This window comes from Fredinandcohnia quinoae (genome assembly GCF_022427965.1).
GTDB classification, from domain to species: Bacteria; Bacillota; Bacilli; order Bacillales; family Bacillaceae_L; genus Ferdinandcohnia; species Ferdinandcohnia quinoae.
Window position 1 is genome coordinate 1 of record NZ_JAKTTI010000030.1, and the last position, 54508, is coordinate 54508.

Annotated in this window: 56 protein-coding genes, 1 tRNA gene and 1 pseudogene; 2 read left to right on the forward strand and 56 right to left on the reverse strand. The window is 36.7% G+C overall.

What is annotated here, in order from left to right; genetic code table 11:
• Nucleotides 1-450: 450 nt before the first annotated feature.
• The 19 genes from lysS to spoIIE form a co-directional block, all read right to left on the reverse strand.
• Complete coding sequence (lysS, locus tag MJG50_RS16350) at nt 451-1935, reverse strand: lysine--tRNA ligase (RefSeq protein ID WP_275695643.1); 1485 nt, start codon at nt 1933-1935, stop codon at nt 451-453.
• A gap of 127 nt (nt 1936-2062) precedes the next feature.
• Entirely contained in the window at nt 2063-3064 is a 1002-nt protein-coding gene (gene dusB / locus MJG50_RS16355; protein ID WP_240256825.1) for a tRNA dihydrouridine synthase DusB, read from the reverse strand.
• A 24-nt stretch (nt 3065-3088) separates the two neighbouring features.
• On the reverse strand, nt 3089-3292 hold the full coding sequence (locus MJG50_RS16360) for a helix-turn-helix domain-containing protein (RefSeq protein ID WP_240256826.1): 204 nt from the start codon (nt 3290-3292) through the stop codon (nt 3089-3091).
• Entirely contained in the window at nt 3244-3777 is a 534-nt protein-coding gene (folK, locus tag MJG50_RS16365; protein WP_240256827.1) for a 2-amino-4-hydroxy-6-hydroxymethyldihydropteridine diphosphokinase, read from the reverse strand. The genes MJG50_RS16360 and folK overlap by 49 nt, the downstream gene beginning before the upstream one ends.
• Nucleotide 3778: 1 nt before the next feature.
• Nucleotides 3779-4138 (reverse strand): dihydroneopterin aldolase, encoded by a 360-nt coding sequence (gene folB / locus MJG50_RS16370; RefSeq protein ID WP_240256828.1) that lies wholly within the window; start codon nt 4136-4138, stop codon nt 3779-3781.
• Nucleotides 4138-4986 carry a dihydropteroate synthase gene (gene folP, locus MJG50_RS16375; RefSeq protein ID WP_431307299.1) on the reverse strand — a complete coding sequence of 283 codons (849 nt, stop codon included), beginning with the start codon at nt 4984-4986 and terminating at the stop codon, nt 4138-4140. Before folP ends, folB begins: the two co-directional genes overlap by 1 nt.
• A gap of 1 nt (nt 4987) precedes the next feature.
• Nucleotides 4988-5854, reverse strand: coding sequence for an aminodeoxychorismate lyase (pabC, locus tag MJG50_RS16380; protein WP_240256829.1), 867 nt, complete (start codon nt 5852-5854; stop codon nt 4988-4990).
• Complete coding sequence (gene pabA, locus MJG50_RS16385) at nt 5839-6438, reverse strand: aminodeoxychorismate/anthranilate synthase component II (RefSeq protein WP_240256830.1); 600 nt, start codon at nt 6436-6438, stop codon at nt 5839-5841. The genes pabC and pabA overlap by 16 nt, the downstream gene beginning before the upstream one ends.
• 23 nt (nt 6439-6461) lie before the next feature.
• On the reverse strand, nt 6462-7871 hold the full coding sequence (gene pabB / locus MJG50_RS16390; protein WP_240256831.1) for an aminodeoxychorismate synthase, component I: 1410 nt from the start codon (nt 7869-7871) through the stop codon (nt 6462-6464).
• Nucleotides 7872-7998: 127 nt separating this feature from the next.
• Complete coding sequence (cysK, locus tag MJG50_RS16395) at nt 7999-8925, reverse strand: cysteine synthase A (protein WP_240256832.1); 927 nt, start codon at nt 8923-8925, stop codon at nt 7999-8001.
• A gap of 76 nt (nt 8926-9001) precedes the next feature.
• Nucleotides 9002-9919, reverse strand: coding sequence for a peptidyl-prolyl cis-trans isomerase (locus tag MJG50_RS16400; RefSeq protein ID WP_240256833.1), 918 nt, complete (start codon nt 9917-9919; stop codon nt 9002-9004).
• Nucleotides 9920-9939: 20 nt separating this feature from the next.
• Entirely contained in the window at nt 9940-10818 is an 879-nt protein-coding gene (hslO, locus tag MJG50_RS16405; protein WP_240256834.1) for an Hsp33 family molecular chaperone HslO, read from the reverse strand.
• A 25-nt stretch (nt 10819-10843) separates the two neighbouring features.
• A complete protein-coding gene (locus MJG50_RS16410) occupies nt 10844-11635 on the reverse strand; it encodes a type III pantothenate kinase (RefSeq protein ID WP_240256835.1) in 792 nt (263 codons plus the stop codon).
• A 198-nt stretch (nt 11636-11833) separates the two neighbouring features.
• Complete coding sequence (ftsH, locus tag MJG50_RS16415; RefSeq protein WP_240256836.1) at nt 11834-13759, reverse strand: ATP-dependent zinc metalloprotease FtsH; 1926 nt, start codon at nt 13757-13759, stop codon at nt 11834-11836.
• A 255-nt stretch (nt 13760-14014) separates the two neighbouring features.
• Nucleotides 14015-14557, reverse strand: coding sequence for a hypoxanthine phosphoribosyltransferase (hpt, locus tag MJG50_RS16420; RefSeq protein WP_240256837.1), 543 nt, complete (start codon nt 14555-14557; stop codon nt 14015-14017).
• A 25-nt stretch (nt 14558-14582) separates the two neighbouring features.
• Entirely contained in the window at nt 14583-15986 is a 1404-nt protein-coding gene (tilS, locus tag MJG50_RS16425) for a tRNA lysidine(34) synthetase TilS (protein WP_240256838.1), read from the reverse strand.
• A 93-nt stretch (nt 15987-16079) separates the two neighbouring features.
• Complete coding sequence (gene prkT / locus MJG50_RS16430; protein ID WP_240256839.1) at nt 16080-17072, reverse strand: serine/threonine protein kinase PrkT; 993 nt, start codon at nt 17070-17072, stop codon at nt 16080-16082.
• Entirely contained in the window at nt 17038-17778 is a 741-nt protein-coding gene (locus MJG50_RS16435) for a vWA domain-containing protein (RefSeq protein WP_240256840.1), read from the reverse strand. Before MJG50_RS16435 ends, prkT begins: the two co-directional genes overlap by 35 nt.
• A gap of 89 nt (nt 17779-17867) precedes the next feature.
• Complete coding sequence (gene spoIIE / locus MJG50_RS16440; protein WP_240256841.1) at nt 17868-20348, reverse strand: stage II sporulation protein E; 2481 nt, start codon at nt 20346-20348, stop codon at nt 17868-17870.
• A 476-nt stretch (nt 20349-20824) separates the two neighbouring features.
• Between spoIIE and MJG50_RS16445 the strand changes: the two genes are divergently transcribed.
• Nucleotides 20825-20898 (forward strand) — tRNA-Met (locus MJG50_RS16445).
• A 271-nt stretch (nt 20899-21169) separates the two neighbouring features.
• Here the strand turns inward: MJG50_RS16445 and MJG50_RS16450 are convergent.
• The 26 genes and pseudogenes from MJG50_RS16450 to metG form a co-directional block, all read right to left on the reverse strand.
• Nucleotides 21170-21589, reverse strand: a complete 420-nt coding sequence (locus tag MJG50_RS16450; RefSeq protein WP_240256842.1) for a S1 domain-containing RNA-binding protein — start codon at nt 21587-21589, stop codon at nt 21170-21172.
• Nucleotides 21590-21660: 71 nt separating this feature from the next.
• The gene (locus MJG50_RS16455) at nt 21661-22035 is read right to left on the reverse strand and encodes an FtsB family cell division protein (protein WP_240256843.1); all 375 of its coding nucleotides are present in this window, start codon (nt 22033-22035) and stop codon (nt 21661-21663) included.
• Between the two features lie 29 nt (nt 22036-22064).
• Nucleotides 22065-22700 (reverse strand): spore cortex biosynthesis protein YabQ, encoded by a 636-nt coding sequence (yabQ, locus tag MJG50_RS16460; RefSeq protein ID WP_240256844.1) that lies wholly within the window; start codon nt 22698-22700, stop codon nt 22065-22067.
• Nucleotides 22697-23002 (reverse strand): sporulation protein YabP, encoded by a 306-nt coding sequence (gene yabP, locus MJG50_RS16465; RefSeq protein WP_240256845.1) that lies wholly within the window; start codon nt 23000-23002, stop codon nt 22697-22699. Before yabP ends, yabQ begins: the two co-directional genes overlap by 4 nt.
• Nucleotides 23003-23097: 95 nt before the next feature.
• Nucleotides 23098-23358: an RNA-binding S4 domain-containing protein gene (locus MJG50_RS16470; RefSeq protein WP_240256846.1), complete on the reverse strand. Its 261-nt coding sequence runs from the start codon at nt 23356-23358 to the stop codon at nt 23098-23100.
• A 27-nt stretch (nt 23359-23385) separates the two neighbouring features.
• Nucleotides 23386-24447: pseudogene (yabN, locus tag MJG50_RS16475) on the reverse strand (bifunctional methyltransferase/pyrophosphohydrolase YabN); the annotation flags it as partial.
• A gap of 4 nt (nt 24448-24451) precedes the next feature.
• Entirely contained in the window at nt 24452-26071 is a 1620-nt protein-coding gene (locus MJG50_RS16480; RefSeq protein ID WP_240256847.1) for a putative polysaccharide biosynthesis protein, read from the reverse strand.
• 161 nt (nt 26072-26232) lie between these two features.
• On the reverse strand, nt 26233-26769 hold the full coding sequence (gene spoVT, locus MJG50_RS16485) for a stage V sporulation protein T (RefSeq protein ID WP_240256848.1): 537 nt from the start codon (nt 26767-26769) through the stop codon (nt 26233-26235).
• 327 nt (nt 26770-27096) lie between these two features.
• Entirely contained in the window at nt 27097-30636 is a 3540-nt protein-coding gene (gene mfd / locus MJG50_RS16490; RefSeq protein WP_240256849.1) for a transcription-repair coupling factor, read from the reverse strand.
• Between the two features lie 130 nt (nt 30637-30766).
• On the reverse strand, nt 30767-30997 hold the full coding sequence (gene fin, locus MJG50_RS16495; RefSeq protein WP_240256850.1) for an anti-sigma-F factor Fin: 231 nt from the start codon (nt 30995-30997) through the stop codon (nt 30767-30769).
• 80 nt (nt 30998-31077) lie between these two features.
• Entirely contained in the window at nt 31078-31638 is a 561-nt protein-coding gene (gene pth, locus MJG50_RS16500; protein WP_240256851.1) for an aminoacyl-tRNA hydrolase, read from the reverse strand.
• A 67-nt stretch (nt 31639-31705) separates the two neighbouring features.
• The gene (locus tag MJG50_RS16505) at nt 31706-32329 is read right to left on the reverse strand and encodes a 50S ribosomal protein L25/general stress protein Ctc (RefSeq protein ID WP_240256852.1); all 624 of its coding nucleotides are present in this window, start codon (nt 32327-32329) and stop codon (nt 31706-31708) included.
• Nucleotides 32330-32404: 75 nt separating this feature from the next.
• Complete coding sequence (locus MJG50_RS16510; protein ID WP_240256853.1) at nt 32405-33358, reverse strand: ribose-phosphate diphosphokinase; 954 nt, start codon at nt 33356-33358, stop codon at nt 32405-32407.
• Between the two features lie 17 nt (nt 33359-33375).
• Nucleotides 33376-34755: a bifunctional UDP-N-acetylglucosamine diphosphorylase/glucosamine-1-phosphate N-acetyltransferase GlmU gene (gene glmU / locus MJG50_RS16515; RefSeq protein WP_240256854.1), complete on the reverse strand. Its 1380-nt coding sequence runs from the start codon at nt 34753-34755 to the stop codon at nt 33376-33378.
• A gap of 232 nt (nt 34756-34987) precedes the next feature.
• Entirely contained in the window at nt 34988-35278 is a 291-nt protein-coding gene (gene spoVG, locus MJG50_RS16520; protein WP_026562422.1) for a septation regulator SpoVG, read from the reverse strand.
• Nucleotides 35279-35417: 139 nt separating this feature from the next.
• Entirely contained in the window at nt 35418-35792 is a 375-nt protein-coding gene (locus MJG50_RS16525) for a RidA family protein (protein WP_240256855.1), read from the reverse strand.
• The gene (gene purR, locus MJG50_RS16530; protein ID WP_240256856.1) at nt 35789-36652 is read right to left on the reverse strand and encodes a pur operon repressor; all 864 of its coding nucleotides are present in this window, start codon (nt 36650-36652) and stop codon (nt 35789-35791) included. Before purR ends, MJG50_RS16525 begins: the two co-directional genes overlap by 4 nt.
• 58 nt (nt 36653-36710) lie before the next feature.
• Nucleotides 36711-37580, reverse strand: a complete 870-nt coding sequence (ispE, locus tag MJG50_RS16535; protein ID WP_240256857.1) for a 4-(cytidine 5'-diphospho)-2-C-methyl-D-erythritol kinase — start codon at nt 37578-37580, stop codon at nt 36711-36713.
• A 179-nt stretch (nt 37581-37759) separates the two neighbouring features.
• Nucleotides 37760-37945 carry a small, acid-soluble spore protein, alpha/beta type gene (locus tag MJG50_RS16540; RefSeq protein WP_240256858.1) on the reverse strand — a complete coding sequence of 62 codons (186 nt, stop codon included), beginning with the start codon at nt 37943-37945 and terminating at the stop codon, nt 37760-37762.
• Nucleotides 37946-38111: 166 nt separating this feature from the next.
• A complete protein-coding gene (veg, locus tag MJG50_RS16545) occupies nt 38112-38381 on the reverse strand; it encodes a biofilm formation stimulator Veg (RefSeq protein ID WP_240256859.1) in 270 nt (89 codons plus the stop codon).
• 234 nt (nt 38382-38615) lie between these two features.
• Nucleotides 38616-39485: a sporulation peptidase YabG gene (gene yabG / locus MJG50_RS16550; RefSeq protein ID WP_240256860.1), complete on the reverse strand. Its 870-nt coding sequence runs from the start codon at nt 39483-39485 to the stop codon at nt 38616-38618.
• 155 nt (nt 39486-39640) lie between these two features.
• Nucleotides 39641-40519 (reverse strand): 16S rRNA (adenine(1518)-N(6)/adenine(1519)-N(6))-dimethyltransferase RsmA, encoded by an 879-nt coding sequence (gene rsmA, locus MJG50_RS16555; RefSeq protein WP_240256861.1) that lies wholly within the window; start codon nt 40517-40519, stop codon nt 39641-39643.
• A complete protein-coding gene (gene rnmV, locus MJG50_RS16560; RefSeq protein ID WP_240256862.1) occupies nt 40512-41075 on the reverse strand; it encodes a ribonuclease M5 in 564 nt (187 codons plus the stop codon). Before rnmV ends, rsmA begins: the two co-directional genes overlap by 8 nt.
• 141 nt (nt 41076-41216) lie before the next feature.
• Nucleotides 41217-42413, reverse strand: a complete 1197-nt coding sequence (locus MJG50_RS16565; RefSeq protein ID WP_240256863.1) for a resuscitation-promoting factor — start codon at nt 42411-42413, stop codon at nt 41217-41219.
• A 227-nt stretch (nt 42414-42640) separates the two neighbouring features.
• Entirely contained in the window at nt 42641-43408 is a 768-nt protein-coding gene (locus MJG50_RS16570; RefSeq protein ID WP_240256864.1) for a TatD family hydrolase, read from the reverse strand.
• A 91-nt stretch (nt 43409-43499) separates the two neighbouring features.
• Nucleotides 43500-45449 (reverse strand): methionine--tRNA ligase, encoded by a 1950-nt coding sequence (metG, locus tag MJG50_RS16575; protein WP_240256865.1) that lies wholly within the window; start codon nt 45447-45449, stop codon nt 43500-43502.
• Nucleotides 45450-46055: 606 nt separating this feature from the next.
• On the opposite strand from metG, the gene abrB reads away from it, so the two are divergent.
• Nucleotides 46056-46340, forward strand: coding sequence for a transition state genes transcriptional regulator AbrB (gene abrB, locus MJG50_RS16580; RefSeq protein WP_240256866.1), 285 nt, complete (start codon nt 46056-46058; stop codon nt 46338-46340).
• 48 nt (nt 46341-46388) lie between these two features.
• On the opposite strand, the gene rsmI is transcribed toward abrB, so the two are convergent.
• From rsmI to MJG50_RS16635, 11 genes are all read right to left on the reverse strand, one after another.
• Nucleotides 46389-47264, reverse strand: a complete 876-nt coding sequence (gene rsmI / locus MJG50_RS16585) for a 16S rRNA (cytidine(1402)-2'-O)-methyltransferase (protein WP_240256867.1) — start codon at nt 47262-47264, stop codon at nt 46389-46391.
• On the reverse strand, nt 47230-47529 hold the full coding sequence (locus MJG50_RS16590) for a GIY-YIG nuclease family protein (RefSeq protein ID WP_240256868.1): 300 nt from the start codon (nt 47527-47529) through the stop codon (nt 47230-47232). Before MJG50_RS16590 ends, rsmI begins: the two co-directional genes overlap by 35 nt.
• A complete protein-coding gene (locus MJG50_RS16595; protein ID WP_240256869.1) occupies nt 47516-48259 on the reverse strand; it encodes a tRNA1(Val) (adenine(37)-N6)-methyltransferase in 744 nt (247 codons plus the stop codon). The genes MJG50_RS16590 and MJG50_RS16595 overlap by 14 nt, the downstream gene beginning before the upstream one ends.
• Nucleotides 48260-48350: 91 nt before the next feature.
• The gene (gene yabA / locus MJG50_RS16600; RefSeq protein WP_240256870.1) at nt 48351-48704 is read right to left on the reverse strand and encodes a DNA replication initiation control protein YabA; all 354 of its coding nucleotides are present in this window, start codon (nt 48702-48704) and stop codon (nt 48351-48353) included.
• 13 nt (nt 48705-48717) lie between these two features.
• Nucleotides 48718-49545, reverse strand: a complete 828-nt coding sequence (gene ricT, locus MJG50_RS16605) for a competence/sporulation regulator complex protein RicT (protein WP_240256871.1) — start codon at nt 49543-49545, stop codon at nt 48718-48720.
• Nucleotides 49538-50542: a DNA polymerase III subunit delta' gene (holB, locus tag MJG50_RS16610; RefSeq protein ID WP_240256872.1), complete on the reverse strand. Its 1005-nt coding sequence runs from the start codon at nt 50540-50542 to the stop codon at nt 49538-49540. Before holB ends, ricT begins: the two co-directional genes overlap by 8 nt.
• 18 nt (nt 50543-50560) lie before the next feature.
• Nucleotides 50561-51001, reverse strand: coding sequence for a YaaR family protein (locus MJG50_RS16615; protein WP_240256873.1), 441 nt, complete (start codon nt 50999-51001; stop codon nt 50561-50563).
• A gap of 24 nt (nt 51002-51025) precedes the next feature.
• Complete coding sequence (gene darA / locus MJG50_RS16620; RefSeq protein ID WP_240256874.1) at nt 51026-51355, reverse strand: cyclic di-AMP receptor DarA; 330 nt, start codon at nt 51353-51355, stop codon at nt 51026-51028.
• A gap of 185 nt (nt 51356-51540) precedes the next feature.
• Complete coding sequence (tmk, locus tag MJG50_RS16625; RefSeq protein WP_240256875.1) at nt 51541-52173, reverse strand: dTMP kinase; 633 nt, start codon at nt 52171-52173, stop codon at nt 51541-51543.
• Nucleotides 52174-52224: 51 nt separating this feature from the next.
• Nucleotides 52225-53658 carry an aminotransferase class I/II-fold pyridoxal phosphate-dependent enzyme gene (locus MJG50_RS16630; RefSeq protein ID WP_240256876.1) on the reverse strand — a complete coding sequence of 478 codons (1434 nt, stop codon included), beginning with the start codon at nt 53656-53658 and terminating at the stop codon, nt 52225-52227.
• A gap of 102 nt (nt 53659-53760) precedes the next feature.
• Entirely contained in the window at nt 53761-53964 is a 204-nt protein-coding gene (locus MJG50_RS16635) for a sigma factor G inhibitor Gin (protein WP_240256877.1), read from the reverse strand.
• Nucleotides 53965-54508: the final 544 nt, after the last annotated feature.

Below are 54508 nucleotides of genomic sequence, written 5' to 3' on the forward strand. Positions count from 1 at the left end.
TATCTTGATTAAACGTTGACGCTTGTATTGTGTTCAGTTTTCAAAGAACTTTTTCTACTTTTCTTATCCGTTGCTCTCTTGAAGCAACTTTATAATAATAACATCTTTCGTAGATAGAGTCAATAACTTTTTTGAAAAACTTATTGAATCTTTTTTATTAGCTCTGCCGTTTCAATGGCAGGTTATAAATATACCACCTGTTTAAAAAATGTGCAATACCTTTTTCGAAAAAAAATTATACTAGAATATTTATTTCATATAATAATTCTTTGAGAATAAGAATTTCGTCAAGCACCCTCATATCGGCAGCAATGGAAAACTCGACGTTTGGCGAGCTTTAATATAGAAGCAAAGCTGTAGTTCAAAAAGTACAGCTTCCATTGCATATTCCCATACATTAATTCGGCTATCAAAAAAGAGAGTGGATCAAATCACCACTCTCTCATACTTTTACTTATTTCTCATTTGCGGGAATAACAAAACATCTCTAATAGATGGTGAGTTTGTTAGTAACATGACAAGTCGGTCAATTCCGATTCCTAGTCCACCTGTTGGTGGCATACCGTACTCTAAAGCTTCTACAAAGTCGTCGTCCATCATATGTGCCTCATCATTTCCTTGCTCACGTTCCTTAAGTTGTGCTTCAAAACGTTGGCGTTGATCAATTGGATCATTAAGCTCTGTAAATGCGTTAGCATGTTCACGACCAACGATAAATAACTCAAAACGATCTGTAAACCGTGGATCTTCTGGGTTCTTCTTCGCTAATGGTGAAATTTCAACTGGGTGACCATAAATGAATGTCGGTTGAATTAGCTTGTCTTCTATTTTTTGTTCAAAGAACTCATTAACAATATGTCCATATTCCATATTATCTTTAATTTCAACATCATATTCTTTTGCTAGTTGGCGTGCCTCATCTAGGGTCATTTCCTTCCAGAAATCCGCCCCTACATATTCTTTAATTGCATCTACCATATGGAGTCGTTTCCATTCAGGTTGTAAATTCACCTGATGTTCTCCATAAGGTATTGTTGTTGTACCTAGTACTTCTTGTGCAATATGTGCAACTAGGTTTTCAGTTAAATTCATAATATCTTTATAATCCGCGTATGCTTCATATAACTCAATCATTGTGAATTCTGGATTGTGGCGAGTTGAGACCCCTTCATTACGGAATACACGACCAATTTCGTATACTTTTTCAAGTCCACCAACAATTAATCTCTTAAGATGCAATTCAATTGCAATTCTCATATATAATGGAATATCTAGCGCATTATGATGTGTAACAAACGGTCGAGCAGAAGCACCTCCAGGAATAGAATGCATCATTGGTGTCTCTACCTCTAAATATCCATGGTCATCTAAATATCGTCTCATTGAACGAATAATTTGGCTTCTAGTTATAAAGGTTTCTTTGCTTTCCGGGCTCATTATTAAATCTAGATAGCGTTGACGATAGCGTTGTTCTACATCCTTTAAACCATGAAACTTATCTGGAAGTGGGCGTAGGGATTTAGTTAATAGTTCAAATGATGTTACTTTTATTGACAATTCTCCAACCTTCGTTTTAAAAATTGTTCCCGTAACACCAACTATATCTCCTAGATCAGCAGTGTTAAATACTTCATATTGGTCCTCACCAACCGCATCTACACGAACATATAATTGTATTTGACCCGTTAAATCTTGAATATGAGTAAAACCCGCTTTCCCTTTCCCACGCTTTGTCATAATACGACCAGCAATAGTTACACTTACTTCTTTTTCATCAAGATCCTCTTTTGAAAACCCATCATACAAATCAATTAATTCATGCGTGCTGTGAGTACGTTCGAATTTTCCGCCGAACGGATCCAATCCTTTTTCTCTAAGAGTATGTAATTTTTCTCTTCTTACGATAAGTTGGTCATTTAATTCTTCCTGACTCATTTCATCATCTCCTATTTATTTCAGCCTATGGCGTTTTAAAAAACCTCAAAAAACTGCCAGCAAAAACTGGCAGTAAGTAAGCATCCATCAATCGTTAGGGGTATTATAGAGTAGCTACCTATTGATGTCAAACCACTTGAGCGCTATTTTGCTGCTTTTCTTCCATTTCTTGAACAAAATCATCTAAAAGTGTCACAAGTTCACTTCTTGTATTACACTCGTTAACACCGTTTCTAGCCTTGGCATTCCCTCTTATACCCTTAAGATACCAAGCTGCGTGTTTTCTCATTTCTTTTACTGCAATGTTCTCATTTTTTAATGCAATAAGGCGATCGAGGTGCAGCTTACATACATCAATTTTCTCACGAACAGATGGTTCCTCAATTAGTTCGCCTGTTTCCAGGTATTTAACGGTTTGATAAATCATCCAAGGATTTCCTAGTGCTGCACGACCGATCATCACACCATCAACACCTGTTTCATCAAGCATACGTCTTGCATCTTGGGGAGTTTGGACGTCCCCATTACCAATAACAGGTATATTAACAGACTGTTTTACTTCTTTAATAATATCCCAATTGGCATAACCTTCATACATTTGCACACGCGTTCGACCGTGTAGTGCAACTGCCTTTCCACCAGCACGCTCAACAGCTTGGGCATTTTGAATCGCAAAAATATGGTCATCATCCCAACCCATTCTCATTTTAACTGTTACTGGTTTATCGACAACATCTACTACTGCAGAAACCATTTCGTAGATCTTATTCGGATCTAACAGCCATTTTGCACCTGCATCACATTTCGTGATTTTTGGTACTGGACACCCCATGTTAATATCAATAATATCAGCTGTTGTATTTTTTTCAACAAACTTAGCTGCTTCAACTAACGTTTCTTTCTCACCACCAAAGATTTGAAGACTTAGTGGCTTTTCTCGCTCATCGATATAGAGCATATTCATCGTCTTTGCATTTTTATATAAAATGGCCTTGTCACTTACCATTTCAGCACATACTAATCCTGCACCAAATTCTTTCACTGTCAGACGGAATGCAGAGTTACACACTCCTGCCATTGGTGCTAGAACTACTTGGTTTTTCATTTGGATATCTCCAATTTTAAACATTGTAACCCTCCAACATTGATCTAACTATTTAGGAGCTAATTCTTCAAGTGGTATATCTAACGTTTGTGCTACTTCTAGTAGAAACGACTGACTCGGAACTCGATTTCCTCGTTCAATCTCTCCCACAACAGAGATAGACACCCCTAAATCTTTTGCAAACCCTTCTTGAGTATACCCCTTCAACTTTCGAAAAGCTCGAATACGTCTTCCCCACTTTTCCGCTTCCATTCACGAACCCCTTCTCTATCTTGTAATTCATCTAAAAGCACAGATAATGGTATTTCTACTAACGGAATTTTTATCTCTTTATCTACCTCTATTAATGGTAACATAACAAATGCCCTTTGAGTCATACGAGGATGTGGAATAATAAGATCTTCTGTTACAATATTTTCATGATTATATAATAAAATGTCAAGGTCTAACGTTCTCGGACCCCATCTTATTTTCCTTTCCCTTCCAAAATCAAGTTCGATTCTTTGTAAAACCCTCAATAAATCAACTGCTGACAAATTCGTCTTTACTTTTATTACCATGTTTAGATAATGGTCTTGAGTATCATCTTCATAACCAATTGGAACCGTTTCGTAGATTGATGAGAATGATGCAATTTCTATTTCCTGATGCTCTTGAATCGATTTTATCGCAGAAAATAAATAGTGGCTTCGATCACCGAGGTTTGAACCTATTCCGATATACGCGATATTTTCCATACTAACGACTCCTCGTCATTTCCACTGCAACTGATTTAAAATGACCACGGATAGGTGGGTCAGGCTTAATCAACTTAACTGTACAAGATGAAACTAACGGAAATTCAAATAAAATTGTTTCTGCAATCTTTTCCGAAAGTGCCTCTATTAGTTTAAAAGGTTGTCCCTCTACTATCCTCTGGCACACATTAAAAAGCTCCGCATAGCTTACAGAGTATTCAAGGTTATCTGTTTTTCCTGCTTTCATTAGGTCAACTTCTACTACTAAATCAACGATAAATCTCTGTCCAAGCTTCGTTTCTTCCGGGAAAACACCGTGGTAACCGTAAAATTCCATTTGATTCACATATATTTTATCCATTAATAAGCCCCTTTTCCGACCAATACGTCCATCATTTTTGCCAAACGAGCATTTTCGAGTACATCGTGAACTCGTACAATTGCACAACCCTTCTGTATTCCAAAGCAAGTTGTTGCACCTGTACCTTCCATTCGATTATGAGGAGGCAAATCGAATATTTGACCGATAAAGGACTTTCTTGATGTTCCTAATAAAACAGGATAGCCCATTTTCACAAATTCTTCTATATGCTGAATCGCCATAATATTATCTTCAAAATGCTTAGCAAAACCAATCCCTGGATCAAGAATAATATTTTCCTCTTTCACTCCCGCTGCTTTTACAATCGAAATGCTTTCTTGTAGATCAGAGATCATATCAATAATTAAATGGTTATAATTTTTATTATCACGATTATGCATCAGGATAATCGGAACGTTGTATTGGGCAGCCACTTTAGCCATATTTGGATCAGCCTTTGCCCCCCATATATCATTAATAATATGTGCACCCGCTTCAATGGCTTGCTTTGCCACCTCTGCTTTATATGTATCAATTGAAATTGGTACATTGACTTCCTTTGAGATCGCTTTAATAATCGGAACTACCCGATTTATTTCCTCTTCTTCAGTAATTTGAATGTGACCTGGTCTAGTTGATTCGCCGCCAACATCAATTATATCCGCACCGTTTTGAACCATTTGCTTTGCATGCGCAATTGCTTGATCAATTTCTACGTAATTTCCTCCATCTGAAAAAGAATCTGGTGTAATATTCAAAATCCCCATTATCAATGTTTTCTTTTGGAAATCTAATTGATGATTACCGCATGTTAAAACTGATGGCTTCGTTACCATTTCAGATGTCATATTATCCAATCCCCTCGTTCAATTCTTCTACACTCCATAGTTTTGTTTTAAACTGAGCATATATGCTTTGCATGCGATTTGTGATTGCACCTTTCTTACCAGGTAGTAATCTATCATTTATTTTTGATAAAGGGACAATCTCCTGAATAGAATTTGTGATAAATGCCTCATGACAATTCATTAATTCCTCTACTTTAAAAAATCCTTCGTTAACTGTTAATTCAACCCTGCTGGCTATATTCAAAATAAATTCTCTTGTAATCCCATTCAGAATGCCAGTATGTATTGATGGTGTATACAATGTATTTCCCTTTATCCAAAATACATTTGAGGTAATCCCTTCGGCAATATAGCCTTCCTTCGTTAGAAAAACGCCTTCAACATTAGGTTTATTTCCGACTTCACGCTTTCCATATAGATTGTTTAGAAAGTGATGGGATTTTAATCGAAAGGTACCTTCAGGTGTATTTCTTGTGGTTTGTAAGATGACTGCTTCCTTTTCACCATTAAAGTTTGGTATTTTTTTAATAAACATAATCATTGATGGATTATGATACTCCTCGGATGGAAGTCCTAATTCCTCTATTCCCGCTGAAATATTAAGTCTTATACATGCATCCTTCAATTGATTGACAATCAAAAGCTCTTGTAAAATAGTCATTATTTCATGGTGGATAAGCTTATAGCTTATTTGTAAATCATCTAGCCCCTTCTGCAAACGCATAAGATGGTCACCTAAAAGAAAAGGATGACCATCATACACTCTAAATGTTTCAAATAGACCTGCCCCATATAAAAAACCATGATCGAACGGTGATATTTTAGCAGCTTCTTTGTTTACAATTTCTCCATCTACATAGATGTACATGATTCCCGCTCATTTCTAATATAATGCGTAATTACATTTGATAGCAATTGTTTGCCTGAAGTAGTCATGATTGACTCTGGATGAAATTGAACACCCTCAATTGGAAGAGTTTTATGACGAATTGCCATGATTTCATCATCTATTGTTTTAGCGGAAACCTCAAAGCAATCGGGCAATGTCTCTTTTTTCACAATAAGGGAATGATAACGTGTAGCCGTGAAAGGTTCATCTAAATCCTTAAAAATTGTCTTTCCATCATGTAACATATCTGATGTTTTCCCATGCATTAATCGATCTGCACGGATTACATCTCCACCAAATGCTTGAGCAATTGCTTGATGACCTAGGCAAACTCCGAAAACGGGAATTTTCCCTGCGAAATATGTGATGGCTTCAAGACTAATCCCAGCTTCATTTGGGCTGCACGGCCCTGGTGAAATCATTAATAAATCAGGTTTCATATTTTCAATTTCTGCTAGAGTAATTTCGTCATTTCTTCTCACAATGATTTCTTGCCCTAATTCACCTAAATACTGTACTAAATTGAATGTAAATGAATCATAATTGTCAATCATCAAAATCATTTCGCTCACCTCATGCTCAAATTTTATCTAACTTTCGCTTCACTCAACTCTTTTGCCTTCCATAAGGCTAATGCCTTTTTCAAAGACTCCTTATACTCATGCTTTGGATTTGAATCAATTACAATACCGGCTCCGGCTTGGACATGGGCAAATCCATCCTTAACTAGCATTGTTCGAATGACAATGTTCAACTCCATATCCCCCGTGAAACCGATCCAGCCAATAGAACCTGTATAAATTCCACGACGAACCGGCTCCAATTCTTCAATGATTTCCATTGTTCTGACCTTTGGTGCTCCAGTAATCGTACCGCCAGGAAAAGTTGCTTTTATGATATCAACAAGATTTTTCCCTTCCGCCAGCTGCCCTTTGACATTAGAAACAATGTGCATGACATGGGAATATTTTTCAATAACCATGAACTCATCCACCTCGACACTACCCCATTCACATACCCTCCCCAAATCATTTCGTTCTAAATCAACTAGCATCACATGCTCAGCACGTTCTTTTTCATTATGAATGAGTTCTTGAGCTAATTTCATGTCTTCGTTATCATTGATCCCACGAGATCGGGTTCCAGCTATTGGCCTTGTGCTAACTTCTTTCCCCTTTTTCTTAATAAGAAGTTCTGGGGAAGCACTTACAACTTGTATTTCGGGTGTTTGCAAGTATGCCATATACGGTGAAGGATTCACCTTGCGCAATGCTTCGTACATCTCAAAAGGGTGTGACTTTACTTGCTGAGATTGTCGAACTGATAAATTTACTTGAAATACATCACCTTGTGCAATATACTCCCGCACTTTATCGACCGCTTTTATAAAATCAGCTTCAGATAATGATACATCTTGATAATCGGTGTCAACACTTTTTATCAATGAATAATTTGTCTCCTTAGTAGGCTCTGACCACATCTCTTCATACATATGTAATCGGTTTGTTGCCTGCAGTTCATTTTCGATAAAATCATTTGTAATGATCCATAATGACTGTTCCTGATGTTCATATATAAATACATCGTCAAATACTAAAAAGTATAAATCTGGTGTTTGCAGATCATCCTCTGCCTCTGACGAAAGTTTCTCAATGTATCTTGCATAATCATAACTTATATACCCAATCGCACCACCTTGGAAGTCTGGTTGATCAGGATTAGGTTCAGAACCGTATACTTTCATCCAGTCCATCATTAATTCCAAAGGGTCACCATCATAAGTCTTCGATTCATTCCCCATCTTGATTGATAGTTTACTATTCTTCCCCTCCAAAATAGCGAAGGGCCTTAAACCGATAATACTATATGTACCTCCCCGGCCACTTTCCAGAAGGATATGGTGGGGTTCATTTTTTGAAAGGTGTTTGTAGCGTAAAAACCATTTTTCTTGATTACAATCTATTTTTTTAGCAAAAGAAATCCTTTTACGTTGCATTGCACACTCTCCTCTGCTTCTTATTTTACATGAAGAGAGTGTTAGGTTACACCATAGAATTTTGATTTTTCATAAAAAATAAAGTCTTACCCGCTTTATACACGGATAAGACTTCTATCATCACAGATTATTCTTCAAATTGATAAAGAGCTGTACTTAAGTAGCGTTCACCATTATCAGGGACAATTGCTAAAACCTTCTTGCCTTTACCTAATTTCTTAGCAACCTGTAATGCTGCATAAATAGCTGCTCCCGAAGAAATTCCCACAAGGAAGCCTTCTTCAATTCCAGTACGGCGCGCATACTCAAATGCTTCTTCATTTTTCACAGTAAAAATTTCATCATATACTTCAGTGTTTAATACGCTCGGCACAAAATTAGCACCAAGTCCTTGGATTTTATGTGGGCCTGGTTTTCCACCTGATAAAATTGGAGAATCAGTTGGTTCAACCGCTACAATTTTAATATTTGGATACTTTTCTTTTAACACTCCACCAGCACCAGTAATTGTTCCACCCGTTCCAATTCCTGAAACAAATGCATCTAATTGGTCACCCATTTGTTCAACAATTTCTTTACCTGTTGTCAAACGGTGAACCTCTGGATTAGCTCCATTATTAAATTGCTGTGGCATGAAATACCCATGTTCTTGAACAAGTTCTTCAGCCTTATTAACAGCACCTCTCATACCTTCAGATCCAGGTGTTAATACAAGCTCAGCACCATAAGCACGTAATAAATTACGACGCTCAATGCTCATCGTATCAGGCATTACTAATACTGCCTTATAACCTTTTGCTGCTGCAACCATTGCGAGTCCAATTCCTGTGTTTCCACTTGTTGGTTCAATGATCGTATCCCCTTGCTTTAATTCACCTTTTTTCTCTGCTGCTTCAATCATTGCTAATGCAATCCGGTCTTTTACACTGCTTCCAGGGTTCATAAATTCAAGCTTCACATAAACATCTGCACTGTTCTCATCCACCAAATGATTTAGCTTAACTACCGGTGTCTGACCAATTAACTCATGAATTGATTGTGCTACTCTTGTCATAAATATCCACTCCTAATCCCTAGTATATTTATCGGTTTTATACACAATATAACATATAGGTGGGAATTGTCAATATTTACTTTTTATTTTTTTCATAAAACCACTTAACACCAATTTCATCCCAATAAGGTTGAACAGAAATTGCCCCATTCATTTGATCGATTGCAATTTGTCTCCTTATTTGGTTTTTAACCTCATCAAAAGAATAAGACACCTCATTAATTACTTCATGTAAAATAATGATTGCAAAGCCCTCTTCAACTTGAATTGGTGTGCTCCACTCATTTGGTGACATTTTTGCAGCTGTTTCAATATAACTTTGAGGAATATATTCATCATCGGCTGAGACATATCCTAGTTCGCCACCCCGATTTGAAGAAAATTCATCAAGTGATTTTTCCATAGCAAGTGCAGTGAAGCTTGAGCCACTTTTTAATTCCTCACTTACTTGCTCAGCTTCCTCCTCTGATCCAACAATCATATGTGATAGATGATAGGTTTTTGGAATCTCATATAGTTCTTTATTTTCTTGATAGAACTTTTTCAATTCCTCCTCAGGAATAACTGCATCCTTCGTTACTAGTTCTTCAACTAATAAACTTAATTCAATTTGTTCTTGCCAATGCTCGTCATCAATCTTCTCACTGTCTAGAGTGTTGTACATCGTCTTAATTAATGTCATTTCCCGTTCAACGTCTTCTTCCGAAAGAGTGATGTTATGTTTTTGAGCCATTTGTTTTACAACCTTACCATCAATCATATCTTCAAGTGTTTCTTTGCCGTAACGTGTCTCTAATTCACTTAACCATTCTTGCCTCGTAATTGCAGCTTCACCAATTGAGGCAACAACTTCGTCCGTCTCTTCACTTCCAACAATAGGCTTTGATACCGTTATTGACTTATCATCAGTTTGACCTTTTACAAAATAGGCAACTGTTAAACAGTTTGTAACGACTAGTGCAATAATGACCGACCAAACTATTTTATTATTCATATATTCCCCACCCTATATGATCAGATCGCTTGTTTTTTTAAATCTATTAACTCTTCTTTTGTTAAATGATAAGTTTCATTACAGAAGTGACATTGTGCTTCTGCCTTTTCATCTTCATTAATCATTGCTTCAATCTCTTCTTGACCAAGACTTATAATGGCCCTTTCTATTCTCTCTTTCGAACATGGGCATACAAAAGACACAGGCATTTTTTCTAAAATTTTTAGATTATCCTTTCCAACCAGTTCAGCTAATATATCTTCCGGGGATAGTCCTTTTTCAATCAGCTTTGAAATTGGAGGAATTTCTTTAAGTCTTTGTTCAATCTTGCTTATGATTACTTCATCTGTTCCAGGCAATAATTGAAGCAAAAAGCCGCCCGCTGCTAAAATTGTGTTATCAGGGTTTACCAGTACACCTACACCAACAGAAGAAGGTACTTGCTCTGAGGATACTAAATAGTATGTAAAGTCATCCCCAATTTCACCTGAAACAATTGGAACTTGTCCAGAAAACTGCTCCCTCATACCTATATCCTTAACAACTGTAAGAGTACCTTCATTACCTACCGCTCTACGTACATCTAGTTTGCCATGCTCATTTAAATCAAAATGGGTTTGTGGGTTCGTTACATATCCACGCACTTCACCCTTTGCATTACTATCAACTAAAATGAGACCAATCGGGCCACCACCTTCAATTTTGATAGTGATTTTATCTTCACCTTTTAAGGTTGCTCCAAGCATAACTCCCGCTGTCATCGTTCTTCCTAATGCTGCTGAAGCAGTTGGCCATGTATAATGACGTCTTTGTGCTTCACCCACAGTTTCAGTTGTCTTAATTGCAAACGCTCTTACTTGTCCATCATATGCTAACGCTTTAACTAAATAATCATTCATGTCCATTTCTCCTTCTCTTCGTTGCTCATCCTGAAGCTAAATTTGCTTGTGATTCAATATTTCTTTGATAAATAAGTTGTAGCCCTTTTAAGGTAAGAAAAGGATCTACAATATCAATAACACTTGATTCCTTGGCGATAAGGGGCGCTAATCCACCTGTTGCAATCACCATTGGCTTTTCATTTGATTGAGCTTTTATTCTTGCGACAATACCTTCAACTTGTCCGACATAACCGTATAGTATTCCAGCTTGCATTGCACTCACGGTATTTTTCCCAATAATTCCTTCAGGTCTTACAATCTCAATTCTTGGTAGCTTAGCTGCCCTTGAATAAAGTGCTTCCGTTGAAATTGTAATTCCCGGTGCAATCGCCCCACCCATATATTGTTTTTTCTCATTTATGTAACAGTATGTTGTTGCTGTACCAAAATCAACGATAATCAGCGGACTCCCATATAAATGAATACCCGCAATTGCGTTCACAATTCGATCTGCTCCAACTTCCTTCGGGTTGTCATATTTGATGTTCAAGCCTGTCTTGATGCCTGGTCCTACTATTAAAGGGTCAATGTTAAAATATTTATGACACATTCTTTCTAGAGCTGACATAATTGGAGGAACAACAGAAGATATGATAATCCCATTGATATCTTCGAATGAAAGATCAACATGTTCTAACAAAGATTTAACGACCATCCCATACTCATCTTCCGTTTTATTACGGCTCGTTTCAATTCTCCAATGATACTTAAGATCTTCGCCACTATACACACCAAGTACCGTATTTGTGTTACCAACATCTAATACAAAAATCATTTAGAATCCCCACTTTACTCTTTCAGTTAGAAAATGTCCAAATTAGAACACCACTATTAATGCAAACATCATAACATATTTAGTCGCCTTCATAGAAAAAAACGATTCATTTATTACTACTTTTTTATTATTCCACAATTCCCGTTTAAAATGAAAAAGATGCCTAACACAAATTGTGTCAAACACCTTTTTTCATTTTTATTTATTTTCTTCTTGGTCTACTTCATCACGTTTTGAACTTATATTGATTTTTACATCTTCATTTGGTTTTTTACCCTCTTCATCAGAACTCTTTCGTTCCGGTAAAGTTCCATGATCGTAAAGATGTCTAATTTGCTCAGCATCCAGCGTTTCAACCTCTAGAAGAGTTTGAGCAATAAGCTCTAACTTATCACGGTTGTCAGTAAGGATTTGTCTCGCCTTCTCATAGCTTTCTTTAATAAAGCGTTGAATTTCAAGGTCAATCTCGTGAGCAATTGCATCACTATAATTTTGTTCGTTATGAATATCACGCCCCAGGAAGACTTGACCACCCTGTTGTTGACCGAACTGAAGAGGTCCTAATTTATCACTCATACCAAATTCAGTAACCATCTTACGTGCAATACCTGTTGCACGTTGGAAGTCATTAGATGCTCCGGTACTTACTTCACCAAAGACGATTTCTTCTGCAACACGTCCACCTAATAGACCCGTAATTTTGTCTAATAGTTCTGGTTTTGTCATGAAGTAACGGTCTTCTTTTGGAAGCATAACTGCGTATCCACCTGCTTGACCACGAGGTACGATTGTAACCTTATGAACCATGTCAGCCTCATCAAGGACAACACCAATAATCGTATGTCCAGCCTCATGATAAGCAACAATATTTCGTTCCTTTTTAGATATAACACGACTTTTCTTAGCAGGACCTGCAATAACTCGGTCCGTTGCTTCATCAACATCCGTCATATCAATCTTCTTTTTATCCTGTCTAGCAGCCACTAGAGCAGCTTCATTTAATAAGTTTTCTAAATCTGCACCAGAGAAACCAGGTGTTCTCATTGCAATCGCTTTTAAGTTCACTGATTCGTCTAATGGCTTATTGTGTGAATGTACTTTTAATACAGCTTCTCTTCCCTTAACATCAGGGCGATCTACTGTAATTTGACGGTCAAAACGTCCAGGACGTAATAACGCAGGGTCAAGAATATCTGGTCGGTTTGTAGCTGCAATGATAATGATTCCTTCATTTGCACCAAATCCGTCCATTTCAACTAGTAATTGGTTCAAGGTTTGCTCACGTTCATCATGTCCGCCACCAAGTCCTGCACCACGTTGACGACCAACTGCATCAATTTCATCAATAAAAATGATACAAGGTGCATTTTTCTTAGCATTTTCGAACAAGTCACGTACACGTGATGCCCCTACCCCAACAAACATTTCAACGAAATCAGAACCACTGATTGAGAAGAATGGCGTTCCTGCTTCACCTGCTACAGCACGTGCAAGCAATGTTTTACCTGTACCTGGAGGTCCAACGAGTAGGACACCTTTAGGTATTCTTGCTCCTAGTTCTGCAAACTTACGTGGGTCCTTTAGAAACTCAACAACCTCTACGAGTTCTTGCTTTTCTTCATCTGCACCCGCTACATCTGTAAATTTAACCTTTTTCTTTTCTTCGCTATACATCTTTGCCTTACTCTTACCAAAATTCATTACTTTGCTTCCGCCACCTTGAGCTTGGTTAAGCAGGAAGAAGAATAAAATAAAGATAATCACAAAAGGAATAATGGAAGTGAAGAAGGTTACCCAGCCACTTGTTTCCTTTGCTTTAATAACTTCTACCTCTGTTTTAGTAGCGGTATCAGTTATTCTCTCCATTAAATTGTTGGTACCGATGGTATTTGTTACAAAGTATTCTTCCTTTTTATAGGATTTTAGCTGACCTCTAATTTCGTATACGCCTCTTTCTGGCTGGATCGTAATCGTCGTTACGTCCCCACTTTCAAGATGCGTAAGAAATTTATCAAGTGTCATAGGCTTTAGTTCATTATTATTTCCTTGGAAAAAACTAACCACACCTATGATTACTAAAAAAATGAGTAAATAGAATATCACATTACGGAAAATCCGATTCATCCCTTACCTCCTCCCACGGCGAACAAACTACAGTAAATAGTATCATAGAAAATAATAGCAATACAAATGATATACGTACCAAAAGCGAATGCGTTTCAATTTTAGACTAATTTGGGGTAAATAGAGAAAAAATTTCTTGAGAAAATTCATTTTCTCTAAAATTTTTTCTCTATTTACCCAACTTTCAGCAAAGCTGAAAGTCATGAAAAATATTTGATTTTTCATGGATTAGCCAAAGATTAACCAATATTCCTTTTATTTCTCGCTATAAACTTCCGGTTTTAAAACTCCTATGTATGGCAAATTACGATATTTCTCAGCATAATCAAGACCATACCCTACAACAAATTCATCTGGAACGATAAAGCCAACGAGGTCCGCCTTAATCTTTGCCTTTCTTCCAGTAGGTTTGTCTAATAAAGTAACAATCTTAATTGACTTTGCCTTACGATAACGAAGAAGCTCTACAATATAGCTCAATGTAAGTCCACTATCGATGATATCCTCGATAATTAGGATATCTCTTCCTTCTACAGATGCGTCTAGATCTTTAATGATCTTCACTTCACCTGATGACACAGTTGAATTCCCATAGCTCGATACATCCATAAAGTCCATTTCCAAATATGTATCTACTCTCTTTAATAAATCTGCCATAAAGGGCATTGCACCTTTTAATATGCCAATTGCCAATGGGAAACTTTCTTTGTATTCTTCTGTTAAAGAAGCTCCTAATTCCTTAATCTTTTCCTGTATTTCTTCCTCAGAAATTAGAACCTTTTCAATATCCTGGTACATTCAGTACTGCCCCCTAAGTTAATCATTAAAATGCTGAAGCTGGACAACTCTTGTATTGTAATACGATATACTTTGTCTTAGTCATGCAATTTGCCTCAAATGAAGATTTTTTAAGCCCAGGAAGCCACAATATATCTCCTCGGGAATCCTCAACAATTGGCCATACATCTCTTTTGTGAATTGAAATTTTATTATCAATGAAAATATCCTTCACCTTTTTCGACCCATTCATTCCTTTTAACGTCATTTTATCTCCCTGTTTTCTCGTACGGACATAAAGTGGCAATTTCACAGTATCTGGGTCAATGATAAAGAAATCATTCCCTTTTACCATTTGAGGAAAGTGATCTAACATTTGGGTGCTAATGATAGAACCATCCATTATTTTATAATTTCCGGATTCGTCAATTTGAAATCGGTATGTATTCCTTTTTTCCTCATCATATGTAAAAAAGCAACTATTATAGGAACGAATTATTTTTAAATCTTTCGGAAAATGAAGTTCTCCAGAAGGATGATCGTTCTTTAACAAAGTCAATAAATTATCGATATGATTGGAAGAAAGAGAAGAAGGAATATCTTTATAAAGATAGTTTAATATTAGTTGAATACCTCTTCTTTGTAAAGATTTTGGCATTGACAAAAATAAATCAATTTTAATCTCGATTTGTTTGTCCTCTTTCCTCTTCATTACTGTATTCATTTTTGCTACAGTTAATTCATCTAATAATTGATTATCCTCAATTACCTGCTCACTAAATTGCTGGAAATGTTCATGAACACTTGAATTTTCCTGTTTCAAAAAAGGCAATACATGGTGACGAAATCTGTTTCTCGTATAGTCATCCTTATCATTACTAGGGTCTCTTCTTGGATACAGGTCAAATCTGGTACAATAGCTTTCAATATCATCCTTTGTAATTAACAAAAATGGACGAATGATTGAACCACAAGCGAAGGGCCGTACCACTTGCATTCCAGCATATCCATTTCCCTTACTTCCTCTTACTAACCTCATTAATATAGTCTCAACCTGATCATCTCCATGATGTCCTAATGCTAAATAATCCGCATTGTATTTATACATTATTTCCTCTAGAAATTGATAGCGGCATTCCCTCGCAGCTACTTGAGTGCTAAGGTGGTGCTCTTGTTGATAGGTTGTTACATCTATTTGAGCAGCTTCAAACTGAATCCCAAGCTGATTACAATAGTCTTTTACGAATAAAAGGTCCTCCTCCGATTGTTTTCCACGAAACATATGGTCCACATGAACTGCAATCAGATTCTTCCACTTCCCCTTCTGAAAATGATAGAGATAATGGAGCAAAGCCAATGAATCAGGCCCGCCTGATACCCCAACAATAATCGTCGATTGAGCCTCAATTAAATTATTCTTTTTTATAAAAAGGTTTACTTTCTCAATCATTTTGACCAATCCTTCAATTCATAAGATCTAATATGAATATCCTATCATTTTCTTTTAACATTCTGCAAAATTGTAGAATATCAAAATGAATTTTCATAGGATTTGACCATATAAATAGAGCAAGTAACCAAGAGAAACAAATACTAACAGTAAAATGGTTTCGAATACTCCACCCTTTTTCTTCGTAACCTGCTGTTTTCGAGTTACTCTTGTTTGCTTTTTTGATGGAGTCTGAAATGTTTGCCTTTGAGTTGATGGGTTGGATTTATGAACAGTATGGCTCACCTTCTCTAGAAGATCCCTTCTCATTTCTGATGCATGTTGATATTTACCGTCAATTGCATTCAAAAGAACAGTTTCTAGTTTTCGAAGTGTGTCATTATTTTGAATTAAATTCTTAAGCTGTTTCACCGGTTGATCAGATTTTGTAAAACGATTTGGATATGAAGCATTTATCATAATCATTGCGACAGCAAATAAATCATATGATGGTTCGGCCTTCCTCGATCCAGCTCCCCAGTAGCCTCTATCAAAGAACTCTGTGAACTCCTTAATTGCACGGCCTTGAAGAGTTGTTCCCCCCACATCAACACATCGAATTTTTGGTGGATTCCCCGAAACGATTAAATTATCTGGCTTTAAATCACCAAATACCCAACCTTCCTGGTGAAGCCTATCTAAATCTGATAATAATTGCAAACAGAGGACAATTGTCCATTCCTTTCCTCGCTTTTGTAGAAATGATAAAAAGTTGTCACCACTTATATATTCCATTACGTAAAATGAGATTGGACTTGAATACCCTTTTCGAATCCAATCATCCACATCTAATAAAGAAGGTCCTAGGGCAGACCCCTGGACCTTTGAAAAATGCTTAAGCACATTCACTTCCGAAGTAATAGACGTGCTGTTTTCACTAATTTTAAGTGCAACTGGTCCTTCCAAGCTTTCAGCCAAATAGACGATGCCATTTGCACCATATCCCAAAGACCTTACAATTCGATATGATTTTTTATGCCATTTTCCTGATATTACAGTACCAGGTGGAACTTTACATACCTGACTCTTCAAAGTATTGTTCATCATCACGAGATAACAAGCTCCTTAACGAACGTTTTTTCTTAAAGTATGAAAGTGCCTCTCGAATGGCAGGACCTGTTGGGGTAATTCCTCCAGTCGTCAGCTTTGAAAAAACACTTGTAAGTGATTCTAGCCTAGGTGTCCATTCTAATACTTTTTCTACCTCAACTCGTTTCCCAGGAAATACGAATACCGAAAAGCGATTATCACCCATTCGTGCATTTAAACTTAGTGATAAATCTAGCAATGCCTCTTTAACTGTTGGCAGTTTATGTTTCATGCTTGCACTTGTATCAACTAGGACAAGCACTTCCAAGTCTATTGTTTCTCCTAACTCATCAACCACTTCCATTACTTCTCCACGCTTTTCAGGTGGTAGATCCTCCATTTTAGAGTTGGAACCAAGAATTTGTTGTAATTCCTTGTTCACTACACCTTGTAATGTTTGTGTCATTGCTTGTCTAGTAACCATTTGAACAGTTTGTGAGAGCTGGGTTGAATATACTACTTGGCTTACTCCACCACTTGCTGTGGCAATCCCTTCTATTTCTCTCATACCCTGTTCATCAATTGTATCCTGTTCGATAACACCTATTACATTCACTGTTATTCCTTGTTCTTTCGCAAGTGCTGCCATCGCAATCGGGTCTTCCCCTTGATTCGAGCATCCATCTGTAATTAATAGAATTTGTTTTAAGGTGCCTTTTTGCACGCCCATCCCCTCCTAATTCATTTATAGGTAGTATCAGCATGGACGAGATAAAAGAATTTTAAACCTTTTTTGAGTCATTCCCAAATTTTCTATTGTGCCTTTTTTTGATAATTATATGCAGGAATTGCTGCCCATTTTGGTATATTATGTTTAACCTTAGTCACAACCACTGTCATATCATCTTCAATATGTCCGGCTCTTGTTCGAATAACCTCCTCCATAATAATATCAGCAACATCTTGGGGATCCTTTGTTTCAATCTCCTTAATTTTGCGTTTCATCCATAAATCATAATTTTCTACATGTCTTGGACCTTCAAAAATCCCATCACTCATCATAATAAGAAGATCTCCTGCTTTAAGCTGTTCACTAACTACATCAACCTCGAATTCTTCAATGATTCCCATTGGTAGATTACTTGCTTGTATTTTAAGAACCTTTTCCCCCCTCTTTATATAGCTCGGGGTTGAGCCGATTTTTAGAAACTTTGTACTTGCATCCTGTAAATCAATTACAGCTAAGTCTAGCGTTGAGAAAATTTCATCCGTCGTTCGTAAAGATAAAATAGAATTAACAGACTTGATCGCAATCTTCTCCTCTATTCCGGATTGTAAAATTTTTTGAAGTAGCTGGAGGGTTTCATTACTTTCATAATGTGCACGCTCCCCATTCCCCATTCCGTCACTTATTGCAACAGCATGTTTCCCCACTCCTAGTTCAATCGTAGAATAACTATCTCCTGATACTAATCCACCACCCTTTGCAGCATGAGCTACCCCCGTTTCAATTACATATGCTTTAGCAGAGCCTAGCTGGACATGACAATAACCGTTTGGATATGCAGCACATTCCTCCTTTTTGACGACAATGGTTTCTTCTAATATATCCGATAGCATCGGGGCAATTAATTTTTCACACTCGCCACTTCCGTTACAATAAGGAATACTTAATTCAATATCGACATTTCCTTGTTCGACACTATATATTTCAACATGACCAATTTCGATTCCAAATGCCTGGAGAGCCTCTAGTATTTGTTCCTCCTGCATATGGTGATTTTCACCTTCTCGTTGAATTTCCTTCGCAAAGTCACTCATTACCTGGGAAACACCAAGTAACTGGTCAGCAACTAGCTTCCTACTTTCCTGCACCTGCTTTTTTAACTTTTGATTGGCCTGATAATATGTTAATTCCTGTTCAATCACATTAATTACCTTTTTAGACTTTACGCAATGCTTGTCCCACTCTCTCACAAGCTTGTGATTATATTGAAGTGTATCTGAGTCACATTCATGCATAATCTCTTCCATGTAATCATATGTTTTAGTAAAGTTGTTCGCCCAACAGACATCCTTCTTGAAACAGGTCTGACAAGTCCTCTCTGTTACATTACTTAAAAACATGTCTGTCTCTCGATCCTTTTCAACACTTTCAGCAGTTGGGTAGCCATATTCAGAGAAACTATTCGATAATGCCTGAAATACTGTCGAGAATTGAGCAACACGATTTGCAGTGACATCGCGTATTTTACGTAGATATTGTTGTTGTTCTGCTGAATATTCAGGAGTCCCTGGGATAAACTTTGCAATCTTCCCTATTAATTTGTAAGGTGTTATAAAAAATATCGCAATCGCGACTAATGATTCATTTAATGTCGTTAATATATCATTAGACCCCTCACCATACAGTCCGATTAACATTGTTCCAATCACGAGACCTACAGACACACCGATTTTATGGCCTTCTTTTAATAAACCACCTAATAGGCCTGAAAAAGCTAATAAACTCATTTGGTACAGGCTTGTTACATTCGCCAGGCTTAGGATAAGCCCCGTAACAACACCTACCGTTGACCCTATCGTTGCCCCGGCAACAAAGGCAAACACCAGAACTACATATCTGGATAAAATATTTTCAATCGATAATTCATAAAGATTCCAGCCGATCGTTCCTGTCAAAATAGAAGCTATCAATATAATGAGGCAAATGATTTCTTCAGTCTTAAATGATTGTTTTCTCCTTTTATCTGTTAGAAGTGGGACACTTTGAATAAAAATGAGGGTTAAAATAAAACCTAAACCTGATTCAACACCTACCATGGTTCCGTCATAGAGACTTATTGTTTTTTCCGTTACGTAGATGATTCCTACCTTCGTGAGTAGTGATGTTACTAATACTAGAATTGGAAGAGTTCGAATTGAATCTAGTTTTAATTTTTGCAATAGTTTATAGCATAATAGAAACAAGATAATTGATAGAAATGTAAAAATTGTTACATCAGCAGATAACGTAAAGGATCCTCCGATTAAGGCAAGCATGGCTATACCTGCCTTCCCTTTTCTCATCATGAAGACTGACGCAAAAAATGGTAGGGCAAAGGGTGTGATTTCCCCAAGGATTAAGGCTCGTCCAAGTAAAAATCCGATCAATACAAGAATTAATCCTTTTTGTAAAAAAAGATGCTCCAGTTTTAATTGAAGGCGATGTAACCAGTGAGATAATGCATATTGAGTTTTCTCAATATTGACGTCCGTTATTGGCGCGATCAAATTCCTTTCGGTTCTTTCCATTTTTAACACTCCCCGTTTATGATAGTTGTCTGTTATTATACAGAGGAAACGATTCATAATTTGTCAAAACAACAAGAGGGATTCCAAGAATCATTCGACGACTTCCTTAGTATTCCTACAAAAAGAATGGAGATATATTTGATAAGAGAACCATTCTTGTGTTATTAAACTGAAAAAAGTAGAATCATGAACATCAATTATTAGAATTTTTAATCTTTTTGGATTAAATGAAAAGATATTGACGAACGAATAGACAGAAGGTATTATATAACTTGTGCTTAATAACTATCTTAAAAGATAGAACATGAGTTTATTTTACGTTTAATATTATGGCGGCGTAGCTCAGCTTGTCCTAACATCATTGAATTCACTTCTTTGGGGACATGCGACGAGAAACGGAGTTTTGAGGAGCAGGCGAAGCCAGCATCTGTAGAATATTTTCAATGCATTAGAAAACAGTTTGTGAATTTAATCATGGCGGCGTAGCTCAGCTGGCTAGAGCGTACGGTTCATACCCGTGAGGTCGGGGGTTCGATCCCCTCTGCCGCTATACCGAAATGCTGAAGCGACTTGATCAGCCCCGACAAGCAAATGTTCTGGGGCAAAAAAGTCGCTCTTTGACTTTTCTTGACCCAGGTTATTTGACCTCGAGGGGCTAGTCGCTGAAGCTAGACACAACCGAAATGCTTCAGCGTCTAGGCGCTGAAGCTGAACACCAAAAAAGCTAGTACCTCACTAGCTTTTTTTATTTCTAAAGAAACCCAAAAAGCACCCAAAAAGTGGGTGCTCTATTATTATATTTATAAAGTCAAAGCAGCAAGTTAACCTCTTCTCGCTCCACGTCCACCTCGTTTTGATTCAGTATGACGCTTAAGAGAAGATAACCGATCTTCGCTTTCTTTAAGAAAACGACTCATTTTTTGCTCGAAATTTTCAGGTTTGTTAATGCGTTGGTCATTTCTGTTATTACGTGGTCCATTATGACGTGGACGTTGCGGTTGTGGTGTATCTTTTGCCTTTTTAATAGACAAGCCGATTTTACCATCTTTCTCTACGTTAATAACTTTGACCTCAACTTGATCGCCGACTTTTAAATGCTCGTTAATATCCTTTACATAATTGTCAGCAACTTCACTAATATGGACAAGTCCAGTTGAACCCTCTGGCAGCTCCACAAACGCTCCGAATTTTGTAATACCTGTAACCTTTCCTTGCAGCTTGCTGCCTACTTCGATTGACATAAAAAAAATGCTCCTCCTTAAAATTCTTTTACATTTATTATACGGAATCTAAAAATCTAGTGTCAATAAGACTAAGACCCATCATTTACCTTAAAAATGATTTCTCCTTCTTTTGACAAGAAAAAGTCACGTCTTAGTATTTTCGCTAAATATTCATCATTATTTAACTTTACAATTTCCTCTTCTAAGATCGTTTGGTCATTCTTAAGCCCTGAAAGCTCTTTTTCTAATGCTACCTTTTTCTGTTGCTTATCATCCATTGCCTCTTGTTGGGAAAGAATAGTTGTAATCATACCATATGTCATAATCCCGGCAAGCAAACCAAAAACGACTAGTCTTCTGACTAAACCTTTTCGTTTAGTAGTGGCAACTTGTTCTTGTTGATGATATTTTTCCATATAGGTTGATTGTAATTTTGTTACATTTTTCTTTCGAATCGCACTCATGTTCTGAATGCCTCCTTACTAGACACACATTATAATTTACGGATTTTTTTCCACCATTTTATGAATATATGTTTCATATTCTCTATTTTTCTAAGAATTCCTGCACATTTGAAGAAAATATTTTCTAAAATATCTTTTAGCGAGTTTGGTACGATTCTCCAAATTAAGATTCCTATCCATTTAAAAGGAGCAAAACATATTTTTAATAGGAAAAGAACGAACTTTAGTAGGATGTTACCAATCACAAGAACTATTTTTACTAAACCTAATAAAATTGCAATAATTAGCTGGAATAACATTTTTATAGGTTTAATAATAAAAAGATTCCCCATACGAATAAGAAATTGATAAATTACAATAATTGCTTGAATGAATCTCTCAAGTATTCGCAAGTATATAGACTTTAAGAGACTTTGGTATGCAGCAAAACCACATAAGACGGCGACAAATACATAGAATCGTAGTTCACCCTCATTCACTACTAATAATGTATAAAAGATTATGAGTCCTTGTGAAACCCAAAATAGAATATCATTAATAAACACGATGTAATTAGCACGAGTAGACCGCTTTAGAAAGCGGCCATACGTGTCAAGGGCGGCTCCTAGCCAACCTCCCATACAAACCATTGCAATCATCGTGTAAAATTGTGTCGTTAATGTCATTTAAATAACTTGCTAAAGAATCCTTTAGCTTTCTCCGCATGATGTTCGTCAAGGTAACTCATATCATATACTTTCCCCTTAATCGATACAATGCCCTTATCAACATCAAGGTTCTTCATTTGGAGATTTTGACCACGAATGGCTAGGAAACCCATGACTGTTTCAAGTAAAAACTCCTCATTATCAAAGCTCTCTACTTGCTTCACACCTGTTATATCAAGAATTCTTCGACCCCTCATAATCACATCATGTTCCTGAACCGTACCCTTATTTGTTGAACCTGTTTCATAATATTGACTCATTCTCATCCCCCACATTCATGTATGAATGGTAGTCCCATTCACTCATTGTCTATTAATAATTATGAGAATGTGGTGGAATTTAGAACAAGCCTTCTTTACTCTCCTACTTTTTCTTCACTAAGTACTGTGTATAGATTTGCTGCATCTTCCTTCTTCGTTGTTTCCTTCAGATCATCAATCATTATTTTGACAACCTTTTGTCCGAACTTAATTGTCAATTCATCGCCAATCTTAACGTTCGTACTTGCTTTTGCAGCTATCCCATTTATAGAAATTCTACCTTGGTCTGCTACCTCTTTTGCTAATGTTCTTCTTTTAATAAGCCTTGAAACTTTTAAAAATTTATCTAATCGCATACTTTCTCACTTCTTTCCTTTATTTAATTTATCCTTTTTCTCTTGTTTTTTAATTTCCTCCCAATTCGCAATCACATCTTCAGGAGTATTAGCCTCCACATCGCCAAACACATGTGGATGTCTACGAACCATTTTTTCTGACACTCCACGAATGACATCATCAATTGTAAACATTCCCTCATCCTCACCAATTTGAGCATGGAGAACAATTTGGAGCAATACATCGCCTAGCTCTTCTATTAGATTGTCCTCATCCATATTGTCAATTGCTTCAATCACTTCGTTCGTTTCTTCGAGTAAATATTTCTTCAATGACTCATGTGTCTGTTCCTGATCCCATGGACAGCCACCTGGTCCACGTAATGCAGCAATAATCCTTCTAAATGTCCGGAAATCATGATAGACATATGAATCCTCTTTTACTGGTGGAATATATACACTCGTAAGATTATTTACTTCCATATCTCTATCTAACTCGAACAATGGAATCCTTCGAATGACTTCATCTTCACTACCTGCTCCCGTCACAACAACAACTTCATAATCATCAGGTAATTGCTCCATTAGTGTAAGCTTCACATTTGAAGCAATATATTGATCGTATACTTGGCAGATAATGATATGCTGTGACAATTGAAGCTCATCTTTTTCAAAGGAAAGGGCATCGAGAAATTGATAGCCTTCAATCGGGTCAATTTCTAAAGCCGCTAGTAGGGGATCAATGAAGCTTTGACCCCCTTCAACTGAAACAACTAACTTCCCTTCCTCTCTTTCTTGTAATAATAGCTGTACGGTCTTTTCTGCAACCATTGGGTGTCCGGGTACAGCATAGACAATATCATTTGTACTTGCTTCCTGGACAAGAGTAGCTACAATTTCCTCATATACCTCTTCAAATTGATGATGCTTTTCATACACATTGTCAAAAGAATGATAAGAAACCCCTTCTGCTTCTAAATCTTTTACGACAGGATGCTCCTTCGTTCGTAAAAATAAATGCTTTGACTGTAAAAGCTTGCGGTAGATTCCTAATGGTAGCTGCGAAATATCTCCAGCACCTAAACCAATGATTGTTATTTTATTCGTCATATATTTACCACCTTTTCATCATAGAATCAATGAATACTTTTCCTTTTGAACTAATTGGGAGAAGGGAGATTTCCTCCTCAGAAAAGACACGCCCTTTTAGGATAAAGAATAAGTAGATGAATCCACCTAGAAACACGGCAGATATTGATTCAAAGCTTGCAAAAATTCTAGAAGTCAAAAGACTTGGAAATATCATCTCCACTATAGATAAATAGCCTACTATTACGATCGCCATTATTAACGTTGCAAAAAATACGTGTTTTACAAACAACCAGCTTTTCACAGCACCAGGTAGCTTGAAATGAAGAATGAACAGATGAAGTCCCGTTATGACACAAAAAGCGATCACTGTGGCAATTGCAGCCCCTACCGTATGAAGCTCGGGTATTAGTAACTGGTTTAATTGCCATTTAACAAACATTCCCACGATCACTGATAATGCAGGTAAATAGGGGTGTCCCAACCCTTGTAAAATGGCAGTAATTGTTTGAGAAAGTGAAGTAAATAAGATAGATAATCCAATAATGATTAATACATTTGTGCCAAAGTTGTTTTTAAATAACATCTTATTTGTCGGCTCTAGTACACAAGCTAATCCAATAGCAGCACCTACTCCAACAACAATACTTAATCGAATCGATAGATTGACCTTTTCATGTATAAACGGTAGGTCTTTTCTTACCTTTGCACTCGCTATCAAAGGTACAAGAGATAAGGATAAGGATGTGGCCACAATCGTTCCTAGCTGAATGAGTGGTTGTCCACGGTCATATATTCCTTTAACCTGCTTCGCAACAGTCTCATCCATTCCTCCAGTGGTTAATAGTGAATAGACCGTAAAAGAATCAATAAGTTGGAACAAAATTAACAATAAGGCGCTTATGCATATCGTAATACCCTGTGTCAGTAAAACTCGCACAATATCCCTTGATCGAACTGTTGATTTATATGTCAATGGATTCTTAAGCTTGTGTTTCCGTTTAAAAATAAAAAATAATAAAGTAAGAATTGCAGCAAATCCACCCGTTATAGAGCCGAAAATTGCGCCTGCACCAGCCTCATATGCACTGTATCCTTGGTCTAATAAAAGAAAGGATGCAACTAAAATCGTAACTACCCTTATGAATTGTTCAGTCACTTGTGAGACAGCTGTTGGAATCATAATCCCCTGCCCTTGAAAGGAGCCACGTAAAACGGATATAAAGGGTAATAGTAAGAACGAGAATGAAATAACTTTTATTAATGGAAAAAGATTTTCATCTCCCATCCAACGAGCAACAAGACCCGCCCCCCAATATAAAAGACTAAATAATAGTAAGCCAATACTGAACAAAGTAAAAAATGTGATATATAGTATTTTCACTACAGCAGCATGGTCATTTTGTTGATTTTTTTCAACTAATAGCTTAGAAATGATGACTGGAAATCCATATGTAGAAAAAATTAAAGCTATTCCGTAAATCGGATAGGCCTGCTGATAGATGTAAAATCCAAGATCACCTGCAATATTTTGATATGGTATTCGGTATCCTGCACTTAAAATTTTTGTAATTAATCCTGCAATGGTGAGAGCAAATGTCCCTTCCCATATTTTTTTTACACGGCTTCCGGATTGGACGTCCATTCACCCATCACACCCAATCAAAGAAAGTGATAATAGTTTACTGCCTGTAAATGTGATAAATTCCAATGTATTATATCATAATACATTGGTGAACCGTAATAGGTGTTAAAGGGCAGGGCACGAGAAAAGGTAGCCCGTAAGCTACCTTTTCTAACCATATCTTATTGTTCCATCTGGCGAGCTAAAAAACCTGCAGCCGTTTCAACGGCCTTTTGTTCAACTTCACCAAGAGACCTTTCCTTTGACAGTATAACGACTGCTCCAATTGGATCTCCATTAGCGATGATAGGACCTACTGTATAGGAAGAAATTGATTCCTCATTGCCCTCTACGATTGACACTTGCTTCTCTTCTGTCTCTAGTAAAGAGCTTCTTTCTTCCATTGTTTTTTCGATTAAGTCACTTATGTTTTTATTTAAGTAATCTTTTTTCGACCCACCCGCAACCGCAATAAATGCATCACGATCACAAATTAGGACTTGATGACCAAGACTATCGAAAAGAGCTTCTGCATACTCCTTTGCAAAGTCACCTAACTCACTGATTGGTGAGTATTTCTTAAGGATAACTTCCCCGTCCCTATCAACAAAAATCTCTAATGGGTCTCCCTCTCGAATCCTTAGTGTTCTACGGATTTCCTTTGGAATTACTACTCGACCTAAATCATCAATTCGACGAACAATACCAGTTGCTTTCATTCTTATGATGCCTCACTTTCATCTGATGATTAAAGAATAGTGGTGATTGTTGGACAACATGTCTAGTTTTGAATAAATCACCATTTGTTGTTGAGTTTAGTATCTTACACCCACAAAGTTCTATTCACAATGAAAGTGGTTTTTTACCTTTAGGAAGAAAATTCCACCCAAATACATGTTCTAAAAGGAGGACAAAAAGAGCCGAGAAGGTCAAGGCGGTGAAGCTTCGAGCAGCGGAATGTATGTTTTTAATACATGAGCAGCACAGAAGTGAGCCAACGAAGAGATTCGACAGCTATTTTTCCCGGACTTTTTGAACATCCTTTTTTAATGTACCTTTACATTTTCCTTTTTAACATCCTTCAACCCAATAATCATGTCTTGCAAGATTTTGAGCCAGTGTTCCACTTCTAAGCCTTTCGTTTGGATTACAATTTTTAACCGATTACCTTCCATTCCGAGACTAATCATACGCCCAAATGAATTTCCTAATTGGAATAATTTATGGCCTTCAATCATTCCACTTGCATCTTCAGTTAATAAAATCGTGATATCCTGTTTTACCTGCTTGATTGATTGAATATGTTCTAAAATGGCATATACCTTTATCTTCGCAATTTGGAATAAATATGAAACCTCCACAGGATATTCACCAAATCGATCAATCATTCCTTCTTGAAGCTCCTCAACATCTTCCAGTGTAGTAATGCCTCTAAATCGTTTATACATATCAATTTTTTGACGCCCATCCGAAATATATGTGTCTGGAATATATGCATCAACTTCTACATCAATCTCCACATTAACTTGCTTTTCAGCCTTTGGATCGCCCATTCGCTCTTCAATCGCCTCTTTTAACATTTGAGAATACAGATCAAACCCTACAGAATCAATGAAACCATGCTGTTGAGCCCCTAGAATATTTCCTGCACCTCTAATGGATAGATCACGCATCGCAATTTTAAAACCTGATCCTAATTCTGTAAATTCTTTAATTGCTTGAAGTCGCTTCTCTGCAACTTCCGTTAACACCTTGTCTTTTCGGTAGGTAAAATAAGCATATGCTACTCGATTAGATCGCCCGACACGGCCTCGAAGCTGATAAAGCTGAGACAAGCCCATTCGATCAGCGTCATGAACAATTAATGTGTTCACATTGGGAATATCAACACCTGTTTCAATAATTGTAGTACTAACAAGCACATCATATTGTCCATCTAAGAAATTCAAGATGACTGCCTCTAATTCATTTTCTGTCATTTTTCCATGTGCATAAGCTACTCTCGCGTCAGGCACAAGCATCGAAATTTCTTCTGCTTTTCTTTCAATATCCTCAACTCGATTATAGAGAAAGTATACTTGACCATCACGAGCTAATTCACGTTCAATCGCCTCTTTTACAAGTCCACCATTGTATTCAACTACATAGGTTTGTACAGGGAAACGATTTTCTGGTGGTGTTTCAATAACAGATAAATCACGAACCCCCAGCATTGACATATGCAATGTTCTCGGTATTGGCGTTGCTGTCAGTGTTAATACATCAATATTAGCCTTTAATTGTTTGATCTTCTCCTTATGGGTCACACCAAATCGCTGTTCTTCATCAATAATGAGCAAACCAAGATCCTTATAGATAATATCTTTTGATAGTAAGCGATGGGTACCAATCACAATGTCTACAGTACCAACTTTAAGTCCTTTTAACACTTCCGTTTGCTGCTTTTTAGAACGAAAGCGACTTAATAACCCGATTGAAATCGGAAAGTCTTGAAACCGCTCCCTAATTGTTTCATAATGCTGTTGAGCTAATATCGTTGTTGGTACAAGAAAAGCGACTTGTTTTCCATCCATAATTGCTTTAAATGCAGCCCTAATTGCCACTTCTGTTTTTCCATAGCCAACATCACCACAAAGAAGGCGGTCCATTGGACGTTCCCTCTCCATATCCTTTTTAATTTCATGAATCGATCTAATTTGATCCTCTGTTTCTTGATATTGGAAGTTCGCTTCGAATTCTCGCTGCATCTCTCCATCTGGTGAAAATGAAAAGCCTTTGCTAGCTTCTCGTTCTGCATATAGCTTAATCAAGTCATCAGCAATATCCTGAACAGATGATTCTACTTTTTTCTTAACCCGCTTCCAATCCGTTCCACCTAGTTTATAAATTTTCGGTTCTTTACCTTCAGAGGCTACATATTTTTGAACTTGCTCAATTTGGTCAACTGGTACATAGAGCTTATCACTACCTTGATAACGAATATGTAAATAATCCTTATGGATTCCATTAATTTCAAGGGTTTCAATTCCAAGATATTTTCCGATTCCATGATTCGTATGAACAACATGATCGCCAATTTGTAGTTCTGAGTAGCTTTTAATTCGCTCGGCATTCGAAAGCTTTTGCTTCCTTTTTGATTTTTGCATTTTCTTTTTAAAAAGCTCTTCTTCTGTAATGACCGCAATTTTTTGAAGTGGTAATTCAAATCCAACTTGAAGATCACCCAAAACAATTTGTGCTCTCCCAGGGATGATATCTCCATCACTTTGAACAGTTGAAATATCTATATCATAATCCTCTAATACTTGCTGAAGTTTTTTAACTCGTTCTTCATTTGAACCTAAGAATACGACAGAGTAATTTCCTTTTTGCCAACGTTCCAGCTCCGATTTCAATACATGCATTTGACCGTGGAAATTTTGCATTTGTTTACACGATAAGTTTAGTATATTTTGTGGGCTAGTGTGTGGTACATGTCTTAAGAAAAGTGATAAATAAACAAAAGGATGATCTACCTTTTTTTGTACAAGCTTTGCAAATTTATGAGAAAGTAAGGTGTCATGGATAATTTCACCTTTAGCTAAAAGGCTCGTAACCCATTCTGCTTCTTCTTTATCAAGACTTTCAGACATTTCCTGTATTCTACTTATCTCGTCAAGGATGACGATACCGTTATCAGGTAAATAGTCTATTAAACTAGCAGGCTGTTCATAGAACATTGATAAGTATTTAAACATTTGCTGGATCATTTGACCATTTTTTAATTGCTCAAGCTCATATGAAATATTTTCGATGAACATCTCTTTTAACTTATCATCTTTTACCTTTTTTAGGCTTTTTGCTAGGCCTGCTTCGACAGCTTGTATTCCTTTAATAATCTGATCCTTTTGTAATAATACCTCAGTAGCTGGACCAATAATAATTGAATCTAATTTCTTTTGCGAACGTTGGTCCTCTAACGAAAATGTCCTAATTGAGTCTATTTCTGTATCAAATAGTTCAATACGAATTGGATTTTCTTCTGTTAATGGATAAATATCAATTATGCCACCGCGAATACTACATTCACCTGGGGCAGATACCATTGACACTCTTTCATAGCCCATTTGAATGAGCTGTTCTAGAAAATGTGAAATCTCAATTTCATGGCCAACTGAACATTCTAGTTGACTATTTGACCAAAGCTTTTTCGGAGGGACAAGTCTCTTCACTCCAGCTATTGGTGCTATAATAACTCCGTTAGGATGATGACTCCAGTAGTTAAGTGCCTCAATTCTTTGACCCTTTAATTCTGGGCTTGCTATACCAACTTCAGAAGCAATTAATTCATTGACTGGATAGAGGAAAACCTCATCTTCATTTAGAAGTACATTTAAATCTTCATAAATTTTTTGGGCTTGGTATAAATTATGTGTTACTACCAGGATTGGTTTATTCGTTTTTTTATACAATGCAGCGGTGAATACCGTACGTGCAGAACCAGAAAGTCCAGCTATTAGCTGTTCCTTCAATCCCCCATCTATCCCATTTTTAATTGATTTTATTTCATCATTGTTAATAAAGTACTGTTGTAATCCTGTTAACAATGCCAAACCCCCTCTCAAGAAAAGCGTAAGCGCTTAGACAGTAACACTAGTAAATTCCATTATTTTTTTCCTATAAATTAAATAGAAAAATGCTTTGGTTCAATATGCCAAAGCTTTTCCCCTTATTGAATTATTGAATGAATGTTTCATATTGATGCAAGTCAGGATTCCGACTCAATGCCTCCTGACAGTCCTCACAAATAGTTTTCACAAATATATCTCCATCCTGATTATACGAGATCATTTCTTGTCTCTCCTGATCTGTTAATAAATGAAAGCCTAGACTCTCACTATGGAGGGACATATTATCAATACTACCAACCTTAACACCGCAATGCCGGCAATTGTAATGTAGTGCCATATAAATCCTCCCACGATATACTACTAAATGCAATGTATTTCTAGTATAAACCGTTAAGAGAATCTTTATTCATTCGTCATTTATGAGTTAAAAGTATTCATTACTTGTAAAAATTCTGTAGTCAACCACTTTTCACATGCTTCTGCTGATCTTTCAATCGAATCCCTAACTTCATTTACTTCTTCAGCAGAAAAACGACCTAGTACATAATCTGCGATATTCATTCCATTCTTCGGTCGGTCGACCCCAATACGAATTCGCTTAAATTCTTGCGTTCCTAAGTGATGAATGATCGATTTCATGCCGTTATGTCCTCCAGCACTTCCCTTTTCCCTAAGCCGAATCTTCCCTACAGGTAAATCAAGTTCATCATATACTACGAGTATATCCTCTACATTGATATCATAATAATCCATTAGGGGTCTAAGACTTTCCCCTGATAAGTTCATATATGTTAGAGGCTTCAAAATTAGAACCTTCTCTCCCATTATCATACCCTGTCCATAAATCCCATTAAATTTTGATTTATCTACAGGTATATTTAATTTATCAGAAAGCCGGTCAATCGCCTTAAATCCAACATTATGTCTTGTCTCCTCATACTGCCTACCGGGATTCCCCAAGCCAACTATCAATTTCATGTCCATCCCCCTTTATTTACATACTATAGAGAAAAGGACGTAACCCAATAGGTTACGTCCAATCTATTTATTGACTGGTTTCTCTGCCCTCTACTGATTCGGGTATGCCAGGTTCCTGTTCTTCCCCTGTATTAATTTCAGCCTCTTGTCGTGGTGGCAAGATTGAAGCGACCACTTGTGAGGGTTCTTGGTTGATACTATATTTCCCTAATGTATCAATATTCTCAACAGTAATTACCTGCCCTACTGCAAGTGTAGAAATATCTATATCTATTGTTTGTGGAATATTTGCAGGAAGTGCTCTAATCGATAATTGGTGAAGTGATTGTTGAAGTACCCCACCATCCTTCACTCCTTGCGCTTCGCCCACTAGATTAATATTTACTTCCACATCAACCTCTGATTTCATATTCACAATATGAAAGTCAGCATGAATGATTTCACTTTTAATCGGGTCAGTTTGAAGATCAGATAGCATGACTGAATGCTGCTCATTGTCAACAGAGAGTTTGATAATACCATTTCTACCCGTTTGGCGAATTGTCTTAAGAAAGTCCGCACTATTTACATAGATTGGGTTGCTCAGATTATCACCATTAAGAATAGCTGGAATATTTCCACCCTCTCTTATTTTCCTAATCGTAGAATGCTTATCTTTCACTCGTTTCGTTGCTTGTAAAACTGCTGACATCATATACACATCCTTAGAATTTTATTATATTAATAAAATTCCCCTAAAGATGTTTGTCTAAACCCATATTTTATATTAATCAAATAATGTACTTACAGATTGCTCCTCATGTACACGAATAATAGCTTCGCCAATCAATGATGCAACAGAAAGTTCCTTAATTTTCCCAATCTTTTTCTCTTCAGACAATAATATCGTATTCGTTACCACTAATTCTTTTATTTTTGAGTTATCAATTCGCTCAATAGCAGGACCTGATAACACAGGATGTGTACAACATGCATATACTTCTCTCGCTCCATTTTCAATAAGAGCATTCGCCGCTAATGTAATTGTACCTGCAGTATCAATAATATCATCAATTAAAATCGCTGTTTTTCCTTCGATATTACCGATGATGTTCATTACTTCTGCAACATTTGGTCTTGGTCTTCTTTTATCAATGATCGCAATTGGAGCTTTTAGACGATCTGCCATTTTTCGAGCTCTTGTTACCCCACCGTGATCCGGCGATACGATGATGATATCCTCGAGATTTTTACTTTTAAAATAATCAGCAAGAATCGGCACACCCATTAAATGGTCAATTAAGATATCAAAGAAGCCTTGAATTTGTGGTGCGTGAAGATCCAATGTAATGACTCGATCAGCACCAGCTGTTTCCAACAAGTTTGCTACCAATTTCGCTGTAATCGGTTCACGTGCACGTGCTTTACGGTCTTGTCTAGCATAACCATAATAAGGCATAACAATATTAATCGTTTTAGCTGATGCACGACGAAGTGCATCAATCATGATTAACACTTCCATAATGTGTTCATTCACTGGAGCACTTGTTGACTGAATGACATATACATCACAGCCACGGATACTTTCTTCAATATTAATTTGAATTTCACCGTCACTGAATCGGGTTACTGAACACTTTCCAAGCCCAACTCCGACTGATTTTGCAATTTCTTCAGCCAAAGGCGCATTAGAATTTAGAGAAAAAACTTTCAAATTTGAATCACGGTACTGACTAGACATTATATAAGGACCTCCAATTAGGAATTATTCTTTTTAGAAAGACGTTCTGCGTAATTTTCTTTATTCACTTGATGAGCACGTGCAATAGATAGGGCATTTCCTGGTACTTCTTTCGTAATGGTTGAACCGGCAGCAACATATGCACCTTTTCCAACCGTTACTGGTGCAACTAAATTTGAGTTACACCCAATAAAAGCATCATCTTCAATTTTCGTTAAAAATTTATTCTTTCCATCATAATTAACAGTGATTGATCCACAGCCAATATTTACATTAGAACCAACTTCAGCATCACCAATATAGCTTAAATGAGAAGCCTTGCTGCCATTGCCAAATGATGCCTTTTTCACTTCAACAAAGTTACCAATTTTCACTTTATCACCGATTAGAGATGCAGGTCGAATATGTGCAAACGGGCCAATTGTTACATTCATTCCGATCTCACTATCATTTGCAACAGATTGGCGAATAACTGTACCATCTGCGATTTTACAATTTTTTATTTCAGTATTAGGGCCTATCTCACAATCCGATCCAATTTCAACTTCCCCCGTAATGACTGTACCCGGGTATAATACCGTATCCTGACCAATCATTGCATCGGCTGAAATATACGTATTATCAGGGTCAATAATCGTTACTCCATTAAGCATATGAGTTTTGTTTATTCGTTGTCTCATGAACTTTTCAGCTTGGGATAGAGCTAAGCGGTCATTTACACCTAATGTTTCATCGAAGGATGCTGTTTGATATGCAGAAACGATATCACCATTCTTTTTAAGAATCTCAATAACATCAGGTAAATAATACTCACCTTGCACATTCTCATTCGTAACATGCTTAAGTGCATAAAATAAAGCTTCATTATCAAAACAATATGTACCTGTATTAATTTCTTTAATTTTTCGTTCTTCATCACTTGCATCTTTATGCTCGACAATTCTCTCAACATGGCCTTGTGCATCACGAACAACTCTACCATAGCCGGTAGGGTCATCTGCAAGTGCTGTTAAAATAGTTGCTTTTGCACCCGCTTTTTCATGTTGGTCCAAGAGCGACTTCATTGTATCTGAAGTAATAAGTGGTGTATCACCACAAACAACAAGTGTGATCCCTTTTTCATGTTCAAGATGGGATGCTGCCTGCATAACGGCATGTGCTGTTCCAAGCTGCTCTGCTTGAAGCGCATATTCACTTCCTACACCTATTTGTGATTTTACCTTTTCTGCTCCGTGTCCAACTATGGTCACAAGCTTTGAAAGTTCCAACATTGATATTTGGTCAACAACATGTTGTACCATTGGTTTCCCACAGACAGGATGAAGTACCTTATATAATTTTGACTTCATACGCGTTCCTTGCCCTGCGGCTAAAATTACGCCATAACGATTTGTCATTTTTTAGGCCTCCATATTAAATTCGGATCAATTCCGAAAAAAGTTAACCTTTTTACCCATTACGAATATATCCTAAAAAATGACCTATTTCAAGGAAACTAATAGAAAGTACAATAATTTTTATTGGAAAAAGACAATAAATGAGGATTATTTCTACGTACGATAGAGGGAAAAGTAAAAAAGAGCCTATTTTTTTGTGTAGGCTCTTCGGTGTATTTATACCATTCTTTTATTACGATGCTCCTGCTTCTTCGAATTCAACTTCTAATTCACCTAAACGGTGATATTCAGCTAATACTGCATCTTGAATTTTCCCGCGAGTGCTAGAGTTGATTGGATGAGCGATATCACGAAATTCACCATCAGGAGTGCGTTTGCTTGGCATTGCAACAAACAAGCCATTATTACCATCAATTACACGTATATCATGAACAACAAATTCATGATCCAAAGTAATAGATGCAATCGCTCTCATTCGGCCTTCGGTATTTACGCGGCGTAATCTTACGTCTGTCACTTCCATTATGTTCACCACCTTTTCCCTAGATAGAAACTTAAATTATCTAATTCCACGAAACTTCTCATATTCCTGCTAATTCAGGAAAATTTTTTAAAAAAATTCATACTTTTTGGGAAAAGGGGTGAAAAAATGCAAAAAATGACTATTTTACTAATGCGATAACTTCTATTTCGACTAGAACATCCTTCGGAAGTCTTGCAACCTCTACGGTAGATCTAGCTGGTTTATGTACCGTAAAAAACTGTCCATACACTTCATTTAAATCTGCAAAGTCATCCATATTTTTAATAAATACAGTTGCTTTCACAACTGTTTCTAACGATGCTCCTGCCGCTTGAAGGACACCTTGAAGATTCTTAAAAACTTGTTCAGTCTGTTCCTTTATCCCTCCACCAATTAATTCACCTTCAGCAGTAAGTGGGATTTGACCAGAACTAAAAAACATATTATTAACGACAATTCCTTGCGAATATGGTCCGATCGCTTGTGGTGCTAGTTTGGTTTCTACTCTCTTCATTTTTCTTCCTCCTGCTCATCTTCTATTTTAATTTCATTTAAATAAGAGAAATAATTCCCTTCTGAAACCTCAATTTGCTTTTCCTTCACATTCACATCAGTTAATTTGACTAATGATATGTATTCATCTACTAATCGCTCTTCTATATCCTCGTCAGATTCTACTAGTACACCAATCCCCACTAAAGTAGCCTTGAATTCCTCTAACATGCTTACCATGCCATTAATGGTGCCTCCAGCTTTCATGAAGTCATCAATGATAAGAACATTTGAACCTTCTTGAAGGCTTCTTTTTGCTAGGACCATCGTTTGAATTCGTTTCGTTGAACCTGATACATAATTAATACTAACAGTTGGTCCTTCAGTTACTTTTGTATCACGTCTTACAATTACAACTGGAACATCCAAAAATGAAGCTACGGCATAAGCTAATGGAATTCCTTTTGTTGCAACAGTCATCACGACATCTATTTTTCGATTAGCATATATGGAAGCAAATATTTTCCCAATCTGACTAACCATATTTGGATTACCTAAAATGTCAGTTAAATACAGATATCCACCCGGAAGAAGTCGATCTGGATTCGCAATAACGCCACATAATGTTTGAACTAAGCTGTTTGCTTCTTCTTCTCCTACTAGCGGAACATATTTCACCCCACCAGCTGCACCGGCAACTGTAACCAATGTGCCAATTCCTTGTTGTTCGAATGTCTGTTTAATAATAGTCAAATCCTCACTAATTGAAGATTTCGCTGAATCATATCTTTCTGCAAAAAAGGTGAGCGAAACTAAGTGTTGAGGATGCAAGAGTAGGTGATTAGTCATATCAACCAACCTACCACTTCGACGAAATTTCATAGTACAACCTCCAAAAATACCGAATGTTTTACAGATAATATATCATTAATATACGCATTTATTCAATTGAGTTCCGTTCACCTAATATTCGAACTGCGTATACTTGATCACAGAAACCGCGTAAACCGTTATAAACTCTTTGCATTCTAGATTCACGTTGCACGAGGCCAAATACAGTAGGACCACTTCCACTCATTAAGACAGCATCTGCTCCAAACTTCTTCATCTGTTCCTTAATATGGGCTACCTCCGGATATAATTGTAGTGTAACGTCCTCTAATACATTTCCTACCTTACTGCAAATATCTTCAAATTCCTTATTCCGTATAGCCTCTATCATTCCGTCAACATCAGGATGTTTGATAGAGTCTAGGGAAAGGTTTCGATACACATCAGCAGTCGATACACCTATTGTTGGCTTCGCTAAAATCACCCAACAATGAGGTGGTGCTTCGATATGCTGAATCTTTTCACCACGACCTGTCGCAACAGCCGTTCCTCCATATACACAGAACGAAACATCTGATCCAATTTCCGCACCAATCTCAGCCAATGTATCAAGACTAAGGCCTAGCCCCCAAAATTTATTGAGTCCCCTTAAAGTTGCAGCTGCATCACTACTACCACCTGCAAGTCCAGCAGCCACTGGTATCGACTTTGTAATCGAAATAATAACACCTTTTTTAACATCATAACGCCTCTTTAACAGACTAGCTGCTTGATATGCCAAATTCCGACTATCATCTGGCACAAAACGGTTGTGAGAGATAACCTTTATTTCATCTCGGTTATGTTCCGATAATTCGAGCCGATCGGCAAGATCGATTGTCGTCATTACCATACGTACTTCATGGTAGCCGTCCGTCCGTTTATGTAATACATCAAGCGATAAATTAATCTTTGCCGGTGCCTTAACTAATAACTTCATACCATTCACCTACTTATAACGTAAATTCAATATTGACATTGTATCATAAATGAAAGAGAAAAAAACTCCCACCATCAAGGCCCGAGTTATCCAATCTTTACATATAAGGGTAATCGTGTAGACAAAGTTAAAGCCGAAGCATTTCGCTCCGGCGTCGTAGTCATTCGAAAAACACATAATTACTGGTTATCCATCTTGTTTGCAAGTTGTTGTTGTCCAATTTCAATTGCACGTTTCACCATATTTCCCGCATCACGTGCTCTTATTGCTCCCCAACCTTCATTTTTAACGGTGTCGTAAAAGCCAAGCTCCTTTGCTAATTCCTCTTTAAAGCTTTCAGACATTATCCCGCGACGTCTTCCCAATAATAGCAGCCCCTTTCATGAAAAAAACTACGACAATCATAGTATTTGAATGAAAAGGATATATTATCAAGAAAAAATGGTTATGTGCATCCCGGTCTTGGTAGTCACATAACCATCTTTCGTATTTAGTGTATTAAAAAAAAGTAAAAAAGCAGCAAACCTTTGTCTACTGCCCACTTATCGCTATACTCCCAGTTGTTTCATCAAAGAAGGTTAATTGAACTGTTTCAGTTAAAATATCCGCATAACTATAAGATACACGTTCGAAGGAATTCTCATCCTGGTCTAGTTCAATCACAAATACAGAGGGATACGTTTCCGCAAGCACTCCAGAGCGCTCAATTGTCTTTCTACGACCACCATTTGCTTTTAACGTTAGTCGTTTACCAAGATTAGTATCCAAAGACCTTTTAATATCCAGCAAAGTTTTTGCCATATCACTCCACCTCACTATTACTAGTATATCAACATACACATAATTAGTCAAGTAAATCTAAAATTATAACAGTGAAACAAAATATTTGTCAATGAATTTTTTCCTACAAATTTCTCCTTGACTAACAAATATTATGTGCATTTTTTTTTGAAATATGTACATAAAGTAAGAGTAGACATACAACACAATTGATACAAAGGAAAAAGAGATCCTAATGAAATTCATTAGTGATCCCTACTTCTCATCTTCATGCTTTTGAAAGGGCATCCCTGTTCGTAAGACACCTTTTGTTTCAATTCCACCAATCCCTTTTTCACCAGTCAATGTATTTCGAAGTACATCCCATACATTAATTCTTTCATCAAACGGGGTGAAGCTTACTTTTGCAACGATATATACTGGATCTAACGCATGGATATTTACTCTTTTAGGCGAACTGGCAAAGTTTGCACCCGCTTGTATAAGTGATTCAAAGTGTGACTGACAAGCACCTGCAAAAATGACGAGTTGATCAAGGTGTGGAATCTTTCTTCTTGCTGCTCTAACAGTTTGGGCATACTGACGGGAATATCGATATGCTTTAAGATCTGTTATTTTCCCTTTTGATTTGGAATATGAGTCATGACCGGTGATAACTAGTATATCTGGTCGATATTTGTCAATTAGACTCTCCACCTTATCAGGCATTTCCTTCTCAGTACAATGCACCCCATATACAGGCACTCCAATCCTCTCATATAGAGTCAAACATTTTTTCAAATAAATGGGGTCACCATCGATGTGAAGAACCCTTCCTGGCATCTGAAAATAATTATGATTATTTACATAACCTCCAGTGGCATTGTATTCATTTTTTTGTCTAATTAGATGGTAGTCTTGACGAAATAGATGATAAGAGCTGTCCACCTTATCCCGATCTAGTCGCTGCCTTTTTTGCCTCTCTTCATCATTGATTCGTAATACATCATGTAATGGGGCATCTGCAGCCAATCTAACATCTTCACCTAATAAATAGACAATCTCATCTTTCACTTCAATTACTCGAAATAGCACATCAAGATTATATGATTTTCGGGCTACAACGTCCCCTACTTTTATATTCATCACTTATTCACTCCATATTAGAGGACATATCCCCTAATTAGATTCCCTTCTTCACTAGCCTATGCGGCTGTGTAGAAAGTGGTGAAAGTGCATAAGTAAAATACCCTACGATTCATTTTGTTTATGAACTCGTAGGGCATTTCGTCTTTTCTAGATTAACTTAACATTCTATATAATTCGTCACTTAGCTTTCCAAATTCCTGAATTGACAGTGTTTCTCCACGTCTTTTCGGGTCTATATTTACATTAGCTAAGCAGCCTTCAACTACTTCCTTCTTTTGTTTACCATTTGGGAGATTAGATGTTAAGTTATTCAAAATGGTTTTCCTTCTTTGGGCAAAAGAAGCACGAACGACTTCAAAGAAGAAAGTTTCATTATCTACCTTCACCGCAGGTTCTTCCCGTTTAAGTAAACGAATGACTGCTGAATCAACATTTGGCTGTGGGACAAATACCGATCTTGGCACTGTCATGACTGTTTCTGCCGTTGTATAGTATTGTATCGCGATTGATAGAGATCCATATTCTTTTGTGCCGGGATTTGCAGAAATACGGTCAGCAACCTCTTTTTGAAGCATAACAACGATTCCTCTTAGTGGAAGATTATCAGTTAAGAGCTTCATAATAATCGGGGTTGTCACGTAATAAGGAAGATTTGCAACGACCATAATATCCTCTATCCCTTTCATTTCTGCTTCAATGATTGGCAGGACATCTGCTTTCAAAATATCCTCATGTATGACCCGAACATTTTCATAAGGAGAGAGGGTATCTGCTAATATCGGTAACAAACGCCCGTCTATTTCAAATGCCACAACTTTTTTTGCTCTTTTGGCAAGTTGTTCTGTTAATGCTCCTATCCCTGGACCAATTTCAATGACCCCGGTTGAATCAGAAACATTCGCATGATCAACAATCCGATGTAATACATTTGTATCAATTAAAAAATTTTGTCCTAAGCTTTTTTTAAAAGAAAACCCGTGCTTTTCAAGAATTGTTCTCGTTCTTATCGGTGTTGCAATATCTTTATTCACTATGCTTTTCCCCCTGTAGCACTTCAGCGATGGCTTTTCCAAAGCTCTCTTTTGAAATTTGAAACATTTGCAATCGCTTGTATAACTGCTTTCCGTTAGTATACCCAATATTCAATAGGACCCCAAGCTTTTCTCGTCGCTCTTTTGCCTTACTGCCTCCAATGAGTCCTGCATCAACTAATTCATCAAACTCTATTTCTGAATTAAATTCTTCAATCTCCTGTTTTACTTCATCAAGCGCTTTTCGTATGGCAGCAGGTGTTGCATGTTCGACACCCAATCCTTTTCCTGACTTTGCTATTGCCTCATTTTTTGGTAAAAACGCATGCTTACAGCCAGGCACTGCATGTGAAACAATCTTCCGAATTCGTTCACCTGGGTAATCAGGGTCTGTAAAAACAATGACTCCTCTAATTTCCTGAGCATGCTTTATTCGATCAAGCACCTCTTGATTAACTGCAGAACCGTTCGTTTCAATTGTATCTGCATCTACTGCACGTTTTATTGCGACTGTGTCATCTTTTCCTTCAACCACAATAATTTCTTTTATTTTCATTTTTTCCTCCAAAATATGAAACTTTTACTATGTTTCATTCGTCTAACATAATGAATACAAATATTACATAATTATAACAGAATACTGTAATACAAAAAAACAGAGGATTATATATCCTCTGCATGTAAAGTCAAATATACATTAATCTAGAATTTGAATTTTCACCTTTCTATGTCCCCAGCGGTACGCTTGAGACTTTTCAGGGAAAAATACATCAATTTTATTACCTTTAATACTTGACCCTTTATCAGCAGCAATTGCATACCCATATCCTTCTACATAGACTTTCGTCCCTAGAGGAATAACACTTGGGTCAACCGCAATGACTTTAACATTTGGGTTTGCACGCAGGTTGATACCTGTACTTGTAAAGCCTGAGCAACCATTACAATAAGCTGTATAAGCCGTTGAGTTAACATAGAACTCTTTTGCAACAGTTCCGTTACCGCGTGATACTTGACGGACAATTTCCTTTGTTCCGACAGCTACTACACGATCCTTGCTTTCCTTTAATGTTTCGGTACTAATTAGCTTTCTAGATACTTCTTTTCCGTTTTCAAACACAACTTCAAAATGCTTAGCAATTTTACCTTTTTCTCCAGCATGGAGTACTTTTTCCTTACCTTTGTTAATACTGCCGTCTTTTTTCTTGACAACCGCATACGCAACGGGTTCTTCCACTACATCGGTGACTTTTTCTACACGTATTACGTTTACAACACTATTTGCTGTAATCTGTTCTTCCATTGCTGGCTGGACTCGATCCAATTCATTTAGTGTGATCTCTTGACCTTTTAAAAAGTCAGCGACCGTAGTCGAAGTTGACCAAACCTGTTGTTTCTTACCACCATTATTCAGTGTTAGTTGAAATGCCTTACCAACAACAATTTCCATGTCTTTTGTTAGCTTCGCATCTAATCCAGGATTTATTTTATCGTGCTCATTTAATTGAATTTTTTCAGTATTAAAAAGATCAGCTACAGTTTTTTCTGTCGTCCATACCTTTTTACTTTGATCATTAACGACAATTTCGACTGGAATTGCTTCCTGCCATTCTATTTTCAAATTGTCCTTAACGGCTGTATCCATGGATGGTGATACTTCATCATACTTATTTACCTTGACATCATAGTCCTCTAATATGTCCGCAACAGTATTTGCATGCGTCCTTATTACCTGTTTCTCGCCATTCAGCGATAATGTAACTGTATCCTTCGTAGTTTCATAGGCTGCATAGCTAGTACCAGCTCCTGCAAATACTATGAGACTACTAATCGAGACTATTAATCTCTTTCTGTGTTTGGACTCGGAAAACAGTTTTTTCATGTTTTGTAACAAGATGAAAAACGCCTCCTTCTCTCACGTGGATTATATAGAGTATCTTATTTTCTGTCAACCCCACCCCTTTGAAATTTCGCCGTATTCAATATTATGCAAGAACAACTTTCAAAAAGGAAGGAATACTTGTCGACAAAGATATAGTATGAACGAAAGAAGACATGTAGAACTTTTTCTAATAAACTTAATAACGGACAAGCATCCCTATAAATTGACAATATTTACTATCATTTTATGCCGAAAAATCGCTTTGCATTTTCGGATGTTTTTGCGGCAATTTCTTCAAAAGGCAGACCTTTTAATTCAGCAATTTGTTCTGCAACATATTTTACATAGCTAGGTTCATTTCGCTTTCCACGAAAAGGATGTGGTGTTAAATATGGGCAATCTGTCTCAATTAACAAGCGGTCTAACGGAATTTCTGCTGCAACTTCCTTCGGTTTCTTTGCATTTTTGAATGTAACTGGACCACCAAAGGAAATATAAAAATTCATATCAATACACTGCTTCGCAACTTCAACACTACCCGTGAAACAATGCATGATACCTCCAACCTCACTAGCATTTTCCTCTTGAAGGATTTCCATTATATCAGAGGTTGCTTCCCTGTTATGAATGATAATTGGTAGTTTTACCTTTTTTGCTAGTGCAATTTGTTTGCGGAATACTTCTTTTTGGATATCCTTTGGGGACTTGTCCCAATAATAATCTAATCCCATCTCTCCAAGCGCAACTACTTTTGGATGTGAACATAGTTCTTCAATCCATTTTAAATCCTCATCTGTCATATCAATGGCGTCAACTGGATGCCAACCAACTGTTGCATAGATAAATTCATATTGTTCCGCTAACTCAATTGCTCTTGTAATCGTTTCACGATCAAATCCAACAACAACAATCGTGGTCACACCTTCACTTTGAGCTCTTTCTATGACCTCCTCAAGGTCCTCATTATATTGAATCGCATTTAAATGGGCGTGTGTATCAATTAACATTTTCAAAACTCCCTTTTACGTATTCTGCGTTGATTATAAAAATTCCTTTTTTAATATTTAAAAGGGACAGAAAAGCTCTGTCCCTCCTGTATTATTTTACTTTCGATCCGTTTGGTAGAGATTGATCAATTGTAGCAACCGATAATTTTCCATCCTCTGAACCCGCTAAAATCATCCCTTGAGAAAGTTCTCCTCGTAGAGTTACAGGCTTCAGATTTGTTACACAAATGACTTTTTTACCAACTAATTCTTCAGGTTTGTAATATTGTGCAATCCCTGAAACAACTTGACGCTTCTCAAACCCTAAATCTAGTTGAAGCTTTAAAAGCTTATCAGCCTTCTTAACAGGCTCCACTTCAAGCACTTGCGCTACACGTAGCTCAACCTTCATAAAATCATCAATTGTGATTTCATCAGCTTTTGGTACTTCCTTCACAGGCTCTTCCTTAGGTGTCCCACCTTGCATTTGATTTTTAATGTATTCCACTTCATCCGCAATTTCTAAGCGTGGGAAAATTGGATTACCTTTTGTAACCATGATTCCTTCTTCCGTCACACCAAAATCAGCTAAACTTTCCCACTTCATCAAAGCTTCATTCGTAAAGCCAAGTTGTTCGAAAATCAGCGATGGTGTTTTTGTTAAGAAAGGTTGCAACATGATTGCAGAGAAACGTAAAGATTCAGCTAAATGTGACATAATGGAACCGAGTACATCCCTTTTAGCCTCATCCTTTGCAACAGCCCATGGTTGAGTTTCATCAATATACTTATTTGTCCGACTAATAAATTGCCATAGAGACGTTAGTGCAACTGAAAACTCCATATTCTCCATTGCATCTTCATATTTTTTAACCGTATCATGGGCAAAGGCTTCCAATTGACCATCAAATTCTGTCTTACTACCAGTAAATGTAGGAATCTTTCCATCAAAGTACTTTTGAATCATTGCCACCGTACGATTAAGGAGATTTCCTAAGTCATTTGCTAAATCAAAATTTATTCTTTCTACAAAGCCTTCTGGTGTAAACACACCGTCAGCTCCGAATGGTACTTCACGTAATAAATAATATCGTAATGCATCAAGTCCATAGCGATCAATCAATGTTACAGGATCAACTACATTACCTTTAGATTTTGACATCTTCCCATCTTTCATTAATAACCAGCCATGAGCAAATACCTTTTTAGGCAGAGGGAGATCTAATGCCATTAACATAATCGGCCAATAGATCGTATGGAATCGAACAATTTCTTTTCCAACAAGATGTACATCAGCTGGCCAGTATTTTTGATAATTTGTATCATCGTTCGAACCATAGCCTAATGCTGTAATATAATTTGAAAGTGCATCAATCCAAACATACACGACATGCTTAGGATTGCCCGGAACCTTTACACCCCAATCAAACGTTGTTCTAGAAACGGCTAAGTCCTCTAAACCTGGTTTAATAAAATTATTAATCATTTCATTTTTCCTAGACTCTGGTTGGATAAATGTAGGATTTTCCTCATAAAATTGCAAAAGTCGATCCGCGTATTTACTCATTTTGAAGAAATAAGATTCTTCTTTTACCATTTCGACTGGTCTACCACAGTCTGGGCATTTTCCATCTTCAAGCTGTCTTTCGGTAAAAAATGATTCACAAGGCGTACAATACCAGCCTTCATATTCATCTAAATAAATATCCCCTTGTTTGACTAGCTGATCAAAGATTTTTTCGACAATTTCTTTATGTCGAGTTTGTGTCGTACGAATAAAGTCATCATATGAAATATCGAGTTTTTTCCATAAATCTTGAATACCTGAAACAATTTCATCAACATATTCTTGTGGAGTTACACCCTTTTCTTCAGCGGCACGTTGAATTTTTTGCCCATGCTCATCCGTACCTGTTAAAAACCTTACATCGTACCCACGCAAACGTTTATAACGACACATTGCATCTCCAGCAACTGTCGTATATGCATGTCCAATATGTAATTTCCCACTAGGGTAATAAATCGGTGTTGTTAAATAAAAAGTCTTATTTTCTTGAGTCAATTTGACCCCTCCTATCGAGAAAAGTGCAAGCGCTTTGGTCAGACCTGACAAGCATAAGACGAATCATATAAGAAATACTGATTTCTGAAGTGATTTGGCTTACGATCTCGGTCTAGGCGCTGGAACCAGACAACGCCATTACAACCATCTATTCCTATTATATCAACAAAATATACATTAGAAAACTAGACAGTCGCCTAGCTTTTGGGCGAATGCCTTAGTTGCACTTATTCGAATAAGAAAGTAAAAACCTTCTTGTCCGTTAAAAAATAGGGATAATGTCAATTAATGAATGTCATAAGAAAATGTTTAACGATTGGATTTTATAAGTGTCGATTGAATTTTGTCGAACTATGTCGAAATTTTTAAATGGTTTTTCTCAATTATTTTTAGTTTATTTTTCTATTAAAAAAAAGGGGGCGAAGAAAAACGTTATTATATTAAGATACTAGTTTACATGATTATACATTTTTTATATAAAAAATGTAAATTTCCATTGACGTTTATTGGAAAACTTGATACTATTAACTAGAAAGCATTTTGTCGAATAATGACGATTAAAAAGAGAAAAATACATTATTTGGGTTATGAGAGGAGAAAAATCAAATGAAATCTACAGGTATTGTACGTAAAGTTGACGAGTTAGGTCGTGTAGTTATTCCTATTGAACTTCGTCGCACATTAGACATCGCTGAAAAGGATGCATTAGAAATTTATGTTGACGACGAAAAAATCATCTTAAAAAAATATAAGCCAAACATGACTTGTCATATCACAGGTGAAGTTTCAGATCATAACTTCACACTTGCTGGTGGTAAAATTGTACTAAGCCGTGAAGGTGCAGAACAAATTTTACAAGAAATCCAAACAAATCTTGAGAGTGCAAAATAATTGATTAAAACATACAGATAGCTTCCCTTATTCACGGGAAGCTATTTTTTATTCAATATGATATTCCTGATAAATATCTCTTTTTGGTTGATTTCTATCCTTAGCCACTTTTTTGATGGCATCTTTCGAAGACAATGAACTAGTATTTATATAATGATTGACATGCTCTTCTACTGATAACTGCTGCCACCAAAACTCCTCTACTTTTTCTTCACCTTCTTTGGAACCTTCAACAATAATACTGAATTCACCTCGAATGACATCAACATCTGTCCAAGCGATGAGCTCTTTTAGATCACCACGAATAAATTCCTCAAATTTCTTTGTTAATTCACGTGATACTGTAATTTTACGATTTCCTAATACTTCTTCCATGATATGAAGGGTTTCCTTTAAGCGATGAGGAGCTTCATAAAAAAGAAGGCTAGCTTGAATATGTTTCAAACCTTCTAATTGCTTTCTTTTTTCCTTCTTTTGTCGGTCTAAAAAACCGAAAAAATAGAAGGGCTGTGTTGAAATTCCAGATGCGGTTAACGCGGTTAATGCCGCATTTGCTCCTGGCAATGGGACAACATAAAACTTTTCTAATATAGCTTCTACAACAACCTCATAGCCTGGGTCAGATATCGTCGGCATCCCCGCATCACTTACAAGTGCGACATCTTTGCCAGCTCGTAAATAACTAATTATTTTCTCGCCGCTTACTTGCTTATTATGTTCATGATAACTAATAACTGGCGTATCTATCTCGAAATAGTTACATAACTTTTTGGTTTGACGTGTATCTTCGGCTGCTATTACGGAGGACTCCTTCAAAACCTTAATGGCCCGAAACGTCATATCCTCCAAATTCCCTATCGGAGTAGGTACTAGATAAAGAGTTCCATATTCATAATTTTGTTGAAAGCTCTTCTGTTGCCACATTTTTTGTACCTCTTTCCATTATGATAAATTGTTCCTTTTGAGGACGTTTCAATTGCTTAAATTTATATTCTGCTCGTAGTGCATCACCCTTTGACTCAAATTCCTTGAACATGAGCAAGATGACTGGGGTTCTGCCCCTTGTATACTTCGCACCTTTTCCTTCGTTATGCTTTTTAATCCTTTGGTCAAGATCATTTGTATATCCTGCATAATAAGTGCCATCTTTACATTCTACTACATAAAAATAATGCTTACTTTTCTCCATAGAGAATTTCCTTCAATTCCTTTGTATATTCATTATGATCATCATACACAATTAACGGGGGCAAAATTTTCATATCTGCACTGCCATCCTTTATTCCTTCTATTAAAAGTGTATTTGCTTCTTTACCTCGCTTCGGATAGACGAATTGTAATCGTTTCGGTTCGATTCGATACTTTCTCATTAACGTAATAATATCCAATAATCTACCTGGTCGATGGACAAATGCTACCTTCCCGCCCTGTTTGACGAGTTGACTACTCACCCTGACAACATCCTCTAATGTACAAAAGATTTCATGTCTTGCTATCGCTAAATGTTCATTTTTATTAATCTCATCTTTATTTGGTGTCGGAAAATAAGGTGGATTGCATGTAACAACATCGTATTTCCCATGTCCTAGATTTGATGGCATATCTTTTATATCCCCATGAATCAGGTGAAGTTGATTTTGCAATTCGTTATATTCAACACTTCTTTTTGCCATATTATATATTCTTTCTTGAATTTCAACACCCGTTATCATTGCTTTTGACCGCTGACTTAATAACAGCGGAATCACACCATTTCCTGTGCATAAATCAATCATATTTCCTTTTTGAATCGGTACATAGACAAATTTCGCTAGAAGAACTGTATCCAAGGAAAATGCAAATACTGAGGGACTTTGAATAATCCTCAAATTCTCCGCTAGCAAATGGTCTAATCTTTCATCATTAAGTAACTCAACCATACATCAATATTCCTCTCCATTTATCTGTATCACTTTATTATAACGGTTTTACTTTAAAATGAAAAAACCCTCCCAAAAATGGAAGAGTTTTTTACTTCTTATTTAAGAATGAAAGACAGAACAAGCAGTCTCCCTCAGATCGAACACTTCCATAATGGACATTACATATATGGAAGCCCTCATGATAAAGTCGCGCTAAATTATCATAGCCTTCGCCAATATCAAGTATTTTTGCTTCATTGGTACTTTTATCGACTTTTTCTGTCTTCTTCGTTGTTATCGATTGATCAAGGCGACGACGTAAAAGGTCATTCTCAACTCGCATATGATGATTCTCTTCAAGTAATTGTCCAAGATGTTGTTTTAATTCTCCTAGTTGTTTGTATAGATTACCAATTTGTTCCTCCATACTACTAACAGATTCAAAAATATCTTTTTTATCCACTTAATCCACCTCATTATTCTGTGGCTTGAATCGAAATCGCTCCTTCTTTAAGTAGTTCCTCCCACGTATACTCAACAACACGTTCCCGATCAACTAATTCTAATTGTAAAACACGTTCTAAAATATTCAGTCCAACAACCTTACCGACCCCACTTGTTGTTTCAATCACTTCTCCAAGGTCTGGTAACTGTTCTTTAGCACTTTCATATTCGTCATTTTCATATTTTAAGCAGCACATTAGCCGACCACATAATCCTGATATTTTAGTAGGATTTAGTGAAAGGTTTTGATCCTTTGCCATTTTAATTGAGACAGGTTCAAAATCTCCTAAGAAGGTCGAACAACAAAGCATTCTACCACATGGACCAATTCCACCAAGCATCTTCGCTTCGTCCCTCACACCAATTTGTCTAAGTTCAATTCTTGTACGGAAAATTGCCGCTAAATCTTTTACTAATTCACGGAAATCAACTCGTCCATCTGCTGTAAAATAGAATATAACTTTGTTTCTGTCAAACGTGTACTCAACATCGACAAGCTTCATATCAAGACTATGTTCAACTACTTTTTCAAGGCACACATCGTAAGCCTCTTTTGCAGCATGTTTATTTTCTTCGACAATTAACTTATCCTTTGGGTCTGCAATACGAATAACCTTTTTCAAAGGAAGGACAATGTCGTGTTCATCAACCTGCTTTTTATTTATAACAACTTTGCCAAATTCTATTCCTCTAACGGTTTCAACGATTACGAATTCACCGTCTGGAATCGTATAGCCATTTGGGTCAAAGTAATAGATTTTACCCGCTTTTTTGAAGCGAACACCAACTACATCATACAAGTTTTAATCCCTCCTGCAACTTTATTACCAATTGTTCCATTAATAAGTGTGGATTCATGTTGGTGTGTAAACGACGTTTTGCCTCAAAAATCGCCGTTATTTGATCACTTATACGTCTACTTGACGTTTGAAGTGCGTATTGTTTAAACTTCACAACTTGATCATGAAAAATGATTGATTCTTCATCACCTAATTGAATATATAATAAATCTTTGTAAACTAGTAATAATATATCTAAACCAAAGCTAAGCTGGTCTTTTTCTTTAAAATGCTGCAGCCACTTGTCCTGTATAACAAAGAAAGCATCTGCTGGTCTAGTATTTAATACTTCATATAATTGTAACACTATCGAACGGCACTGTCCAAACCAAGCATCTGTACTTAATCTTCGAGCTTCTTCAAGATTATTCGTTGTATTTGCAATAAGCGATGCAATCGTAGTAGAAATTCCCTCATTCACTAATTGCTCTGATATAACCTTTGGTAGTAATGGCTTAAATGAAAGGACCTGACAACGTGAGAGGATCGTATTTAAAATACGATGAATTTGCTCTGTTACTAAAATCGCTACTGTTTGACTACTAGGTTCCTCTAAAAACTTTAATAAGCTATTAGCAGCATTAGCTGTCATTTTATCAGCATGATTAATAATATAAATTTTACGATTTGATTCAACACCTGTTTTTGAAAACTCCTCCTGAAGTGCTTGAATCTGCCCTTTCTTAATCGATTGACCATCTGGTTCAATCATATGAATATCAGGATGATTTCCAGAAGAAATTCTACGACAATTTACACAGTCATTACAAGGTCTATAATCCTGTTTATTTGTACAAAAGAGACTTTTAGCTAACAAGAAAGCAACTTCCTTCTTACCTGTTCCACGGCTTCCCTCAAACAAATACGCATGGGCCACACGCTCTTTTTTTAAACTATTGCCAACCATTTTTAACACCATTGGTTGATATTCTTCAAGCTGTTCCCATGTTTTTTCCATGATTATCACTCTTTCACATTACGTATAAAGGTTGATTAACAATCCTTTTACAATACCAATTTTACCAAGAATATTGATTGAATCTTTTTCTTGTTCAACCATATTCTGAGTAAGATCCAATAATTCCTTATCGATTTCCTCGACAATTTTGAGAGTTCTACCTTGTCCACTTGAATTCCAGCTATGGGATTGCTTGATATCCATTCCGAATTCAACCGCCTCATTCACAAACCTCTTCACGAGCGTCTTATAGGATGCTAAATCTTTAAAAGTTTGGGAACGAGCAAGTCGTTCCCCTGCTTGATCAATTTGGGATAATAATTTTGATAATTGCTCCATTTGAAGCTTACTCCCATGCTGTTGGACAATTTCGCCAAACTTTTTGCTATCCTGCGCTTTACTTAGCTGATTGCCTTTATTCTTATCTATAGAAAGTCTAAAATCTTGATTTATTTTCATATTCATTTCACCTTTGTTATACGATTAGAATTGATGAAATTGTTCAATTGGTAAAACAAATACAGTGGCTCCCCCAACTTCCACTTTTACTGGAAATGGTACAAAGGAATCCGCATTTCCACCCATCGGGGAGACAGGTGCAATCAATTGATCACGATGTTCACAATTCTTTTTTATAATTTGTAAAGCTTTATCAACTCTGATATCTTCAACACCAATTAAAAATGTCGTATTTCCCGATTTCAGAAAACCACCTGTTGTAGCAAGTTTCGTTGCTCGAAAATTATGCTCAACTAAAGCCTGTGACAAACGGTTGCTGTCCTTATCTTGTACAACTGCAACAACTAGTTTCATCATGTAGCCTCCTTATAGTTTAACATTTTTTTATGCTTACTTCATATTACGAATTTTGGTAACTATATGTGCTAAAGTCCTAAGTTGTTTTATGGTTGTCTCTATTATAGCAAGAATCCACTAAACGAAAAGAAAAACCTCAAAAATCATCAGACTTTTGAGGTAATTATATCTAAAATATTTAATTAGTTACAGTTGAGATGGGATTCAATGATTTCTAATGCATTTTTACTGACCGCTTCAAGCGGAAGAGTCGCATCTACTTTTTGATAACGCTCTTTAAAACGCTCCGCAACTTTTAAATAGCCTTCATATACTTTCTTATGAAAGTTCATATTTTCTAAATCGAGGCGATTTACTTCACGTGAATTGCTTTTTGCAATTCTTGCTAACCCAGCTTCTGGCTCAATATCGAAGAAAAGGGTTAGCGATGGCATTAATCCATTGATAGCAAATTCATTAATGGATAAAACTTCATCAATCCCAAGCCCTCTTGCATGCCCTTGATATGCAAGGGAACTATCAACGAACCGATCACATAAGACAATTTTTCCTTCCTGTAATGCAGGAATTACTTTTTCAGCAAGATGCTGTCTACGAGATGCCGCATAGAGGAGAGCCTCTGTTCGACTATCCATCTTTGTATTCTTTTTATCAAGAATGACTGAGCGAATTTGTTCAGCTATGTCAATTCCCCCAGGCTCTCTTGTTGAAATAACATCATACCCTTTTTTTAGAAGCTCTTGTTGGACGATGCTTAAAATGGTTGTCTTTCCCGCACCTTCTGGCCCCTCAATTGTAATAAAATAACCCTTCACGATGTATTCTCCTTTATTTCACATTCATGCTAATAAATAGTTGCGCTGATGCTATTTTTCTAAAGTCGTTATAAGCATATCTTTCATATTTCCACCTTGGAAGCGTGCACCCGTTTCAAGATACAATGATATCACTTCCAAATGTTTCTCAGTAATTCGTTCACCCTCCATTATCAATGGAATCCCAGGAGGATAAGGTATAATCATTTCCGCCGAAATTTCTCCTACGGCATTTTCAATGGAGACAACCCTTTTATTGTACCCTTTTATCTCTTGATATGATAGAGATAGGGTTGTGATTTTTTCTAAAAAGTACTTAGAACCAATTGAAGTTTCCGGTGTAAGTGGTACATGTGACACTGATTTATTGAGTAATTGATAAAAGTCCTCAACGTTTTCAATTATAGCTAGCGGTAATACAAAGAGAACATGATTCGGGTCCGCTAATTCAGTAAAAATACCTTCCTTCTCAAATAAATGTTGCAGTTGATAACCGTTAAATGAACATTGAGTTTGAAGTGTCATCTTTAATGGGTCTGTATGTATCGATTGATTATTTGATTCAACTAGCTTTATTTGCGGTATCCTTTTTACACTTTCCTTTAAATTTTTTATACTCGCAATGATCGGTATTGTTCCTTCTGCTTTTATTTTTCCAAGATAATGTCGTGCAAGATCAAGTGATGCCATAATTGGATAAGAAGGACTGCTTGATTGCAGCATCTGCAAATATGATTGGACATGTGTAGCATCTATGATTTTGCTATTAACATGTAAAAAAGATCCCATTGTCATGGCAGGAAGAGTTTTGTGAGCTGAATGGACAACAATATCTGCACCAAGTGTTATTGCCGATTCAGGAAAATCCTCAAGAATAAAATGCGCACCATGTGCTTCATCAACTAGAACAGGGATCTGATGGGAATGTGCAAAAGAAATAATTTTCTTAAGCTCAGTTAGATTTGCCATTCCAAAATAATTAGGGCTTGTTAATATTAGGGCCTTTGTATGTGGGTATTTTTCAAATGCTTTCTTAACCGTTGTGAATGAGACATACGTAGGTACCTGGACATCTTCATCATATTCCGGATGCAAAAAGACAGGGTTCACTCCTGCAAGTTTTAATCCGTTAATAATGGATTTATGTGAATTTCGCTGAACGAGCACAGTATTATTCTTTTCTGTAGCAGCTAGGATCATAGCCAAATTCCCTACCGTTGAACCGTTAACTAGGAAAAAGGTTTTTTTCACACCATAAAGCTTTGCTGCCAACTCCTCTGCCTCTAAAATAGGGCCTTCAGGCTGATGAAGGTCATCAAGCCCTGTTAACTCAGTTGCGTCGATTTGAAGGATTTCCTTATAATAATCATTCCCTTTCCCCGGAAATACTGCGCCATATTTATGGCCAGGGACATGCATTGAGATCGGACTTTGTTTTGAGTGATGATATAATGCATCAAATAATGGTGTATGATTGAATGTCATAAAAATCAACCCTTCTTTACTTGAATAGCTTATTGTTGAACCTTTTCATTTCATCTATTATTATATCAAAAAAAGAAGGACCCACATTGGATCCTTGCAAAACTATGAATATATCTCAGGTGTTGTTACCTTTTTTAGTTGTGATAAATAAAACTGGTACTTTGGGTCATTTGTTTCTGTATGAATCATATCGTTTTCGCAATCCATACAAATGAATTTTGTATAAAGGTGTATGCCTCTACTTTTCTCTTGTTCACATATCACACACGTTTCCCCAATATTCTTTGTTCTTAGTTGTGAACTCATTGCCTCCACCTCCGTACATTTATTCTGTCCAGTTATTTATAAATGTATACACGATTTCCAAAATAACGAAGAGTATTAATATAGCGTGTATAGTAATCTATGAGAATTGGGTGGGAAATGTGTATACCGTGGTTATGAAACTAATTACCGAAATACCGAGACTTCTATTGAGGTCACTCGGGTGTAAAATGTATGAAGCGTCCCATGGGAGAATAACGTGTATTTATTTTGGCTATCGTGCATATAATTTTGCTAGCGCGCATATATTGGGATTATCATGCATTTCTTCTAATGTACGAGCATATTAACTTTTTATCGTGCATTTGCCTAGAATATCATGCATTTCGGGTAATTTAGGTTAGGTACATACCTTAAAATTGGATCTGAAACCTATATTTAAGCGGAATACATACACTTTTTTAGCTGATTTACATCTATTTGAAGTAAAAGACCTTGTACTTACTATAAAACGTGGTTTTTAAAGCACGGAAAGTTAACTTTTGCTGGTTGGGTTTGGTGATGTACTTATGTAGCGAATCTTAAC

What these genes read in the sequence shown, in the direction of transcription:
- lysS (WP_275695643.1), bottom strand. Translation starts at nt 1,935, where the DNA reads ATGAGTCAGGAAGAATTAAATGACCAACTTATCGTAAGAAGAGAAAAA.
- dusB (WP_240256825.1), bottom strand. Translation starts at nt 3,064, where the DNA reads ATGTTTAAAATTGGAGATATCCAAATGAAAAACCAAGTAGTTCTAGCA.
- MJG50_RS16360 (WP_240256826.1), bottom strand. Translation starts at nt 3,292, where the DNA reads ATGGAAGCGGAAAAGTGGGGAAGACGTATTCGAGCTTTTCGAAAGTTG.
- folK (WP_240256827.1), bottom strand. Translation starts at nt 3,777, where the DNA reads ATGGAAAATATCGCGTATATCGGAATAGGTTCAAACCTCGGTGATCGA.
- folB (WP_240256828.1), bottom strand. Translation starts at nt 4,138, where the DNA reads ATGGATAAAATATATGTGAATCAAATGGAATTTTACGGTTACCACGGT.
- folP (WP_431307299.1), bottom strand. Translation starts at nt 4,986, where the DNA reads ATGACATCTGAAATGGTAACGAAGCCATCAGTTTTAACATGCGGTAAT.
- pabC (WP_240256829.1), bottom strand. Translation starts at nt 5,854, where the DNA reads ATGTACATCTATGTAGATGGAGAAATTGTAAACAAAGAAGCTGCTAAA.
- pabA (WP_240256830.1), bottom strand. Translation starts at nt 6,438, where the DNA reads ATGATTTTGATGATTGACAATTATGATTCATTTACATTCAATTTAGTA.
- pabB (WP_240256831.1), bottom strand. Translation starts at nt 7,871, where the DNA reads ATGCAACGTAAAAGGATTTCTTTTGCTAAAAAAATAGATTGTAATCAA.
- cysK (WP_240256832.1), bottom strand. Translation starts at nt 8,925, where the DNA reads ATGACAAGAGTAGCACAATCAATTCATGAGTTAATTGGTCAGACACCG.
- MJG50_RS16400 (WP_240256833.1), bottom strand. Translation starts at nt 9,919, where the DNA reads ATGAATAATAAAATAGTTTGGTCGGTCATTATTGCACTAGTCGTTACA.
- hslO (WP_240256834.1), bottom strand. Translation starts at nt 10,818, where the DNA reads ATGAATGATTATTTAGTTAAAGCGTTAGCATATGATGGACAAGTAAGA.
- MJG50_RS16410 (WP_240256835.1), bottom strand. Translation starts at nt 11,635, where the DNA reads ATGATTTTTGTATTAGATGTTGGTAACACAAATACGGTACTTGGTGTG.
- ftsH (WP_240256836.1), bottom strand. Translation starts at nt 13,759, where the DNA reads ATGAATCGGATTTTCCGTAATGTGATATTCTATTTACTCATTTTTTTA.
- hpt (WP_240256837.1), bottom strand. Translation starts at nt 14,557, where the DNA reads ATGTACCAGGATATTGAAAAGGTTCTAATTTCTGAGGAAGAAATACAG.
- tilS (WP_240256838.1), bottom strand. Translation starts at nt 15,986, where the DNA reads ATGATTGAGAAAGTAAACCTTTTTATAAAAAAGAATAATTTAATTGAG.
- prkT (WP_240256839.1), bottom strand. Translation starts at nt 17,072, where the DNA reads ATGATGAACAATACTTTGAAGAGTCAGGTATGTAAAGTTCCACCTGGT.
- spoIIE (WP_240256841.1), bottom strand. Translation starts at nt 20,348, where the DNA reads ATGGAAAGAACCGAAAGGAATTTGATCGCGCCAATAACGGACGTCAAT.
- MJG50_RS16450 (WP_240256842.1), bottom strand. Translation starts at nt 21,589, where the DNA reads ATGTCAATCGAAGTAGGCAGCAAGCTGCAAGGAAAGGTTACAGGTATT.
- MJG50_RS16455 (WP_240256843.1), bottom strand. Translation starts at nt 22,035, where the DNA reads ATGAGTGCGATTCGAAAGAAAAATGTAACAAAATTACAATCAACCTAT.
- yabQ (WP_240256844.1), bottom strand. Translation starts at nt 22,700, where the DNA reads ATGACATTAACGACACAATTTTACACGATGATTGCAATGGTTTGTATG.
- yabP (WP_240256845.1), bottom strand. Translation starts at nt 23,002, where the DNA reads ATGAGTCAATATTATGAAACAGGTTCAACAAATAAGGGTACGGTTCAG.
- MJG50_RS16470 (WP_240256846.1), bottom strand. Translation starts at nt 23,358, where the DNA reads ATGCGATTAGATAAATTTTTAAAAGTTTCAAGGCTTATTAAAAGAAGA.
- MJG50_RS16480 (WP_240256847.1), bottom strand. Translation starts at nt 26,071, where the DNA reads ATGGACGTCCAATCCGGAAGCCGTGTAAAAAAAATATGGGAAGGGACA.
- spoVT (WP_240256848.1), bottom strand. Translation starts at nt 26,769, where the DNA reads ATGAAAGCAACTGGTATTGTTCGTCGAATTGATGATTTAGGTCGAGTA.
- fin (WP_240256850.1), bottom strand. Translation starts at nt 30,997, where the DNA reads ATGGCACTACATTACAATTGCCGGCATTGCGGTGTTAAGGTTGGTAGT.
- pth (WP_240256851.1), bottom strand. Translation starts at nt 31,638, where the DNA reads ATGAAATTGATAGTTGGCTTGGGGAATCCCGGTAGGCAGTATGAGGAG.
- MJG50_RS16505 (WP_240256852.1), bottom strand. Translation starts at nt 32,329, where the DNA reads ATGTCAGCAGTTTTACAAGCAACGAAACGAGTGAAAGATAAGCATTCT.
- MJG50_RS16510 (WP_240256853.1), bottom strand. Translation starts at nt 33,358, where the DNA reads ATGTCTAGTCAGTACCGTGATTCAAATTTGAAAGTTTTTTCTCTAAAT.
- glmU (WP_240256854.1), bottom strand. Translation starts at nt 34,755, where the DNA reads ATGACAAATCGTTATGGCGTAATTTTAGCCGCAGGGCAAGGAACGCGT.
- spoVG (WP_026562422.1), bottom strand. Translation starts at nt 35,278, where the DNA reads ATGGAAGTGACAGACGTAAGATTACGCCGCGTAAATACCGAAGGCCGA.
- MJG50_RS16525 (WP_240256855.1), bottom strand. Translation starts at nt 35,792, where the DNA reads ATGAAGAGAGTAGAAACCAAACTAGCACCACAAGCGATCGGACCATAT.
- purR (WP_240256856.1), bottom strand. Translation starts at nt 36,652, where the DNA reads ATGAAATTTCGTCGAAGTGGTAGGTTGGTTGATATGACTAATCACCTA.
- ispE (WP_240256857.1), bottom strand. Translation starts at nt 37,580, where the DNA reads ATGAAGTTATTAGTTAAGGCACCGGCAAAGATTAATTTATCGCTTGAT.
- veg (WP_240256859.1), bottom strand. Translation starts at nt 38,381, where the DNA reads ATGGCAAAAACTTTGCTGGATATTAAAAGGTCTTTGGATACTAATCTT.
- yabG (WP_240256860.1), bottom strand. Translation starts at nt 39,485, where the DNA reads ATGAATATAAAAGTAGGGGACGTTGTAGCCCGAAAATCATATAATCTT.
- rnmV (WP_240256862.1), bottom strand. Translation starts at nt 41,075, where the DNA reads ATGAAAATAAAAGAAATTATTGTGGTTGAAGGAAAAGATGACACAGTC.
- MJG50_RS16570 (WP_240256864.1), bottom strand. Translation starts at nt 43,408, where the DNA reads ATGTTAATTGATACACACGCCCATTTAAATGCGATTCAATATAATGAG.
- abrB (WP_240256866.1), top strand. Translation starts at nt 46,056, where the DNA reads ATGAAATCTACAGGTATTGTACGTAAAGTTGACGAGTTAGGTCGTGTA.
- rsmI (WP_240256867.1), bottom strand. Translation starts at nt 47,264, where the DNA reads ATGTGGCAACAGAAGAGCTTTCAACAAAATTATGAATATGGAACTCTT.
- MJG50_RS16590 (WP_240256868.1), bottom strand. Translation starts at nt 47,529, where the DNA reads ATGGAGAAAAGTAAGCATTATTTTTATGTAGTAGAATGTAAAGATGGC.
- MJG50_RS16595 (WP_240256869.1), bottom strand. Translation starts at nt 48,259, where the DNA reads ATGGTTGAGTTACTTAATGATGAAAGATTAGACCATTTGCTAGCGGAG.
- holB (WP_240256872.1), bottom strand. Translation starts at nt 50,542, where the DNA reads ATGGAAAAAACATGGGAACAGCTTGAAGAATATCAACCAATGGTGTTA.
- MJG50_RS16615 (WP_240256873.1), bottom strand. Translation starts at nt 51,001, where the DNA reads ATGAAAATAAATCAAGATTTTAGACTTTCTATAGATAAGAATAAAGGC.
- darA (WP_240256874.1), bottom strand. Translation starts at nt 51,355, where the DNA reads ATGAAACTAGTTGTTGCAGTTGTACAAGATAAGGACAGCAACCGTTTG.
- MJG50_RS16630 (WP_240256876.1), bottom strand. Translation starts at nt 53,658, where the DNA reads ATGACATTCAATCATACACCATTATTTGATGCATTATATCATCACTCA.
- MJG50_RS16635 (WP_240256877.1), bottom strand. Translation starts at nt 53,964, where the DNA reads ATGAGTTCACAACTAAGAACAAAGAATATTGGGGAAACGTGTGTGATA.